The organism is Shinella sp. 20P9.1.1, assembly GCF_057798995.1.
In genome coordinates, this window is record NZ_JBYOLC010000001.1 from 56035 (window position 1) to 113705 (window position 57671).

50 protein-coding genes (2 of these 50 only partly in view) are annotated in these 57671 nt (G+C 62.7%); 41 read left to right on the forward strand and 9 right to left on the reverse strand.

All coding sequences use genetic code 11. The features are described 5' to 3' along the window. From AC27VQ_RS00275 to AC27VQ_RS00300, 6 genes are all read left to right on the forward strand, one after another. Positions 1-471, forward strand: the 3' portion of a protein-coding gene (locus tag AC27VQ_RS00275; RefSeq protein WP_488714704.1) for an ABC transporter permease. 318 nt of this gene lie to the left of the window's left edge; 471 of the gene's 789 nt are visible here — the last part of the coding sequence; its start codon lies off the left edge, out of view; the stop codon is at positions 469-471. Further along, positions 468-1547: an ABC transporter ATP-binding protein gene (locus AC27VQ_RS00280; RefSeq protein WP_488714705.1), complete on the forward strand. Its 1080-nt coding sequence runs from the start codon at positions 468-470 to the stop codon at positions 1545-1547. The genes AC27VQ_RS00275 and AC27VQ_RS00280 overlap by 4 nt, the downstream gene beginning before the upstream one ends. A 4-nt stretch (positions 1548-1551) precedes the next feature. Next, the gene (locus AC27VQ_RS00285; RefSeq protein ID WP_488714706.1) at positions 1552-2280 is read left to right on the forward strand and encodes an MBL fold metallo-hydrolase; all 729 of its coding nucleotides are present in this window, start codon (positions 1552-1554) and stop codon (positions 2278-2280) included. 12 nt (positions 2281-2292) lie between these two features. Next, a complete protein-coding gene (locus AC27VQ_RS00290; protein ID WP_488714707.1) occupies positions 2293-3726 on the forward strand; it encodes an aldehyde dehydrogenase family protein in 1434 nt (477 codons plus the stop codon). A gap of 149 nt (positions 3727-3875) precedes the next feature. Further along, positions 3876-4754, forward strand: coding sequence for a DMT family transporter (locus AC27VQ_RS00295; RefSeq protein ID WP_488714708.1), 879 nt, complete (start codon positions 3876-3878; stop codon positions 4752-4754). 111 nt (positions 4755-4865) lie between these two features. Beyond that, positions 4866-5765: a DMT family transporter gene (locus AC27VQ_RS00300; RefSeq protein WP_488714709.1), complete on the forward strand. Its 900-nt coding sequence runs from the start codon at positions 4866-4868 to the stop codon at positions 5763-5765. Positions 5766-5817: 52 nt separating this feature from the next. On the opposite strand, the gene AC27VQ_RS00305 is transcribed toward AC27VQ_RS00300, so the two are convergent. After that, on the reverse strand, positions 5818-6633 hold the full coding sequence (locus tag AC27VQ_RS00305; protein WP_488714710.1) for a MerR family transcriptional regulator: 816 nt from the start codon (positions 6631-6633) through the stop codon (positions 5818-5820). 247 nt (positions 6634-6880) lie between these two features. On the opposite strand from AC27VQ_RS00305, the gene AC27VQ_RS00310 reads away from it, so the two are divergent. Next, positions 6881-8158 (forward strand): 4-aminobutyrate--2-oxoglutarate transaminase, encoded by a 1278-nt coding sequence (locus AC27VQ_RS00310; RefSeq protein WP_313523218.1) that lies wholly within the window; start codon positions 6881-6883, stop codon positions 8156-8158. A gap of 95 nt (positions 8159-8253) precedes the next feature. Next, complete coding sequence (locus tag AC27VQ_RS00315) at positions 8254-9735, forward strand: NAD-dependent succinate-semialdehyde dehydrogenase (RefSeq protein WP_488714711.1); 1482 nt, start codon at positions 8254-8256, stop codon at positions 9733-9735. Positions 9736-9915: 180 nt separating this feature from the next. Here the strand turns inward: AC27VQ_RS00315 and AC27VQ_RS00320 are convergent, their stop codons facing one another. Genes AC27VQ_RS00320 through AC27VQ_RS00330 form a run of 3 tightly spaced genes read right to left on the reverse strand, consistent with a single transcriptional unit; the run spans position 9916 to position 12471 of the window. Then, a complete protein-coding gene (locus AC27VQ_RS00320) occupies positions 9916-10803 on the reverse strand; it encodes a trypsin-like serine peptidase (protein WP_488714712.1) in 888 nt (295 codons plus the stop codon). A gap of 2 nt (positions 10804-10805) precedes the next feature. Next, the gene (gene maiA, locus AC27VQ_RS00325; protein WP_488714713.1) at positions 10806-11450 is read right to left on the reverse strand and encodes a maleylacetoacetate isomerase; all 645 of its coding nucleotides are present in this window, start codon (positions 11448-11450) and stop codon (positions 10806-10808) included. Positions 11451-11454: 4 nt separating this feature from the next. Further along, positions 11455-12471, reverse strand: coding sequence for a fumarylacetoacetate hydrolase family protein (locus tag AC27VQ_RS00330; protein WP_488714714.1), 1017 nt, complete (start codon positions 12469-12471; stop codon positions 11455-11457). Between the two features lie 113 nt (positions 12472-12584). On the opposite strand from AC27VQ_RS00330, the gene AC27VQ_RS00335 reads away from it, so the two are divergent. Continuing rightward, on the forward strand, positions 12585-13145 hold the full coding sequence (locus tag AC27VQ_RS00335; protein WP_488714715.1) for a DUF2585 domain-containing protein: 561 nt from the start codon (positions 12585-12587) through the stop codon (positions 13143-13145). Positions 13146-13147: 2 nt separating this feature from the next. Here the strand turns inward: AC27VQ_RS00335 and hmgA are convergent, their stop codons facing one another. Further along, positions 13148-14476, reverse strand: a complete 1329-nt coding sequence (gene hmgA / locus AC27VQ_RS00340; protein ID WP_488714716.1) for a homogentisate 1,2-dioxygenase — start codon at positions 14474-14476, stop codon at positions 13148-13150. 29 nt (positions 14477-14505) lie between these two features. Between hmgA and AC27VQ_RS00345 the strand changes: the two genes are divergently transcribed. From AC27VQ_RS00345 to AC27VQ_RS00370, 6 genes are all read left to right on the forward strand, one after another. Then, entirely contained in the window at positions 14506-15012 is a 507-nt protein-coding gene (locus AC27VQ_RS00345; RefSeq protein WP_488714717.1) for a MarR family winged helix-turn-helix transcriptional regulator, read from the forward strand. An 88-nt stretch (positions 15013-15100) separates the two neighbouring features. Next, the gene (locus tag AC27VQ_RS00350) at positions 15101-15355 is read left to right on the forward strand and encodes a WGR domain-containing protein (RefSeq protein ID WP_488714718.1); all 255 of its coding nucleotides are present in this window, start codon (positions 15101-15103) and stop codon (positions 15353-15355) included. Positions 15356-15585: 230 nt separating this feature from the next. Continuing rightward, complete coding sequence (gene repA / locus AC27VQ_RS00355) at positions 15586-16788, forward strand: plasmid partitioning protein RepA (protein ID WP_421591647.1); 1203 nt, start codon at positions 15586-15588, stop codon at positions 16786-16788. Between the two features lies 1 nt (position 16789). Further along, positions 16790-17818 (forward strand): plasmid partitioning protein RepB, encoded by a 1029-nt coding sequence (repB, locus tag AC27VQ_RS00360; protein WP_488714719.1) that lies wholly within the window; start codon positions 16790-16792, stop codon positions 17816-17818. Between the two features lie 157 nt (positions 17819-17975). Further along, the gene (repC, locus tag AC27VQ_RS00365) at positions 17976-19298 is read left to right on the forward strand and encodes a plasmid replication protein RepC (RefSeq protein ID WP_488714720.1); all 1323 of its coding nucleotides are present in this window, start codon (positions 17976-17978) and stop codon (positions 19296-19298) included. Then, positions 19295-19684 (forward strand): DUF6074 family protein, encoded by a 390-nt coding sequence (locus AC27VQ_RS00370; RefSeq protein WP_488714721.1) that lies wholly within the window; start codon positions 19295-19297, stop codon positions 19682-19684. The genes repC and AC27VQ_RS00370 overlap by 4 nt, the downstream gene beginning before the upstream one ends. Positions 19685-19693: 9 nt before the next feature. Here AC27VQ_RS00370 and AC27VQ_RS00375 read toward each other — a convergent pair whose 3' ends face one another. Continuing rightward, positions 19694-20275, reverse strand: a complete 582-nt coding sequence (locus AC27VQ_RS00375) for a LysE family translocator (RefSeq protein WP_488714722.1) — start codon at positions 20273-20275, stop codon at positions 19694-19696. 162 nt (positions 20276-20437) lie between these two features. Here AC27VQ_RS00375 and AC27VQ_RS00380 point away from each other — a divergent pair, with 162 nt between their 5' ends. The 8 genes from AC27VQ_RS00380 (at position 20438) to AC27VQ_RS00415 (ending at position 30827) form a co-directional block, all read left to right on the forward strand. Then, entirely contained in the window at positions 20438-20938 is a 501-nt protein-coding gene (locus AC27VQ_RS00380) for a heme-degrading domain-containing protein (protein ID WP_488714723.1), read from the forward strand. A 90-nt stretch (positions 20939-21028) separates the two neighbouring features. Beyond that, positions 21029-22852 (forward strand): sensor histidine kinase, encoded by a 1824-nt coding sequence (locus tag AC27VQ_RS00385; protein WP_488714724.1) that lies wholly within the window; start codon positions 21029-21031, stop codon positions 22850-22852. Next, positions 22849-24204: a sigma-54-dependent transcriptional regulator gene (locus AC27VQ_RS00390; RefSeq protein WP_488714725.1), complete on the forward strand. Its 1356-nt coding sequence runs from the start codon at positions 22849-22851 to the stop codon at positions 24202-24204. Before AC27VQ_RS00385 ends, AC27VQ_RS00390 begins: the two co-directional genes overlap by 4 nt. 199 nt (positions 24205-24403) lie before the next feature. Beyond that, on the forward strand, positions 24404-25387 hold the full coding sequence (locus AC27VQ_RS00395; RefSeq protein ID WP_421591655.1) for a tripartite tricarboxylate transporter substrate-binding protein: 984 nt from the start codon (positions 24404-24406) through the stop codon (positions 25385-25387). A 95-nt stretch (positions 25388-25482) separates the two neighbouring features. Beyond that, on the forward strand, positions 25483-25944 hold the full coding sequence (locus tag AC27VQ_RS00400; RefSeq protein ID WP_313523249.1) for a tripartite tricarboxylate transporter TctB family protein: 462 nt from the start codon (positions 25483-25485) through the stop codon (positions 25942-25944). A gap of 11 nt (positions 25945-25955) precedes the next feature. Further along, the gene (locus AC27VQ_RS00405) at positions 25956-27461 is read left to right on the forward strand and encodes a tripartite tricarboxylate transporter permease (RefSeq protein ID WP_488714726.1); all 1506 of its coding nucleotides are present in this window, start codon (positions 25956-25958) and stop codon (positions 27459-27461) included. A gap of 126 nt (positions 27462-27587) precedes the next feature. Next, a complete protein-coding gene (locus AC27VQ_RS00410) occupies positions 27588-28472 on the forward strand; it encodes a helix-turn-helix domain-containing protein (RefSeq protein ID WP_488714727.1) in 885 nt (294 codons plus the stop codon). A 153-nt stretch (positions 28473-28625) separates the two neighbouring features. Then, the gene (locus AC27VQ_RS00415) at positions 28626-30827 is read left to right on the forward strand and encodes a TonB-dependent siderophore receptor (protein WP_488714728.1); all 2202 of its coding nucleotides are present in this window, start codon (positions 28626-28628) and stop codon (positions 30825-30827) included. Positions 30828-30898: 71 nt separating this feature from the next. On the opposite strand, the gene AC27VQ_RS00420 is transcribed toward AC27VQ_RS00415, so the two are convergent. Then, positions 30899-31660: a DeoR/GlpR family DNA-binding transcription regulator gene (locus tag AC27VQ_RS00420; protein ID WP_313523255.1), complete on the reverse strand. Its 762-nt coding sequence runs from the start codon at positions 31658-31660 to the stop codon at positions 30899-30901. Positions 31661-31885: 225 nt separating this feature from the next. Between AC27VQ_RS00420 and AC27VQ_RS00425 the strand changes: the two genes are divergently transcribed. The 11 genes from AC27VQ_RS00425 to AC27VQ_RS00475 all read left to right on the forward strand — a co-directional run bounded on the left by AC27VQ_RS00425 (position 31886) and on the right by AC27VQ_RS00475 (position 47083). Next, positions 31886-32797, forward strand: a complete 912-nt coding sequence (locus tag AC27VQ_RS00425; protein WP_488714729.1) for a phosphotransferase — start codon at positions 31886-31888, stop codon at positions 32795-32797. Next, positions 32794-35235: a GcvT family protein gene (locus AC27VQ_RS00430; protein ID WP_488714730.1), complete on the forward strand. Its 2442-nt coding sequence runs from the start codon at positions 32794-32796 to the stop codon at positions 35233-35235. Before AC27VQ_RS00425 ends, AC27VQ_RS00430 begins: the two co-directional genes overlap by 4 nt. Positions 35236-35650: 415 nt before the next feature. Continuing rightward, positions 35651-36679 (forward strand): substrate-binding domain-containing protein, encoded by a 1029-nt coding sequence (locus AC27VQ_RS00435; RefSeq protein WP_488714731.1) that lies wholly within the window; start codon positions 35651-35653, stop codon positions 36677-36679. Positions 36680-36745: 66 nt separating this feature from the next. Then, positions 36746-38272 (forward strand): sugar ABC transporter ATP-binding protein, encoded by a 1527-nt coding sequence (locus AC27VQ_RS00440; protein WP_488714732.1) that lies wholly within the window; start codon positions 36746-36748, stop codon positions 38270-38272. 22 nt (positions 38273-38294) lie between these two features. Further along, complete coding sequence (locus AC27VQ_RS00445) at positions 38295-39284, forward strand: ABC transporter permease (protein WP_488714733.1); 990 nt, start codon at positions 38295-38297, stop codon at positions 39282-39284. Between the two features lies 1 nt (position 39285). Next, complete coding sequence (locus AC27VQ_RS00450) at positions 39286-40284, forward strand: sugar-binding transcriptional regulator (RefSeq protein WP_488714734.1); 999 nt, start codon at positions 39286-39288, stop codon at positions 40282-40284. Continuing rightward, entirely contained in the window at positions 40281-41276 is a 996-nt protein-coding gene (locus AC27VQ_RS00455; RefSeq protein ID WP_488714735.1) for an aldo/keto reductase, read from the forward strand. Before AC27VQ_RS00450 ends, AC27VQ_RS00455 begins: the two co-directional genes overlap by 4 nt. A 12-nt stretch (positions 41277-41288) precedes the next feature. Next, entirely contained in the window at positions 41289-43037 is a 1749-nt protein-coding gene (locus tag AC27VQ_RS00460; protein WP_488714736.1) for a glycerol-3-phosphate dehydrogenase/oxidase, read from the forward strand. Next, positions 43010-43852, forward strand: a complete 843-nt coding sequence (locus AC27VQ_RS00465) for a class I fructose-bisphosphate aldolase (protein WP_488714737.1) — start codon at positions 43010-43012, stop codon at positions 43850-43852. The genes AC27VQ_RS00460 and AC27VQ_RS00465 overlap by 28 nt, the downstream gene beginning before the upstream one ends. A gap of 79 nt (positions 43853-43931) precedes the next feature. Next, a complete protein-coding gene (locus tag AC27VQ_RS00470) occupies positions 43932-45461 on the forward strand; it encodes an FGGY-family carbohydrate kinase (RefSeq protein WP_488714738.1) in 1530 nt (509 codons plus the stop codon). Further along, positions 45458-47083, forward strand: coding sequence for a GMC family oxidoreductase (locus AC27VQ_RS00475; protein ID WP_488714739.1), 1626 nt, complete (start codon positions 45458-45460; stop codon positions 47081-47083). Before AC27VQ_RS00470 ends, AC27VQ_RS00475 begins: the two co-directional genes overlap by 4 nt. Here the strand turns inward: AC27VQ_RS00475 and AC27VQ_RS00480 are convergent. After that, complete coding sequence (locus tag AC27VQ_RS00480) at positions 47080-47886, reverse strand: alpha/beta fold hydrolase (RefSeq protein WP_488714740.1); 807 nt, start codon at positions 47884-47886, stop codon at positions 47080-47082. The two genes, AC27VQ_RS00475 and AC27VQ_RS00480, sit on opposite strands and share 4 nt — an antisense overlap. Positions 47887-48439: 553 nt before the next feature. Between AC27VQ_RS00480 and AC27VQ_RS00485 the strand changes: the two genes are divergently transcribed. After that, positions 48440-50452: a putative bifunctional diguanylate cyclase/phosphodiesterase gene (locus tag AC27VQ_RS00485; protein WP_488714741.1), complete on the forward strand. Its 2013-nt coding sequence runs from the start codon at positions 48440-48442 to the stop codon at positions 50450-50452. On the opposite strand, the gene AC27VQ_RS00490 is transcribed toward AC27VQ_RS00485, so the two are convergent. Beyond that, positions 50449-51108 carry a GntR family transcriptional regulator gene (locus AC27VQ_RS00490; RefSeq protein ID WP_488714742.1) on the reverse strand — a complete coding sequence of 220 codons (660 nt, stop codon included), beginning with the start codon at positions 51106-51108 and terminating at the stop codon, positions 50449-50451. The two genes, AC27VQ_RS00485 and AC27VQ_RS00490, sit on opposite strands and share 4 nt — an antisense overlap. A 244-nt stretch (positions 51109-51352) precedes the next feature. Here AC27VQ_RS00490 and AC27VQ_RS00495 point away from each other — a divergent pair, with 244 nt between their 5' ends. From AC27VQ_RS00495 to aguA, 6 genes are all read left to right on the forward strand, one after another. Next, positions 51353-52618 carry an NRAMP family divalent metal transporter gene (locus AC27VQ_RS00495; protein ID WP_488714743.1) on the forward strand — a complete coding sequence of 422 codons (1266 nt, stop codon included), beginning with the start codon at positions 51353-51355 and terminating at the stop codon, positions 52616-52618. A gap of 18 nt (positions 52619-52636) precedes the next feature. Further along, positions 52637-53404, forward strand: a complete 768-nt coding sequence (locus tag AC27VQ_RS00500) for a LamB/YcsF family protein (protein ID WP_488714744.1) — start codon at positions 52637-52639, stop codon at positions 53402-53404. A 9-nt stretch (positions 53405-53413) separates the two neighbouring features. Then, positions 53414-54223: a putative hydro-lyase gene (locus AC27VQ_RS00505; RefSeq protein ID WP_488714745.1), complete on the forward strand. Its 810-nt coding sequence runs from the start codon at positions 53414-53416 to the stop codon at positions 54221-54223. Positions 54224-54230: 7 nt separating this feature from the next. Next, positions 54231-55823, forward strand: a complete 1593-nt coding sequence (locus AC27VQ_RS00510) for a 5-oxoprolinase subunit B/C family protein (protein WP_488714746.1) — start codon at positions 54231-54233, stop codon at positions 55821-55823. Between the two features lie 9 nt (positions 55824-55832). After that, on the forward strand, positions 55833-57557 hold the full coding sequence (locus AC27VQ_RS00515; protein WP_488714747.1) for an acetyl/propionyl/methylcrotonyl-CoA carboxylase subunit alpha: 1725 nt from the start codon (positions 55833-55835) through the stop codon (positions 57555-57557). A gap of 79 nt (positions 57558-57636) precedes the next feature. Then, positions 57637-57671, forward strand: partial view of an agmatine deiminase gene (gene aguA / locus AC27VQ_RS00520; protein ID WP_488714748.1) — the start only. 1078 nt of this gene lie beyond the right edge of the window; 35 of the gene's 1113 nt are visible here — the first part of the coding sequence; the start codon lies at positions 57637-57639; its stop codon lies beyond the right edge, outside the window.

Here is a 57671-nt window from a genome sequence, read left to right on the forward strand (position 1 = left end):
ATGACGGTCAGCACGCTGATCATCGGGCTCGGCCTGCTGTCGATGTTGAATGTAACTGGTCTCCGCCTGTCACTGGTCACCGTCGGCATCGGCCATGTGGTGATCAACCTGCCGCTCTGCTTCGCCATCATCTATGCCTCGATGGGTGGGCATCAGGTGAATATCGAGCGGGCGGCGCGCGATCTCGGCGCGAAAGACTGGCAGGTGATGCTGCTCGTCACGGCCCCCATGCTGTTGCCGTCGATCCTCGCTGCCTTTTTCCTTTCCGTCACCTTTAGCTGGGACGAGTTCATCGTCGCCTTCCTGCTGTCGCGCTTCGACGTGACGCTGCCGGTTGAGATCTGGAGTATGCTGCGCTCCGGCCTCGATCCCAAGACGAATGCTATCGGCAGCGTCGTTTTCCTCATCTCCATCGCGTTCCTCGTCGTGATGGAATTCACCGTCTTCCGCAAAACCGGGAAATCCTCATGACCGCCGACGTTTCCATTCGCAACGCCACCAAGGTCTTCGGTTCGTTCCTGGCGCTCGACGATGTCTCGCTCGATATCGCCGCCGGCGAGTTCATCGTTCTGCTCGGCCCCTCCGGCTGCGGCAAGACCACCCTGCTCTCCATTCTCGGCGGCTTCATCGAGCCGACTTCGGGCACGATTTCCATCGGCGGTGAGGACATGACCCATGTCTCGCCGGCCAGGCGCCCGACGACGACGATGTTCCAAGATTATGCGCTCTTCCCGCATATGTGCCTGCGCGACAATGTCGGCTTCGGTCTCCGCATGCGCGGCATGGGCAAGGCCGAGCGCTTCGAGAAGGCCTTTTCTTACCTGGATCTCGTCGGCCTCAGGGCGTCCTCGGCCAAGAAGCCGCATGAGCTTTCCGGCGGCCAGCGGCAGCGCGTGGCGCTCGCCCGCGCGCTCGCTGTCGATCCGCATGTGCTGTTGCTCGACGAGCCGCTCGGTGCGCTCGATCTCAAGCTGCGCAGGCAGATGCAGGATGAGCTGAAGGCGATCCAGAAGCGCGTCGGCACGACCTTCGTGCATGTCACGCACGACCAGGAAGAGGCGATGGCGATCGCCGACCGCATCGTCGTGATGAACAAGGGGCGCATCGAGGATGTCGGCACGCCGGCCTCGATCTACATGCGTCCGCGTTCGCTTTTCTCCGCCGGTTTCATGGGCGAGGCCAATTTCCTGCCGGCCAAGGTGCGCGGCGTCGCGGGCAGCGAAGCCGAAGTGGAGACGGCACTTGGGCGCGTCGCCCTCCTGGCCTCCGCCTTCGTTTCCGGCCTGCCTGCCGTCGGCAAGGACGTCACGCTCTGCATCCGCCCGGAGCATTTCCGCAACGCCAATGCCGATGTCCCCACGGTCTCGCTCGGTCGTGGCCGCATCACCGGCAGCGCCTTCTTCGGCACGCATCACCGCTGCCACGTCGCGGCGGGTGATGCAGTGCTGACAGCCCATCTTCCCCAGACCGACACTCCGCAAACCGGCGCCGAGCTCGACCTTCGCTTGAAGGCCGATAGCATCGTCGTGCTTCAGGAAGGAGTATAGGTTGATGCAGCGTATCCGCCCGGAAGACTGGTACAGCGTGCGTCGTCTCGGCGACGACGTCACCTCCATCAGCGAGCCCTATATCCAGGAATTCTACCGCTGCAACATCTGGCATGTGCGCGGGCGCGACCGCGATATGCTGGTCGACAGCGGCATGGGTGTCGTGTCGCTGCGGGAATGGGTGCCGCTGGTGACGGAGCGCGAGCTGATCGCGGTGGCAAGCCACACCCATTTCGACCATATCGGCTGCCACCACGAATTCGAATGCCGCGCCGTTCATTCGGCCGAAGCCGATCTTCTCGCCAATCCGACGCGGGAAAACACGCTGGCCGATCCCTATGTCGCCGACGAGATCTTCGACGCGCTGCCGCCGGAGCCCTATTGCTCGAAATGTTACGCCGTGAAAAAGGCGCCGGCGACGCGTATCCTCGAAGACGGTGACGTCATCGACCTCGGCGACCGGCATTTCGAGGTTATCCACACGCCGGGCCACTCCCCAGGGGGTATTGCGCTCTATGAGAAGGCATCGGAAATTCTGTTGTCGGGCGACATCGTCTATGACGGTCCGCTGATCGAGGACACCTATCATTCCGATGGGAAAGACTACATCGCCTCGATGGAACGGCTCATGACCCTGCCGGTGCGGCTGGTGCATGGCGGCCATTTTCCAAGTTTCAGCGGCGAACGCTACCGCCAGCTTATCAAGGGCTGGCTCGACGAAAAACAGAAGTGACGGGAGAAAAGCATGCTCGACAAGCGCAAATTCTACATCGACGGCCAGTGGGTCGATCCGCTGAAGGCCAATGACCTCGCGGTGATCAACCCGGCGACGGAGAAGCCGATCGCGGTCATCACCATGGGGACATCAGCCGATATCGACCGCGCCGTCGCCGCCGCCAAGAAGGCCTTTGCCACCTACAGCCAGACCAGCGTTGAAGAGCGTCTTGCCCTGCTCGAAAAGCTGCTCGAAATATACAAGCGCCGCTATGACGAGATGGCCCGCACCATCACGCTGGAACTCGGCGCGCCCATCACCATGAGCACCGAGCAGCAGGCCGATGTCGGCGTCGGTCATCTCCAGGGCTTCATCGACGCGCTGAAGCGCCTGAAGAGCCGCGACGTTCTGCCGAACGGCGACGTCGTGCGCCGCGAGCCGATCGGTGTGTGCGGTCTCATCACGCCGTGGAACTGGCCGATCAACCAGATCGCGCTGAAGGTCGTGCCGGCACTCGCCACGGGCTCGACCTGCATCCTGAAGCCCTCCGAATTCACGCCCCTCAACGCCATGCTCTATGCCGAGATGGTGCATGAGGCCGGCTTCCCGGCGGGTACGTTCAACCTCGTCAACGGCGACGGCATCGAATGCGGTGCGACGCTCTCCAAGCACAAGGATGTCGACATGATGTCCTTCACCGGTTCCACCCGCGCCGGCATCGCCGTCAGCAAGGATGCGGCCGAGACGGTCAAGCGCGTGACGCTGGAACTCGGCGGCAAGTCGCCGAACCTCGTCTTCGCTGATGCGGACCTCGAAGACCGCGTTTCCGGCACGATCCGCGAATGCTTCAACAATTCCGGCCAGTCCTGCGATGCGCCAACCCGCATGCTCGTCGAGCGCTCCGCCTATGACAAGGTCGTCGAGATCGCCCAGCGCGTCGGCAAGGACGCCACGGTTGGCAATCCGGAAGAGGAAGGCACGCATATCGGCCCGCTCGTCTCGCATATCCAGTTCGGCCGCGTACAGGCGCTGATCGAAGCCGGTGTCGCAGAAGGTGCGCGCCTTCTCGTCGGCGGTCCCGGCAAGCCTGATGGTTTCGAGACCGGCTATTTCGTCAAGCCGACGATCTTCGCCGACGTCAACAACGAGATGCGCATCGCCCGTGAAGAGGTGTTCGGCCCGGTTCTCGCCATCATCCCCTTCGATACCGAAGAGGAAGCGATCGCGATTGCCAACGATACGGCTTACGGCCTCGCCGCCTATCTGCAGACGGGCAACCCGGAGCGTGCCGAGCGCGTTGCTGCGCGCCTGCGCGCCGGCATGGTGCATATCAACGGCGGCCCGCACCGCTATGGCAGCCCCTTCGGCGGCTACAAGCAGTCGGGCAATGGTCGTGAAGGCGGCATGTTCGGTCTGGAGGATTTCCTCGAAGTGAAGACGGTTCACCGCCCCGACGCGGCATAAGAGTCAAAGCAGGACTTGGAAGGCGGTGCCGGAGACGGCGCCGCCTTTTGCATGCGTCCAAAAGTTTCCGGTTAAATTAGCAGGTGCCCTCTGGTTCAAAGTGGTGCGGTCTGATAGCCCGCTGCTTTCGCGATGATCGGACTGCCGCCGTGTCCCAGACTGCCTCCTCCTCCCAGACCCGTCTTGCCGTTGCCGCACTTCTTCTCGGCGGCATGGCCATCGGTGGTTCGCCGATCTTCGTGCGGCTCTCGGAGGTCGGTCCGCTGGCGACGGCGTTCTGGCGCGTCTCGCTTGCCATCCTGCCGTTCCTGCTGATGTCCCGTCTGGGAAAGCAGGTGGATGAGCAGCCTTCAGGCCTGCGCGATACGATCTTCCTGCTGCTGCCCGGCGTGTTCCTCGCCATCGATCTCGTCGCCTGGCATCTTGCCTTGCATATGACCTCGGTTGCCAACGCCACGCTGCTCGCCAATCTGGCGCCGGTCTTCGTGACCCTCGGTTCCTGGCTGTTCTTCCGCGCCCGTATTACGCCGATCTTTCTGGCGGGGCTGGCGCTTGCCCTCATCGGGATCGTCGTGCTGAAGGGCGGTCCGCAGGCGATCGGTGGCGGGCAACTGGCGGGTGACGCGACGGCCATCACGGCCGCCTTCTTCTATGCTTGCTACATGCTGGCGCTCGGCCATGTGCGTGCGCGGTTCTCCGCGCCGCGCATTCTGGTCTGGACGACCGTTTCCGCCACCGTCTGCATGCTGCCCATCGCCTTTGCCTTCGAAGGCGGTCTGGTGCCCCTGACACTGTTCGGCTGGGCAATGGTCATCGGCCTTGCCCTGATCAGCCATGTCGGCGGCCAGGGGCTTTTCACCTATGCGCTTGCCCATCTTCCGACCGCCTTCTCCGCATTGACGCTGTTGATGGCACCTGTCGTCGCCGCCCTTCTCGCCTGGATCGTTTTGTCGGAACCGATCGGCATGATGCAGGCCGTAGGGGGCCTAATCGTGCTGGCCGGTATCCTCGTCGCGCGTCGTGGCTGATGCGCAGCGTCATGATTGCACCGCGTTTGATGCAGCGATCAAAATTGCTGACTGGATCGCTTGTGCCGAATGTGTCACAGCCGCAGCATCCCCGAGACCCGAGTGCCTGATATGACCGACATCGCCGCCCCCTCGTCCGCCACCGGCACCGCGCGTCTCGGCGTTTTGCTGATGCTGCTCGGCATGGTCATGTTCTCGCTGAACGACGTGCTCGGCAAATGGCTGGTCGCGACCTATTCCGTCGGCCAGCTCATGCTGATCCGCAGCATCGCGGCCCTCGTCGTGCTCGCGCCTTTCTTCTGGCGCGTCGGCTTTCGCCGTCTCGTGGAGGTCGAGCGGCCGAAGCTGCATCTACTGCGCTCGTTTCTCTTCGCCTTCGAGGCGTCCGGCTTCTATTTCGCCGTTGCCTATATGCCGCTTGCCGATGCCATGACCTATTGGCTTGCCGCGCCCATCTATGTGGCGGCGATGTCGCCGCTGATGCTGGGCGAAAAGGTTGGCTGGCGGCGCTGGACGGCGATCATCGTGGGTTTCATCGGCGTGGTGATCGCGCTTGAGCCGTCGAAGGACACGTTCACCCTGCCGGCCCTGATCGCCATCGCCGGCAGCCTTGCCTTCAGCCTCGCCATGGTGCTCGGCCGCTCCTTGCGCGCCACCCCCGATACGACGCTTGTCTTCTGGCAGGTGGCGGGTGCGGCGATCTTTTCCGGCATCTGGTGCCTTGCCGATCCCTCGGGCTGGGCGCCCGTGCGCAGCGTCGATTTCGGGCTGCTGAGCCTGCTCGGCATCGTGGCGATGAGCGCGCATATGCTGGTCAACCGCTCGCTGAAGCTGGCGGATGCCGCGACCGTCGTGCCCTTGCAATATACGCTGCTGCTCTGGGCGGTGCTGTTTGGCTGGATGTTCTTCGGCGACGCGCCGCGCCCGGCCATGCTGGTCGGCGCCTGCTTCATCGTTGCCTCCGGCCTCTTCATCTTCTTCCGCGAACAGCAACTCAAGCGTCGGACTTAAGCTTGGCGCAATTCCGGACGCAAAACCGCTGCACACTTTTCCTGGAATTGCTTCAGAACGTCGGCGGCGTGTTGATCCAGATGAGCACGGTTTCACCGTCATGGCGATTGCGCCAGGCGTGGCGGCGGGCGCTTTCGAAATAGAGGCTGTCGCCGGGGCCGAGGTCGTGGAATTCATGGCCGTCGAGTACCAGCTCGATGCGCCCCGACAGGACATGAACGAATTCTTCGCCCTCATGCTTGTAGGCGCCGTCCGAGGACGCGCCGGGCGCCAGCACGAAGCGGTGGCAATCCATCATGTTGCGCCCATCGGCCAGCACCTGCACGGTGACGCCGGGCGAGGTCTCGGGCCAGAGTTTCCACTCGCCTGACCGCACGACGGAGCGGTTGTCGTTCTCTTCTTCGCCCGACAATTTCGAGACCGTCGTGCCGTAATATTCGGCGAGATCGTGCAGCACGCGGAAGGTCACGCCCTGCGAGGTGCGCTCGAAGGTCGAGAGAACGGAGGTCGCGATGCCGATATCGCCGGCGACCTGCTCCAATGTCTTGCCCGCATCATGCCGAAGGCTGCGCAGCTTGCGGCCGACGCCCTGCGGCGCATCGCCTTCGGGGGCATATGTGTCGACGGAGGGATCTTCCGCATCGAGAGCTTCGCGGATGGCGGCCGGGTTCAGGCCGCGTTCGGTGCGATACCAGGCGATGCGCTTCAGCCGGGCGACGTCGTCGCCGCTATATTGCCGGTGGCCGGTCTCCGAACGTCCGGGCACGACGAGCCCCTGCGCCTCCCAGAGCCGGAGCGTCGAGGCCGAAACACCGGCAAGCCGCGCGGCTTCCGCCACTTTGTAGTGCACCGGTTCCGCAGAACCCATCGCGCCAATCCCTGATTCTGTATTATGCTTTGCTTATAGCACCCGGCGGGCCGCTCCCGGCCCTAAAAACCGTCGCATTGCCTGCGTAAAATCCATATTGCATTCTTACAGAAAAAATGTAGGAATTCCACTCGAGACTTGCAGAAAAAATGTAAGTTATCGCAATTCCAGCAAAAGCGCACAGCGGTTCTGCGGTCGGGATTGCGAGAGCCCAAACCAACGAAGCCTCCAGATTCAGGATAGCGCCATGACCGCCACGCCCCTTACCGATCGCAAGAACGCCGCCATTTCGCGCGGCGTCGGCATGACCACGCAGATCTACGCCGACCGTGCAGAGAACGCGGAAATCTGGGACAAGGAAGGCAATCGCTACATCGACTTCGCCGCCGGTATCGCCGTCGTCAACACCGGCCACCGCCATCCGCGCGTCATCGAAGCCGTCAAGAAGCAGCTCGACCGTTTCACCCACACCTGCCACCAGGTCGTGCCCTATGAAAACTATGTCGAACTCGCCGAGCGCCTGAACGCCATCACCCCCGGTAACTTCGCCAAGAAGACGATCTTCGTCACGACCGGTGCCGAAGCCGTTGAAAACGCCGTGAAGATCGCCCGCGCCGCCACCGGCCGCCAGGCCGTCATCGCCTTCTCGGGCGGCTTCCATGGCCGTACCTTCATGGGCATGGCGCTGACCGGCAAGGTCGTCCCCTACAAGGTCGGCTTCGGCGCCATGCCGGGCGACGTCTTCCATGTGCCCTTCCCGGTGGAGACCCAGGGCACGACCGTCGAGCAGTCGATCAACGTGCTGAAGAAGCTCTTCGCCGCCGATGTCGACCCGAACCGCGTCGCCGCCATCATCATCGAGCCCGTACAGGGCGAAGGCGGCTTCCTGCCGGTCCCGGTCAGCCTGATGAAGGCCCTGCGCGAGATCTGCGACCAGCACGGCATTCTGCTGATCGCCGACGAGGTGCAGACCGGCTTTGCCCGTACCGGCAAGCTGTTCGCCATGGAGCACTACGGCATCGCGGCTGACCTGATGACCATGGCCAAGGGCCTGGGCGGCGGCTTCCCGATCGCAGCCGTCACCGGCCGCGCCGAAATCATGGACGCCCCCGGCCCCGGCGGCCTCGGCGGCACCTATGCCGGCAGCCCGATCGGCGTTGCGGCGGCCCATGCCGTTCTCGACGTCATCAAGGATGAAGACCTCTGCAACCGTGCGGAAAACCTCGGCGCCCGACTCAAGCAGCGCCTGGCCTCGCTGCAGGACAAGGTTCCGGAGATCATCGACATCCGTGGTCCGGGCTTCATGAACGCCGTCGAGTTCAACGACGTTGCCACGAAGCAGCCGAGCGCCGAATTCGCCAACAAGGTGCGCCTGAAGGCTCTCGAAAAGGGCCTGATCCTGCTCACCTGCGGCGTGCACGGCAACGTCATCCGCTTCCTCGCCCCGATCACCATCCAGGACGAGGTTTTCGCCGAGGCGCTCGATATCCTCGAAGCCGCCATGATCGAAGCCCGCGCCGCCTGATCGGCGACGCAAACGACTGAACCAAATCTCCCAAGACGACACCCGGAGCATCTGCTCCGGGTGAACGACCGTCTATGTCCGAAAGGAATGAAATCATGGCCTTCTACGATGCTCTTACCAAGCACCTGAAGTCGACCGACCTCCTGCGCGATGCCGGCTATGTCAACGGCAACTGGATCGGCGGCAACGGCACCGAGACCTTCGACGTGCTGAACCCCGCGACCGGCGAAAAGCTGGCGACACTGCCGGAAATGGGCGCAACCGAGACCGCAGCCGCAATCGATGCCGCCTACAAGGCGCAAGCTGTCTGGGCTGCCCGCCCGGCCAAGGACCGCAGCGTTCTCCTGCGCAAATGGTTCGACCTGATCATCGCCAATGCCGATGAACTCGCTGCCATCCTCACCGCCGAAATGGGCAAGCCTCTGGCGGAAGCCAAGGGTGAAATCCTCTATGCCGCCTCCTATGTCGAGTGGTATGCGGAAGAAGCCAAGCGCATCAACGGCGAGACGATCCCTGCCCCGTCCGTCGACAAGCGCATGCTGGTCATCAAGCAGCCGGTCGGCGTCGTCGGCACGATCACGCCGTGGAACTTCCCGGCCGCGATGATCGCCCGCAAGATCGCGCCGGCGCTCGCCGTCGGCTGCACGGTCGTTTCCAAGCCCGCCGAGCAGACGCCGCTTTCGGCGATCGCGCTTGCCGTGCTTGCGGAAAAGGCCGGCATCCCCTCGGGTGTCTTCAACGTCATCCTCGGCACGGATGGCCCGGCGATCGGCAAGGAGCTTTGCTTCAACCCGAAGGTCCGGAAAATCTCGTTCACCGGCTCGACGGAAGTCGGCCGCATCCTGATGCGTCAGTGCTCGGACCAGATCAAGAAGGTCAGCCTGGAGCTTGGCGGCAACGCACCCTTCATCGTCTTCGACGACGCCAATCTCGACGCGGCCGTCGAAGGCGCCATGGCCTCGAAGTACCGCAATGCAGGCCAGACCTGCGTCTGCGCCAACCGCATCTATGTCCAGTCGAACGTTTATGACGCCTTTGCCGAAAAGCTGGCTAAGAAGGTCGCCGAACTGAATGTCGGCAACGGCTTCGACAAGGGCGTGACGATCGGTCCGCTGATCGAAGAAGCCGCCATCGACAAGGTCGAGGCCCATATCGCCGACGCCGTTTCCAAGGGCGCAACCGTCGTTGCCGGCGGCAAGCGCATTGCCGGCAACGGCACGTTCTTCGAGCCGACGGTGCTCAAGGGCGTCGTGCGCGGCATGACGGTCGCGCGTGAAGAGACCTTCGGTCCGGTCGCGCCGCTCTTCCGCTTCGATACGGTCGAGGACGTCATCGAGCAGGCGAACGACACCGAATTCGGTCTCGCCGCTTATTTCTTCGCCGGTGATCTCAAGAAGGTCTGGAAGGTCGCGGAAGCCCTGGAATACGGCATGGTCGGCGTCAATACCGGCCTCATCTCCTCCGAAGCGGCCCCCTTCGGCGGCATAAAGCAGTCCGGCCTCGGCCGCGAAGGCTCCGCCCACGGCGCGGACGACTATCTGGAGCTGAAGTACGTCTGCATGGGCGACGTCGCTTAATAGATGAACGAACGGATCGCCCCGCCTCGTGCGGGGCGATCTGTGCATCTTGGTCGCGTCGACGATTTTATCGCTCGGTATTAGAGTGTGGGCGATATAGGGATGGTTTTGAATATGTCTCCCGACGATTGTCTGACTGCGAGAGCTTTCCGGACCAATGCAGCCATGCGTGCCGGCTCGCTATTGATCGGCCAGCTCTTTAATCGCTTGGACGACCTCGTTCGAAATACCCACGGCATACGAAGAGCAGGATTTCATTTTATACTTTTTGCAGTTCTTGAGAGTTGTCGATGACATGATACCGACGGCTTCCAGACCTTGCTCAGTCTGCTTTAATAGCGCACCACCCGATGCGCCGGGCGCTGCGGAGCAGTCGGTGAAGATGCCGCTGCCAGCTATCTTGTCAATTGCAACGACGTTTCTGATCTTGCAATCTCCGAGGATGCGGGCATTCCAGCCATCTTCGCGAAATCCATCCTGACGGATTGTGCTTGTTGTAACGGAGTCCCCTTTTAGGGCCGGATTTGTTGGAAGCCTGTAGGGGGTCACGCCAGAAATCGGCGCCGTCAAACGCATCACAACCCAATCGAATCGGTCGGCTACCGACCTTTGATTTTCTTCCGGATAAACAAAGGAATTTACATCTACCTTGTACCATGTGGATGTTTTCCCATCCGTTAATTCAAAGCCGCAGCGAAGAATATCGGATTTCCCTGTGTAACTCTTCATTTCTTTTTCTGGGAATAAGTTGTGGCGTGCAGTAGCAACGATATTTGGCTTGTAAATAATAAAAGCACTGGCTTCCCTGAACGGACACATAATCCGTTCCGTCGCTCCGTATCGTCCGCGCATTTCTTGGATATCAACTTTGCTCGCCAGTGCATATTTCTCGATTGATTGACGATTTTCCTTGCCGATGACACCTGCCATAACGGTTTCGAAGGGCATTGCGACAGCAGAAAATATCGCCAGAACAAAAATTATGATGCGCGCCACTGTCAGGCTTATGCTTGCGAAAAATCCTATGTTTGTCGTCATTTGCGAGCTGCCACATATCAAACGCAGCATGGTCAGATCCCCTTGACCGCTTCGGGACGCGCGGCCTTGAACGCCGGAAAGGCGTTACAGGTTTCCGCAATGCGCCGCACCTGCTTGAGCCCGGAGATATCGACACCCCATCGCTCGGCATTGTAGACCTGTGGGACGAGGCAGAAATCGGCCATGGTCGGAGTGTCGCCGTGGCAGAAGATGCCGGTGGCGGGATCGTCCAGCAGGATTTCGACGGCGGCGAGGCCTTCGCCGATGAATTTCTTCATCCAGGCGCTGCGAACCTCATCCCCTCCCCCTGTTATCTCAAGGACATGGCCGATGACGCCGGTGTTGCAGACGGCGTGGATCTCCATGGCGATGGCATAGGAGAGCGTACGCACGCGCTGCCGTTCGAGTGGATCGGGGGGGAGGAAACGCGCCTCAGGGCGCGTTTCCGTGAGATATTCGATGATCGAGAGCGATTGCGTCAACATGTGCCCATCGATCAGCAGCGCTGGCACGAGACCCTGCGGATTGCGGGCGCGATGTTCCTCGGAGCGCTGGGCGCCGGCAAGCAGGTCGACGGATTGCCTGTCATAGGTCAGCCCCAGGCTCGCGAGCGCGATGCGCACGCGGTAGCTGGCGGATGAGCGCCAGTAATCGAAAAGCACGATGTTGTCGCTCACGCGATCACTCCTTTTCGTATTTCTTGACCGTCTGCTCGATCGCCCCGAAGATTGAGTGGCCTGTCTTGTCCTTCATTTCGATGCGCACGGTGTCGCCGAATTTCATGAAGGGCGTCTTGGGTGCGCCGGTCGTAATCGTCTCGATGGTGCGGATCTCGGCGATGCAGGAATAGCCGGCGCCACCTTCGGAGACGGGCTTGCCGGGGCCGCCGTCGAGCTTGTTGGAAACCGTGCCGGAGCCGATGATCGTGCCGGCGACGAGCGGCCGGGTCTTTGCCGCATGGGCAACGAGCTGGCCGAAGTCGAAGGTCATGTCGACGCCGGCATTGGCTTTGCCGAAGGCCTTGCCGTTGAGCGAGACGAGGAGCGGCAGGTGCAGCTTGCCGTCCTTCCAGGCATCACCCAGTTCATCCGGCGATACGGCGACCGGCGAGAAAGCCGACGACGGTTTCGACTGGAAGAAGCCAAAACCCTTGGCGAGTTCGGCGGGGATGAGGCCGCGTAGCGACACGTCATTGACCAGCATGACAAGCTTGATGGCGTCGCGGGCCTCCTCGACGCTCGCCCCTATCGGCACATCGCCGACGATCACGGCAATCTCGGCCTCCATATCGATGCCCCAGGCCTCATCCGCCGCGAGGATCGGGTCGCGCGGTCCCAAAAAACTGTCGGAGCCGCCCTGATACATCAGGGGATCGGTCCAGAAGCTTTCGGGCATGTCGGCATTGCGGGCCTTGCGCACCAGTTCGACATGGTTGACATAGGCCGAGCTGTCCGCCCAGGCATAGGCGCGCGGGAGGGGCGAGGCGGCGTCATGCTCATGGAAGCGTGCGGTGGGCTGCGCGCCGGTTTCAAGCCCTTCCGCCACGCGCTCAAGGCGTGGTGCGACATGGTCCCAGTCATCAAGGGCATTCTGCAGGGTGCGGGCGATATGCCCGACCTCCGAGCAGCGCGTCAGGTCACGCGAAACGACGACCAGCCGGCCGTCACGGGTGGAATTCTTCAGCGTCGCAAGTTTCATGCACGTCTCTCCCGATCTTGTTTGCAGCCGCCAGATGGTGTCATCTTCCGGTTGCCTGTCTCCACCCTCGTGCGCCGCTCCCACGGCGCATCGCATTCTTCAAGGAATTCCGCGTGAACCGCTCGGTCCAAACCTCCCTGCTGATCGTCGCCGCCTTCGTCGCGACGACGGCCACCATCCTTTATACGATGGGTCAGCCGCTCATCTGCAAGTGCGGATATGTCAAACTCTGGCATGGCGTCGTTATTTCTTCGGAAAACTCGCAGCATCTCAGCGATTGGTACACGCCGAGCCACATCATTCATGGCATCCTGTTCTTCGGCCTCTTCACGCTGGTCCTGCGCAGGGCTGATATCAATGTCCGCCTTACGCTCTCCCTGATCGTCGAATGCGCCTGGGAAATCCTCGAAAACACCGACATGATCATCAATCGCTACCGGGAATCGACGATTTCGCTCGATTATTTCGGCGACAGCGTGATCAATTCCAGCGCCGACATCCTCGCCATGGTCGTCGGCTTCTTCCTGGCGTCGCGCCTGCCGGTCTGGGCAAGTGTGGCGATCATCATCGTCTTCGAGGCCACGACCACCTATCTAATCCGCGACGGCCTGACGCTCAATATCCTGATGCTTGTCTGGCCGCTGGAAGCGGTGAAGACCTGGCAGGGCGGCTGAGATCATTTGATGCCCGGCGTGCCGTCGAACTTGCGCTCAAGCCCATTCCAGCATTCGAGATAGTTGTCCTGCAGCGTCTCCAGCTCGGCGGCGAACCTGGTGAGCTGCTGCGGATAGCGGGTCTCGAACATGAAGGCCATGGTGTGGTCGAGCTTCACCGGCTTCAGCTCGGTGTTCGAGGCCTTTTCGAAGCCCGTCGCGTCAGGTCCGTGCGGCAGCATCATGTTGTGCAGGCTCATGCCGCCGGGCACGAAACCCTCCTCCTTGGCGTCGTACTGGCCATGGATCAAGCCCATGAATTCGCTCATGATATTGCGGTGATACCACGGCGGGCGGAAGGTATGTTCGGCCACCATCCAGCGCGGCGGGAAGATGACGAAATCGATATTGGCCGTGCCTGCCTCTTCGGTCGGTGCCGTCAGGACCGTGAAGATCGACGGATCCGGATGGTCGAAGAGGATCGCACCGACGGGGGAATAGGTGCGAAGGTCGTATTTGAACGGCGTGTAGTTGCCATGCCAGGCGACGACATCGAGCGGCGAATGGCCGATCTCGGTGACAAAGAATTTGCCGCACCATTTGACATGCACCCGGCAGGGCGTTTCCTTATCCTCGTAGGCGGCGACGGGCGTCTTGAAATCACGCGGATTGGCAAGGCAATTGGCGCCAATCGGGCCACGATCCGGCAGGGTGAATTTCGCGCCGTAATTCTCGCAGATATAGCCGCGCCAGGTATCGCCTTCACCGAGACGGGAGACCTTGAACATCATGCCGCGCGGAATGAGCGCGATTTCCAGCGGCTCGACATCCATGATGCCCATTTCTGTGAAGATCCTGACGGCACCGAGCTGCGGCACAACCAGCAGCTCGCCATCGGCATTGAAGAAATAGTCGTCCACCATATCGGCGTTGAACGTATAGGCATGGGCGGCCATGCCGACCTGGGTCAACACGTCGCCCGCCGTCGTCATGGTGCGGATGCCTTCAAGGAAATTCTGGGTCTCCGACGGTGTCGGCAGCGGGTTCCAGCGCAGCTGGCCCAGTGGCAGGGAATGATCGTCGAGACAGGGCGCGCTCTTCCAGTGCGGATAGCTGGTGTTGGAGAAGCGGCGGGTGTGTCGCACGCTGGGGCGGATACGGTAGAGCCAGGAGCGCTCGTTGGTGCCGCGCGGCGCAGTGAAGGGCGAGCCGGAGAGCTGTTCGGCATAGAGGCCGTAATTGCATTTCTGTGGGCTGTTCTGCCCCTGCGGCAGGGCGCCCGGCAGGGATTCCGTCTCGAAGTCGTTGCCGAAGCCCGGCATGTATTTCAGGCTGTTGGTGCTCTCGGACATGGCTTGCCCTCCTCTTCAAGCAGGCTTAGATGGTTACAGATGTAACTGTCCATTTTGTAACCATCAAGGCGCCGTCGATGGACTTCAATCTCGAAACCTTTTTGCCCTATCGCCTCAACCAGGCGGCCGAGCGGGTGAGCCAGCGTTTCGCCGCACAATACCGCGCGCGCTACCGCATGACGCGGCCGGAATGGCGGGCGCTGGCGGCCCTCGGCACCTATGGCCGCATGACGGCCACCGAGATCGGTGGCAATTCCAGCATGCACAAGACGAAGGTGTCGCGCGCCGTGCGGGCGCTGGAGGAAAAGCGTTGGCTGAAGCGCAGCGAGGATGCCGACGACCGGCGCATGGAGCATCTGGAATTGACGGCGGCGGGAAGGCGCATCTATGGCGAGATGATCGCCCTTGCGCATGACTACGAACGCGAACTTTCGCAGCTTTTGAGCGCGAGCGGCCTGAAGCAGCTGGAGGCGGGCCTCGCCGCAATCGAGGCCAAGCTGCCGCCTGTTTCCGGGCGCAAGGGACCGCAGGATTAAGCATGCATCACAGATTTGAATCGATCATGCCGGATTGATTCAAAACTCTCGTTGGACGCCGATTCCGCGCTTCGCCAGAATCGTCGCCATGTCCAACACACCCTCTTGCCTCCCCACAATCCGGCATTTCCGCCGTATCGATGCCTCCAGCAACATGGCGCGCTTCTATATGCTCTCGCTCGAGCCGACGCTTTTCGGCGACGTGGCGGTTTTTCGACATTGGGGTCGGATCGGCACGCTGGGCCGGCAGGCGGCGACATTTCATGCCAGCATGGCGGAGGCGGAGATCATGCTGGAACGGCAGATCGCGCGCCGCCGCCGGCGGGGCTATCGCGAATCATGAGATGAAATCGGTGGGTATGTGATTTCTTCCCGTATTTTGCCAAGCGAATCGCTGGACGCTGATAGGCGGGCGATGGTCAATACGTTGAGCGGCAAATTATTGAAGCGCCAAAGCTTTCCCGCGTCGCACATTCGGCCCATTGGCCTTGCCCTCTCTTCCGAATCGGTTCTAGATGCGGTTTAAATCGCCAAATAGGCTTTGAAACGCATTTTGAGATTAGCGACATGAATATGGCTGCAACGTTCGGGCAGGCAATTTCCGAGGTCGATCAACTGATCATCGGTCAGGCGCACGAGCTGTCGGACAAGCTGAAGCAGCATCGGCTGGAGATGTTTCCGCCCGTTGCGCAGAAGACCCTGCGCCAGTTTCAGCTGAGCGAGGCCGCGCATTTCCTTGGCGTCACCAGCGGCTATCTGCGCAATCTTTCGCTGGAATCCAAAGGCCCCCTTCCCCAGGTGACCCCGTCCGGTCGCCGGTCTTATTCCGCCGACCAGCTTCAGGAGATGCGCCAATATCTGGAGCAGAACAGCCGCGGCCAGCGTTATGTCCCGCGCCGGCGCGGCAGCGAGCACCTGCAGGTCATCGCAGTGGTGAACTTCAAGGGCGGCTCCGGCAAGACGACGACGACGGCGCATCTGGCGCAGCATCTGGCGCTGACCGGCCATCGGGTTCTCGCCGTTGATCTCGATCCGCAGGCGAGCCTTTCGGCGATCCATGGTTTTCAGCCGGAATTCGACGTCAACGAGAACGAGACGCTGTACGCCGCCATCCGATACGACGATCAGCGCCGGCCGTTGAAGGAAATCATCCGCAAGACGAATTTCCCGGGCCTGGACATCGTGCCCGGCAATCTCGAACTCATGGAGTTCGAACACGATACGCCGCGCGTTCTGGCGCAGGGCAATCGTGGCGATTATGGCCGCATCTTCTTTGCCCGCCTCGACGAGGCGCTGTCGTCCGTTGCCGACGACTATGACGTTGTCGTCATCGACTGCCCGCCGCAGCTCGGCTTCCTGACGATGAGCGCGATCTGCGGCGCGACGGCGGTCCTGATCACGGTGCATCCGCAGATGCTCGACGTCATGTCCATGTGCCAGTTCCTGCAGATGCTCGGCGAAGTGCTGAACACGCTGAAGAGCGCCGGCGGCAACATGAACCTCGACTGGCTGCGCTACCTTGTCACCCGCTATGACCCGGCGGACGGGCCGCAAACCCAGATGGTCGCTTTCATGCGCTCGATGTTCAAGCAGCATGTCCTGACCAGCCCTATGGTGCGCAGCGTGGCTATTGCCGATGCGGCGCTGACCAACCAGACGCTTTACGAGGTCGACCGCAGCCAGTTCACGCGCGCGACCTATGATCGCGCGTTCGAATCCATGGAAGCGGTCAACACGGAACTCGTCGAACTTATCCATAAGGCATGGGGGCGTTGATATGGCGCGCAAGAACGTTCTTTCCAATCTGATGGCCCCTGCCAATGACAAGTTGACGCCCGTAAATCCGGCGGCAGAGGAGCAGCGCCAGCATGTTACCTACAAGGGCATCGGTGCGCTTGGCGCGGTGACGCGCAGCATCGATGCGCTGGCGGCGAAAGCGGATGCGGCCAAGGAGATCGAGGCGAAGCTGAACGCTGGTGAGGTCGTCATCGAGCTTGAACCGGATCAGATCGAGGATTCCTTCGTTTCGGATCGTCTGGCCCATTCCGACCAGCAGTTTCAGGAATTGGTGGATGCCATGCGCGTGCGCGGCCAGGATTCGCCGATCCTCGTGCGTCCGCATCCGACCAAGGACGGGATCTACCAGATCGCCTTCGGCCACCGCCGTGCCAAAGCGGCGCGCCTGCTCGGCCGGCCTGTCCGGGCGGTCGTCAAGGCGCTGACCGACCGCGATCACGTTATCGCCCAGGGTCAAGAGAACAGTGCGCGCGCAGACCTGTCGTTTCTGGAGCGCGCGACCTTCGCAGGCGAATTGGAAAGCCGTGGTTTTGACCGTGAGACCATTATGTCGGCGTTGAGTATCGACAAGACGACAGTTTCAAAAATGTTGTCGGTTGTGAACAGGATTCCAAAGGCCGTGCGGACGGGCATCGGCCCGGCGCTCGCCATCGGCCGCGACCGCTGGCATGAGCTTGCGACCCGCTTTGACGAGCCGTCCAATGAGGACAGGGCCGTCGAGTTTCTCGGCCGCGAGCGGATCAAGATTCGCTCTCCGGAGGAACGCTTCAACCTGGTTAGCGGACATCTTGCGAAATCGGATGCTCCGGCGCATGCCGCCAAGCCTGCTCCGGCCGCGTGGGAGCGCAAGGATGGTTCCGTGCGCGCCAGCATCAAGGCGCAGGGGCGGCAATACACGATTTCCCTGAAAGCCGCAGAAGCTGCAGCCTTCGGGGCCTATATCACGCAGAACCTGGATCGTCTCTACGAGGCGTATAGAGCTGAAAAGAAACAGAAATCGGGAGATTGATCCGCAAAAGAAAAAGGCCCCCTCAACGTTACCGTCGCGGAAGCCCTTCTCATCGTTTAGCAGCCTGAGAGTCGCACTTCCCCGAATCACAGTCAAGCGTTTTTGGCATCGGTTTCCGATGAAGGGGTCTCTTTTGCCTTTTTGAGGGTGAAGAGACATGGAAACGGACGGCATAGCGACGCCCTTCGGGCAGCGGGCGATGACGCTTGGCATGTTGGCAAGCCAGGCGATCGTCAAAACGATCCCGCCGGAAGCAAGTATTGACAAGTGGAAACTCTACCGCTGGCTCTGCGAAGCACGGCCGAAGCTGCGTATTAGCGATCGTGCGCTGTCGGTGCTGAATGCGCTGATGAGCTTCTATCCGAAGACGGAGCTTGCGGCCGGCGACAGCATGGTCGTCTTCCCCTCCAACATGCAGCTCTCGCTGCGCACGCACGGCATGGCGGAAACCACGCTGCGCCGGCATCTCGCCGCGCTCGTCGATGCGGGGCTTCTGATGCGGCGGGATAGTCCTAACGGGAAACGGTACGTTCGCCGGGATAGGGAAGGGGAGATCGGCGAGGCGTTCGGCTTTTCCCTTGCCCCCCTCCTCGCGAGGGCAGGGGAGATCGAGCAGCTTGCCGCGGCCGTAACGGCCGAACGGCTGCTTTTGCAGCGGCTTCGCGAGCGCATCACGCTGGTTCGCCGCGATATCGTCAAGCTGATCGAAACGGCCCTAGAGGACGATCTGGCTGGTGACTGGATGCAGTTCGAAGCGGAATATCGCGTGCAAATCCTGGGTTTGCCGCGCATTGCAACGCCTGAAATCCTCGCCCCCATCCTTTCCGCGCTCGAAGTTTTGCGCTCGGAGATACTCAAGTGCATGGAAGATCAAGTTATTTTATATAATTCGGCTGGCTATCCCGACCAAACTGAGCGGCACAAACAGAATTCAAAACCCAATTCTAACTCTGATCTTGAACCTCGCTTCGAAACGAAGCAGGACAGCCAGGCCGAATTCCAGCCGGACACGCTGGCAGCGGCTGATAGAACTGTGGCAGCTAAACCCAGAAATCCTGCCACAGCGGACAATCCGCTCAACCATGACAGAGTGAATTCGCCGCAGCGTCCATTGGGAGCCGGCCCGGAACCTCAAAAACCCTATCCCCTCCCCCTCGTCCTGCAAGCTTGCCCGGAAATTGTTCCGTTTGGGCCGGGCGGCACGATTACGGGGTGGCGTGATCTGATGACGGCGGCGGTGGTGGTGCGCTCGATGCTGGCGATCAGCCCATCGGCCTATGAAAACGCCTGCGCGGTGCTCGGACCGGAAAACGCGGCGACGGTCATTGCCTGCATTCTGGAGCGGTCCGGACATATCAACTCGGCCGGCGGTTACCTGCGCGACCTTACCCGGCGCGCGGAACGCGGCGAATTCACACTCGGCCCGATGCTAATGGCGCTGGCCCGTGCGAATGGCGAGCCGGCCAAACGGGCGGGATGACGACAAATCGGGACAGTGAATTCGGCTTTGGAAACCGCACGTTAACCATGCGATCCGTAATCATGGGGGGCAAGACAAGGAAGCCCGAATCAATGCCCCCTTATGCCTCCGCGCAGATGCGCCGCCGTTCTGTTGCCACTGAAACAGGACCGGTTGTGCCCTTCCCCGCCGAACGCCGCACGGCGCAAATCCGTCGCTGCGCCGGCGAACTCGATGGTTTGCAAGGCGAGGATGCGCGGCTCTATTGGCGGAAGGTCTGCCGCGAACTGGCGGAGGAAATGCAGAAGCTTGGATCGAGCGAGGATAATGCCCGCGCCGCGGTTTTTGCCTTTCAGGATGAGGTACAGCAGGAGCTTTTCCGCATGCACCATGCGGAAGAGGCCTGATATCGGGGATCAAATGAGACCGGTTGCGCTGCTCACGAGGCCGAGCGAAAAGACGACGAGGAATATCGCGGCAATCCGGTAGACCAGACGCGGCGACAAAACCGGGGCCTGGCCGACAAAGCTGCCGAGCAACAGGAAGCAGGTTCCGGCGCCGGCAACAAGCAGGCTGAAAAGTCCGAGAGCCGGCGCGATGTCCATGAGCGGTCCATGCGGCATGATGACGAGCCCGATGATCGGGGCCTTCGGATTGAGCATGGTGGTCAGAAACACCTGAGCAACTGTCACCGCTTTCGCATCCCCCTCCCCTGCCGGTTTCGACGAGACGAGCCAAAGCCTGATGGCGAGGAAGAGAACCCAGCAAGCTGCAACGACACGCAGGGCTACCGATAATGTCGGGCGGCCATCAAGAAGTGCTGCCGCAACCGTCGCCAAAGGTATGACGACGGTGAGATAACCGCACAGCTCGCCCAACAGCAATGGAAGGCTCTTGCGAAAACCGCGCGCCGCTGCGCCGACCGTCAGCAGGGTGTTGGTCGGACCCGGCGTCAGGAGCAAAGCGAGGATGGCGAAGAGAAAGAAGCTGTCCGGCATATCGGTCCCATGGAAGGTTCGCTCACTCCGTCCCTTCTCTACGTCTCCTCCTTGAGCGCAACCTTGATCTCCGTCAAGAGACCGTAAGCAATAGGCCGCCGCTCTTCCCCTCGACCTTTTGTCCCGCTAGGAACAGAGACTTATTTCCGCAGGGAGGAAACAATGACGGACATGATTGCAGACGACATCCGCCGGCTTGAAGAGCAGGAGCGGCTTCTGCGTTTTGCCAAGTTCAGCCCGGACGATGCCTGGGCACTTGGAAACCGGGTTCGCGAAACGGCGCTTGCGCTTGGTGCCGGCGTCGCGATCGACATTTCGCTTCGCGACCGGGTTCTCTTCCACTGCGCCCTGCCCGGCACATCGACGGACAATGTCGAATGGATCCGGCGTAAGCGCAACACGGTGCTGCGGCTTTGGCACTCGTCCTATCTCGTCGGCCGTCGATTGGCGCTTTCCGGCCGCGAGCAGGTGGAGGCGCATAATCTTCCCCATTCGGACTTCGCGGTGCATGGCGGCAGTTTCCCGCTCTTTGTCGCCGAGCTCGGATGCGTGGGCGCGGTCACGGTTTCTGGCGTGCCGCAACGGACCGATCACGCCATCGTGGTCGATGGCATTGCCGCCTTTCTTGGCGTGGAACTTGGAGATAGCCGCCTGCCGGATTGATCCCTCCCCTCCCCCTAGGAAAGAAGCAATGGGCTGCGTAGGATAGGCGGCCCGGTTCTTCGGGTGATGGAGGAGAGGAGCCCTCATTTCGTGAAGGTGCGTTACGCCCTGGCGTTTGCGATCTTGCCGATCGTTATCGTTCTTGCGGTCCTGCAAGGCGGAACGCTGATGACGCGCAGCTATATGGATGAGGCATCGTCGCAAGCCAGTTCGGCTTTGCGTCTTGCGGTGGCGGCACTTGCCGGCCATCTCAGCCGATACGAACCCCTCCCCGCACTGATCGCCGATCACGACGATATCGAGGCGCTCCTGCAGAAACCGGATGATCCCTCTCTTCGCCGTGCGGCCAGCAGCTATCTCAAGGAAATCAACGGGCTTCTGGAATCCTCCGACATTTATGTCATGACCCCTGATGGCAATACGATTGCCGCCAGCAACTACGAAATGCCAGCGACCTTCGTCGGGCAGAATTTTCACTATCGCCCCTACTTCCAGGATGCGATCAAGGGACAGCGAGCGCGGTTCTATGCGCTTGGAACGACCTCGCTGAAACGCGGCTACTACTTTTCCTCGCCCGTGGAGGTCGCCGGCAAAATCCTGGGGGTCATCGTCTTCAAGGTGGATATCGATTCCATCGAGACATCGTGGCGCGGCGGGGAATACAAGATCTTCGTTGCGGATCCCGAGGGCATCATTTTCATGTCGGGGAGCCCGGAATGGCTCTATACCGGAATTCTACCATTGGATGCGGCGCGACTTGCGCGCACGCAGGCCTCGAGGCGTTATGCCGATGCCGAGTTGCGCCCCCTCCCCCAGACCGAGACGGTTTACCACGGTCAACATCTGATGAGCATCATGTCGAGTGGGGCAAGCCGTGAATATCTTCGCCTTTCCCAATACATGCCGGAGGCGGATTGGACGGTCAATGTTCTGCTCGATACGGCATCGGTGCGCGCGCAGGCCCGCACGACGCTGATCGCGATCTTGCTCTTCATCTGTCTTACCGGTTTGGGCGGCGCCGTTCTCTGGCAGCGCCGAAGTCGGGTGGTGGAGCGCTTGCGTTTGCAGGAGGAAACCCAAAACGAACTGGAGCGGCGCGTCGAAGAACGCACCGCCGATCTTGCCCGCGTGAATGAGCAGATCGAGCTGGAGGTTTCTGAGCGCCGATTAACCGAACAGGAATTGCGCAAGACCCAGGCGGATCTCATTCAGGCGGGAAAACTGGCCGGCCTCGGTCAGATGTCGGCAGCGCTGTCGCATGAATTCAACCAGCCGCTCGCCGCCGCAAAAACCTATGCCGATAGCGCTGCCTTGCTGATGGAGCGCGGCCGTATGCCGGAAGCGCAGGACAATGTCCGCCGCATTTCAAGCCTTATCGATCGCATGGCTTCTATAAGTCGTCACTTACGCAACTTCGCGCGCAAGCCGAATGAAAAACTCGGCCCGGTTCTCCTTTCGGGTGTGATTGCCGATACGCTTGAAATCGTCACGCCGCGGCTCAAGGCGGCGGACGCGGAGCTGGTGCCTCAGCTTGAAGAAGACGGTCTGGCTGTTCAGGCCGGGCCGGTGCGCTTGCAGCAGGTCTTGGTCAATATTATCGGCAATGCGGCGGATGCGGTCGAAAGCCTGGACAACAGGAAAATTCTGCTTTCGGCTAGCCGAGCGGGCGGGCGCATTGTCATCACGATACGCGATCATGGGCCGGGTGTACCCGCAGCGATCGCCGAGCGCATCTTCGATCCTTTCTTCACCACCAAGGGCGTCGGCAAGGGACTTGGCCTGGGCCTCTCCATTTCTTACAACATTATCAAAGACTTCGGTGGAGATCTATCGGTGACGAACCATGTCGATGGTGGGGCGGTGTTCCAGCTGGTGCTCGACCCGGCGAACGCTGCGCGTGAGGCGGCGGAATGACGGGACCGCGTGTTCTCCTGATCGATGACGAGGAGGAGATGCGCCGCTCCTCCGCGCAAGCCTTGGAACTCGTCGATCTCACGGTCGAGACATTTTCGAGCGCCGAACCGGTGCTGGAGCTTGTCGGCTATGCATTCGACGGTGTCGTGGTCAGCGACATCCGCATGCCGGGCATGGATGGCATGACGCTGCTCCAGCGGATTCGCGAAGTCGATCCCGAAGTGCCGGTGATCCTGGTGACGGGGCATGCGGATGTGCAGCTCGCGGTCAGCGCCATGCGCGCCGGTGTCTACGATTTCATCGAAAAGCCGTTTGCGGCGCAGCATCTGGCGGCCGTCATTCGCCGCGCGATGGACCGGCGCAGCCTTGTGCTGGAGAACCGCCGCCTGCGTGCCGTCGCCGGAAAGCGTGACGATATCGAAGCGCGGCTACCCGGACGGACCCAGGTTATGGTGGACCTGCGCTACAGACTGCGAGCCATCGGCGCAACGGATGCGGATACACTCATCATCGGCGAGACGGGCGTCGGCAAGGAGGTCGTGGCCCGAGCCTTGCATGATGTCAGCAGCCGGGCAAACCGACCGTTCATCGCGATCAATTGCGCCGCCCTCCCCGAGAATCTTATCGAAAGCGAGTTGTTCGGCCACGAGCCTGGCGCCTTTCCCGGTGCGCTTCGGCCGCGCTACGGCAAGTTCGAACACGGCCGTGGAGGCACGATCCTGCTTGATGAGATCGGCTCTATGCCCTTTGATTTACAAGCGAAATTCCTTCGTGTCCTGCAGGAACGCGTCATCACGCGGCTCGGTTCTAACGAGCAGATCCCGCTCGATGTGCGCTTCATTGCGACAAGCAAAGTCGATCTCGAAGCCGAGGTTGCGGCCAACCGTTTCCGCGCGGATCTCCTCTATAGGCTGAATGTCGCGACGCTCCGTGTGCCTTCGCTTGCGCAACGTCAAGCCGATATCCCGCTTCTCTTCCTCCAATTGGTACGCGAGGCCGCGGCGCGATATAGCCGCAATGACATCGACGTGCCGCCGGAATTGATAACGGATATTGCCACGCGTAGCTGGCTCGGCAATGTCCGCGAGCTTCGCAACGCCGCCGACCGACTGGTGCTTGGCCTGTCCCCCAACCCGGAAGACGGCACGCCTGAAATCGGGCCGCAACGTCTTGCGGATCGGGTGGCGTCCTACGAGCGCGGACTGATCGCCAGCGCACTCGCTGCCCATGGCGGTAGTCTGAAGCCGGTTTACGAGCAACTCGGGGTTTCCCGTAAAACGCTTTACGAGAAGATGCAGAAATACGGGCTCGACAAATATGCCCGTTTCGATACCTCTCAAGACGACGCCTGATCCTGAATGGGTGGAAATCCACCCATCGACTGGGCTCTTTGTCCCCTAAGGTACCCACTCCAATCGGGTTTACTGCCGTAAACAGCGCGTCGTCAGGTCAATCGGCTTGTCCCGTCGACGCCATCATTCACTCTGGAAGCAACCAGAAACGGTGCGGGAGGAGCTGCGCCGGCTGGTCGTTTCATCTCGGGAGGATTTGATGAAGACCTTGAAATCCCTGTTTGGCGTTTCCGCCGCTGTTGTCGCCACCCTGCTCGCAACGTCGGCTCTCGGGCAGACCTATCCGGAACGCACGATCACCATGGTTGTGCCCTTCTCTGCCGGCGGTCCCACCGATACGGTCACGCGTCTTGTCGCAGAGGCCATGTCGAAGGATCTTGGCCAGCAGATCGTGGTGGAGAATGTCGGTGGCGCGGGCGGTACGCTCGGTGCAGGCCGCGTCGCGAGCGCTGATCCCGATGGCTACACCCTGCTGCTGCACCATATCGGCATGGCGACCAGCGCCACACTGTATCGCAAGCTCGCCTATGACACCCTCAACGCTTTCGAATATGTTGGGCTCGTCACCGAGGTGCCGATGACGATCGTCGCCCGCAAAGATCTGGAGCCTGGCGATCTCAAGGGCCTGATCGACTATATGAAGGCGAACAAGGACACCGTAACAGTGGCCAATGCCGGCATCGGTGCGGCGTCGCATCTCTGCGGCATGATGCTGATGAGCGCGCTCCAGACGCAGTTTACCACCGTCCCCTACAAGGGCACCGGCCCTGCCATGACCGACCTTTTGGGCGGCCAGGTCGATGTTATGTGCGACCAGACGACCAACACGACCAAGCAGATCCAGGGCGGGACGATCAAGGCCTATGCCGTGACGTCCCCCGCCCGGCTGGGCAACCTGCCCGATATACCCACGGCCGAAGAAGGTGGGCTCCCCGGTTTCCAGGTCGGCATCTGGCATGGCATCTATGCACCGAAGGGCACCTCGACCGAGGTGACGGAGCGGCTCTCGAAGTCGCTGCAGTTGGCGCTGAAGGACCCCAACGTTATCGCCCGCTTCGCCGAATTGGGCACTGCCCCCTCCTCTGACGCCGACGCGACGCCGGCTGGGTTGAAGGCAAAGCTCGAGAGCGAAATCGCCCGGTGGAAGCCGGTGATCGAGGCCGCTGGCCAGTACGCCGACTGATCAAACCCACTGAATGATGGAAAGTGACGGCAGTCAACGCTGTCACTTTCCATCCGTTGTGCGCGCTTCCGGGAACGCCGGGAGAAGGGGATTCCATGAAAAACCTGCAGTTCGACAGCACCAATGCGATATGCGGCCTGACCTTCATCGCTCTCGGGTGCTTCTTTATTTATCAATGCCTTAACCTGGAACTCGGCACGGCATTCCGCATGGGGCCGGGCTATTTCCCGCTTTTCCTGGCAGCTATCCTCACGCTTTTGGGTGCAATCGTTCTCGTGCAGGCAACCCGTGTTCAAGGCGAGCCGATCGGGCCGATTGCATTGCGCGGCATGCTGTTCATTCTGCCGGCACCCGTCTTTTTCGGGCTGACGGTGCGCGGTCTCGGCTTTGTACCGTCGCTGTTCTTCGCGGCGCTCATCGCGGCCTTCGCCTCCAGCCGGATGAAGCCCGGTATGGCGGTGGTTTTGGCGGCGGCCATCACGCTCTTTTCCGTCGCGGTGTTCAGCTATGCCCTCGGTCTGCCGTTCGAGCGGTTTGGCCCTTGGACCCGGCTCTAGGAGGGCACACCATGGATCTTATCAGCAATCTCGCACTTGGCTTTTCCACGGCCGCGTCGCCCGCAAACCTCGCCTTCTGCCTCATCGGCGTGCTTCTCGGCACGTTGATCGGCGTGCTGCCCGGCATCGGCGCCACGGCGACGATCGCCATGCTCCTGCCGATCACGTTCCAGCTGGAACCGGTCTCCTCGCTCATCATGCTCGCCGGCATTTACTACGGTGCGCAATATGGCGGCTCCACCACCGCAATCCTGATCAACATGCCCGGCGAATCTTCGTCTGCGGTGACGGCGATCGATGGATACCAGATGGCGCGCAAAGGCAGGGCAGGTGCGGCCCTCTCCATCGCGGCGCTCGGCTCGTTCTTTGCAGGCACGGTCTCCACCTTTCTCGTGGCGATCTTCGCGATCCCCTTGACGGCCATCGCGCTGAAATTCGGCGCGGCGGAGTATTTCTCGCTGATGGTTGTCGGCCTGGTTTCCTCCATTGCGCTGGCCCATGGCTCCATCGTCAAGGCGCTGGCCATGGTGGCGCTCGGCCTGCTTCTCGGCCTCGTCGGCACGGATATCTATACCGGTACGCCGCGGTTTACCTTGGGCATCCGCGAATATGCCGACGGTCTCAACTTTGTTGCCGTCGCGGTGGGCGTTTTCGGCATTGCAGAAATCCTGCGCAATCTGGAAGGCGAGAAGACCCGAACCCTGGTGATGGCGAAGGTATCCGGCCTGTGGCCCACGAAGGACGACTTTAAACGTATGGCAGCGCCCGTGCTGCGCGGCACGGTCATCGGCTCAGCCTTGGGCATCCTGCCGGGGGGAGGGGCCATCCTCGCGGCGTTCGCCTCCTACACGGTGGAAAAACGTGTGTCCGATCATCCTGAGGAGTTCGGTCACGGTGCCATTGCCGGTGTTGCAGGGCCGGAATCGGCCAACAATGCGGGTGCGCAGACCTCGTTCATCCCCCTGTTGACGTTGGGCATTCCGGCCAATCCCGTCATGGCGCTGATGGTCGGGGCGATGATCATCCAGGGGATCGTGCCCGGGCCGAATGTCGCCACCGAGCAGCCGACGCTCTTCTGGGGCATCATCGCCTCCATGTGGATCGGCAATCTGATGCTTGTGGTGCTGAACCTGCCGCTGATCGGCCTCTGGGTGAAGCTCTTGACGGTGCCCTACTACGTGCTCTTCCCGATCATCATGGCGTTCTGCTCGATCGGCGTCTATAGCGTGAACTCGAATGTTTATGACCTCTATGCCGTCGCCCTGTTCGGCCTTGGTGGTTACCTGTTGGTCAAGCTGCGTTGCGAGCCCGCACCGCTGCTGCTCGGCTTCGTGCTCGGGCCACTGCTGGAGGAAAATCTGCGGCGCGCCATGATCCTCTCGCGCGGTGACCCGACCACCTTTGTGACGCGCCCGATCAGTGCGATCCTCCTGGCGATTGCGCTTGCGGTTCTTGTCATCGTCTTCCTGCCGTCGGTCAAAAAGAAGCGCGAAGAGGTGTTCCAGGAGGAGGACTGAGAGCCGGTATCCGGATAGAATAGGGAAGGGCGGCCATGGGCCGCCCTATCTCATTTCCAGCGATATTGCACCGCAGCGAATTTCCGGATAAAACTTGATAATAATATGAAGGAATAAGCATTCGGCATGACATTCCAGCCGCGCATGCAAAACAGGATCGAGGGCTTTTCGGTGGTCGGCGGCCTCAATCGACGGCACTGGAACGGCATCGTCGCCGACGTCTGGGATGTCGAATGCGCGCCGCGCGCCGGGGGCTATTATGTCGGCCAGGATCCACGCCTGTTCGTCCTGCTCGACAAGCGCGGTCCCGGCCCTTCCCGCACCCGCCTGGCGCCGAGAGGCATTGAGACCGTTGGCGATTGGGCAAGTCGCCCGATTTCCTATATCCCCGCCAATTTCGAGCTCTGGGCGGATCTCGCCGACCACCGTTTCATGCGCCATCTTGACCTGCATTTCGACGTGGAGACCATCAGCCGGAGGTTGGCCGAGGACCTCGATCCCGAGCGCCTGCTGACGCCGCAACTGTTCTTTGCCGATGCCAAACTCTTGTCTCTGGCGCAGTTGATCGCCGCCGAAATCACCAATCCGCAGCCTCTGCATGATCTCTATGGCGACGGGTTGTCACTGGCGCTGATTATCGACGTTATGAATTTTGCCAAGGCGCCCGGCCGCAAGCGCAGCAAGCTTGCCGGCTGGCAACTGCGCCGCGCGACGGACTTCATTGAAGAAAACTGCTTGCGCAATATCCGGTTGGAGGAGATCGCCAACCTGATCGGTCTCTCGCAATCCCATTTCAGCCACGCCTTCAAGGCGTCGACTGGCGTCGCGCCGCATCAATGGCAGGTGAATGCGCGCCTCCGGCACGCCAAACAGTTGATTCTAAAGGGTGAACAGTCCCTGACGGAAATCGCTGCCGACGCCGGATTTGCCGATCAGGCGCATTTCACGCGAGTCTTCCGCAAGAATTTCGGAACGACGCCCGCTCATTGGCAGAAAGCGAATGTCGGCTGAAGCGGCCTGTGGGCGAATCTTCGCTGCCGGGAAAATTGCCCAAAAACGTTCAATTTTCGCGGAATGGGACAATCCCAATCGTTAAAACTGAGTTAATCACTCATCTTATCGTGGCCGGCCCGGAGAGGGGACGGCGTGAGTGGGGTGTCTGTAATGATCAAGAAAATCAACAATCCGCATGCTTTGAAAATGGCTCTGGCCTGCGGAACGGCTGCTATCGCCTTGCTGGCGTCGTCGCCCTCTTACGCGCAGGATGCGGCCGGCGTGACCCGTCTTGAAGAGGTTCGCGTCGAGCAGGGGGAGGCGGTGGGCGACACCAAGGGTACCGATCCGGTCAAGGGCATCGTCGCGAAATCGACCCGGAGCGGCACGAAATCGACGACAGCGCTCAACGAAGTTCCCCAATCTGTGACCGTTGTCGGCCGCGAACAGATCGACGACCAGAGCCCACAGAAGATCGATGAGGCTCTGCGCTACGTGGCCGGTGTCACCACATCAACCTATGGCACGGATGCGGACACGGACTGGTTCTTCATTCGTGGCTTCCAGGCCGAGCAGACGGGGGTGTTCCTCGATGGTCTCTCGCTTTTCCAGACCGGCTTCGGCACCTTCCTCGTCGATCCGTTCTTCCTCGAGCGCATCGAGGTGATCAAAGGTCCGAGCTCCGTGCTTTATGGCAGCGGGAACCCGGGCGGCTTTGTCAACATGATCAGCAAGCGCCCGACCGATGAGCCGCTTCGTTATGTTGAAACCGGCATCAACAGTTTTGGTAACGGTTATCTCGGCCTCGACTTCAGCGACAAGCTCGGCAGCAGCGACGTCTTGAGCTATCGGGTTACCGGAAAACTTTCCGGCGGTGGCTGGGAAACCGACCACGCGAAGGATTTCCGCGGCACGATCGCCCCGAGCCTGACCTGGAGCCCCGACGATGCCACCAGCCTGACGATCCTGAGCTCCTACCAGAACATCGACCTGACGCACACCAGCACAGGCTTCCTGCCCTATGTCGGGACTGTCGTCGACTCGCCGAACTTCGGACGGATCCCGCGGGATTTCTTCTATGGCGATGAGGACTTCGACACCTATGAACGCCAGCAGGCGATGATCGGCTACGAGTTCGAGCACACGTTCGACAACAACTGGACGGTTCGCCAGAACGTTCGCTACGCGAATGTCTCGCTGAAGGAGGATGCGCTTTACGCCAATGGCGCATCGTTCGCCGATCCGACTAAGATCGCCCGCTACCGTTTTGCACACGATACCGATGTCGGGCTGCTGACGGTCGACAACCAGCTTGAGGGCGAATTTGCAACCGGTGGACTTGAGCACACGCTGCTCGTCGGTCTGGACTACCGGCATTACGATATCGACCAGGTTCAGGCGACAGGGGGCTTTGTTCCCGGCGATCTGGACATTGATCCGCAAGATCCGGTTTACGGCAATGTCGATCTGCCGGACCTTTTCGATCCTTATGCGGATAACGAATTCAAGCGTGATCAGCTCGGCATTTATGCACAGGACCAGATCAAGTTCGGCGGCGGTTGGGTTGCAACGCTGAACGGGCGCTACGATTTCGTCTCCACGAAAATCGACGATCGGACAGCGGCGGCTCTCGGCTCTACCGACACCGACAACAGCAAGTTCACATGGCGGGCGGCGCTCGCCTATGAATTTGACAACGGTCTCACGCCTTACGTCAGCTATTCGACGTCCTTCAATCCGGCGACGTCGGTCGATCCGGTGAATGGCCTGCCGGATCCGGATGTGGGCAAACAATGGGAAGCGGGCGTAAAGTACCAGCCCGACTTCATGGATGCCCTTATTACTGCAGCCTATTTCGACATAACGCGGGAGAATGTCGTCAAGTCCGAATTCGTCGGCGGTATGAGCCGCTACTATGCGATCGGCGAAGTGGAAGCGCGTGGCTTTGAAGCCTCCGCGCAGGCGAATGTAACCGAGGGTCTCAAGGCCATTGCCGCCTTTACCTATATCGACATGGACGTCGTCAAGGACCTTCGGCCGGAACTGGTGGGCAACACGCCCGTTCAGGTTCCGGACCTGACCGCATCCTTCTGGCTCGACTATGCCTTCCAAAGCGATGCGCTCAGCGGCCTGAGCGTTGCGGCCGGTGTGCGCCATGTCGGCAAGTCCTGGGCAAACGATGCCAATACGTTGAAGGTGCCTGCCGCCACGCTCATGGATGCGGCGATCCGCTATGAAAAGGACAATTGGTCGGTTGCGCTCAACGCCTCCAACCTGTTCGACAAGCGGTATGTCGCATCGTGCCAGAGTGAATCGAGTTGCGGCTACGGCGCAGGCCGCACGTTCATGCTCAAGGCAAGCACGTCGTTCTGATCGTGCGCACAGCCTGAACAACACGAAACCCGGCGAATCAATCGCCGGGTTTTTAGTTTACTGCAGGCAACTTAGCGGGCGAGGTTGACGGTGACGCCCGCCGTCTTCAGTGCTGCCGCGACATCGCGGGGCGGGGCCTTGTCGGTGTAGAGGTCGGTGAGGGCGGAGAAGTCGCAGACGCGCACCAGACCCTGCCGGCCGAACTTCGTGTGGTCGGTCACGACGACGGCGCGGCGACCCTGTGCTACCACGGCGCGGGCGAATTCGGCCTCTTCCAGATCGTAGTCCATGATGCCGATCGTGGCATCGATCGCGCCCGTCGAGATGACGGCATGGCCGACGGTGAAATGGCTGATGAACTCGATAGCCGAAATGCCGAAGGCCGCACCGTTGTCGCTGCGCAGCTCGCCGCCGGCCATATAGACACGATTGTCGTTGACGGTCGAAAGCGTGCGGGCAATGTCGGAGGAATTGGTCACCACCGTCAGCCGCCGATGGCCGAGCAGTTCACGGGCGAGATAGCTCGTCGTCGTTCCCGTATCCAGCATGATCGAATCGCCGTCGCGGATCGTTGCGGCGACCGCGATGGCGATCGCCTTCTTCGCATCGCTGTTTTCGCGCATACGCTTTTCGAACGGTGCCTCGCCGAGCAGGGAGGGCAAGGCGACCGCACCGTGCATTTTCACGACAGCGCCGTTGGTCGTCAGCGGCTTGATATCCCGCCGCACGGTTTCCAGGGACACGTCGAGCTTTTTGGCGAGGTCGGCGATCGTCACCGTGCCGTCCTGCTGGAGAAGGCGGAGGATATCGTTGTGGCGCTTGGAGTGATTCATGTCTTCTGGCCCGCGGAGACGTTTATCCTTTCATAATCGCACCGGAGCGATCTGGCAAGAAAGCGGCAAAAGCAGTCACAAAAACAGAAAAAGCCACATTTCAGGATTGACACCCGGTTTCATCCTGCATGAGATTGCCAACAGAAGCGACCAATAAGGCCAAAGGGAACGGCGCTTCGGGACGGTTTGCGGCAGAAGTCCGTGACACCACTTGGGGAGGGGTTGATGGACGGTCACATCGAGCTCAGCCGCGCCGTGGAAGATCGCATTCGTGCGATGCCATGCTGGCAGGGCCGGATCACGATTGCGCCGCTGAAGGGCGGCATCAGCAACGAGAGCTATGTCGTCAGCGACGGCGCGGGGCGCCATGTCGTGCGTTTCGGCAAGGATTATCCCTTCCATCATGTCTTCCGCGATCGCGAGCTGATGACGGCACGGGCGGCCCATGCAGCAGGCTTCGGGCCGGAGGTGCGCTATGCGGAGCCCGGCATCATGGTCTCGGCCTATCTCGGGGCGAAAACCTTCGGGGCAGGGGATGTGGCGGGCGAGCGCCGGCGCGTCGCCGATCTCCTCCGCCGCTTTCACACACAGATGCCGGCCGAAATCAGCGGCTCGGCCTTCCTCTTCTGGCCCTTCCACGTGGTGCGCGACTACGCCCGCACGCTGAAGGCCGGAAACAGCCGCATGGTGCCGCATCTGCCTGCCTATATCGCGCTGGCCGATGAGCTGGAGGCCGCGCAGTCGGCACTGCCCATCGTCTTCGGCCACAATGATCTCCTGCCGGCGAATATCCTCGATGATGGCCAAAAACTCTGGCTGATCGACTTCGAATATGCCGGCTTCTCCACCGCCATGTTCGATCTCGCCGGCACTACCTCCAATGCCGGGCTTTCGCCCGACGAGGCGGAGGATTTCCTCGACGCCTATTTCGGCGGCGCGCCGGACCCGGCGATCCGCCGCTCGCACGCCGCCATGCAATGCGCCTCGCTGCTGCGCGAGGCGATGTGGAGCATGGTCTCCGAGCTGCACCTCACCGCCCCCGGCGCCGACTATGTCGGCTACACCGCTGATAATCTCGACCGCCTCGACAAGGCGCTCGACCATTACAGAACCTTATACGGGAAACCCAAGACATGACCCTGCCATCCCATGCCGAGATCGTTGTCATCGGCGGCGGCATCATCGGCTGCTCGACGGCCTATCACCTGGCGCGTGACCATAAGGCGGATGTTGTCCTGCTCGAGCAGGGCACGCTGACCTCGGGCTCCACCTGGCATGCCGCCGGCCTCGTCGGTCAGCTGCGCTCCTCGGCCTCGATCACCCGTGTGCTGAAATATTCGGTTGATCTCTACAAGGGCCTTGAGGCCGAGACCGGGCTTGCTACCGGATGGAAGATGAGCGGTTGCCTGCGCCTTGCCACCAACCAGGACCGCTGGACCGAATTCCGCCGCCTGGCGACGACCGCCAAGAGCTTCGGCATGGACATGCACCTGCTGACGCCGCAGGAGGTCAAGGTGATGTGGCCGCTGATGGAGGTCGGCGATCTCGTCGGTGCGAGCTGGCTGCCGACGGACGGGCAGGCAAGCCCCTCCGATATCACCCAGTCGCTCGCCAAGGGTGCGCGCATGCATGGCGCGAAGATCGTCGAGAATGCGCGCGTCATAGGCTTCGACATGGAGGACGGGCGCATCAGGCGCGTGCGCACGACGCTTGGTGATATCGCCTGCGAAAAGGTCGTCAATTGCGCGGGCCAATGGGCGCGGCAGGTGGGCGCGATGGCCGGCATCAATGTGCCGCTGCAGCCCGTAAAACACCAGTATATCATCACCGAAAAGGTGCCCGGCCTCTCGACCGACGCGCCGACCATCCGCGATCCTGACCGGCGCACCTATTTCAAGGAGGAGGTCGGCGGCCTCGTCATGGGCGGCTACGAGCCGAACCCGCAGTCCTGGACGACCGGCGACGTGCCGGACGAATGGGCCTTCCGCCTGTTCGACGACGATTTCGACCATTTCGAGCAGCACATGGTCGAGGCGATCGCCCGCGTGCCGGCACTGGAGAAGGTCGGCGTGAAGCAGATGATCAACGGTCCCGAGAGTTTTACGCCCGACGGCAATTTCATTCTCGGCGTTGCGCCGGAATGCAAGAACATGTTCGTGGGCGCGGGCTTCAATGCCTTCGGCATCGCCTCCGGCGGCGGTGCAGGGTGGGTGCTGGCGCAATGGGTCGTCGATGGCGAGGCGCCGCTCGATCTCTGGGTGGTCGATATCAGGCGTTTCGCCGGCATGCATCGCGACCGCCAATGGGTGCTGGACCGCACGCTGGAGGCCTATGGCAAACACTATACGATCGGCTTCCCGCACGAGGAATATGAAAGCGGCCGCCCGCGCGTCGTCTCGCCGCTCTACGAGCGCCTGAAGGCGCGTGGCGCGGTGTTCGGCTCGAAGCTCGGCTGGGAGCGGCCGAACTGGTTCGCGCCTGAGGGTGTGGAGCCCAAGGATATCTATTCGATGGGCCGGCAGAACTGGTTTGCCGCCGTCGGCGACGAGCATCGCCATGTGCGCGAGGCCGTCGGCATCTTCGACCAGTCCTCCTTCGCCAAATACGAGATGACCGGGCCGGACGCGCTGAAGGCGCTCGACTGGATCTGCGCCAACGATGTCGGCAAGCCGGCGGGGCGGCTGACCTATACCCAGCTTCTCAACAGCCGCGGCGGCATCGAGGCGGACCTGACGGTGGCGCGCCTTGCGGAGGAAAAATTCTACATCGTCACGGGCACCGGTTTTCGCACCCACGATCTCGGCTGGATCGAGGACCACATCCCCGAAGGTCTCGACGTGACCCTGCGCGATGTCACGGAGGATTTCGGCACGCTCTCGCTGATGGGGCCTAAGGCACGCGACGTGCTCGCCGCCGTCACCGATGCGGATGTCTCCAACGCCGCCTTCCCCTTCGGCCATGTGCGGGAAATAACGATTGCCGGCCACACCGTCCGGGCGCTGCGCGTCACCTATGTCGGCGAACTCGGCTGGGAGCTGCATGTGCCGATCACGGCCATCGGAACGGTCTTCGATGCCCTGATGGCAGTGGGCGCACCGCACGATATCCGCCCTGTGGGCTACCGCGCACTGGAATCGCTTCGCCTCGAAAAAGGCTATCGCGCCTGGGGTTCGGATATCACGCCGAACGACACGCCCTTCGATGCGGGCCTCGGCTGGGCGGTGAAGCTGCGCAAGAACACCGACTTCCTCGGCCGCCGCGCCCTGGAAGCCGCTCAGGGCGAACCGCGCAAGAAGGCTTTCGCCGGTTTCACGGTGGATGATCCCGATATCGTGCTGGTCGGTCGCGAGACGATCCTGCGCAACGGCGAGCCCGTCGGCTACCTCACCAGCGGTGGCTACGGCTACACGCTGGGCCGGAATGTCGGCTACGGCTATGTGCGCCGCGCGGATGGCGTCGACGACGCATTTCTGGGCGATGGCGACTACGAGCTCGTCGTCGCCATGGAACGCACGCCCGCGAAGATCCATCTCGAACCGCTCTACGACCCCGCAGCCACGCGGGTGAAGGCCTGACATGCGAGGGAGGGCGGAAGTGCCCTCCTTTGCTTCCAACAAGGCAGCAGGGCTTCTCTCGGGCGCACAGGGGCTTGCTGGACGTGATTCCAGGCTTCGACCGAAAGAGGGGGCTCGCTGAAGCGAGATTTGCGTCTGGCGGCCTGTGGGCGGCATTTTCCAACGCGTCATATCTTCGGAGCGTTCTTGCCTTCTATCGTCGCCCGTGAAGGATATTTCAGCTGGCGACCTTGATTTCATCTCTGTAATCTGAAATATATTTCATTGTGTGAATTATATTGACACGCCGTGCATCCTGCGTTTAGGTGCTCATACCGGACTTCGAGGAGGAAGCCCGGTCTTCACTGAGATCAGCGGCGTCGAAACCGACGCCCACGGGCTTTTTGGGAGGGGCTTTGCGCCCCGAGGAGGACACTTGCGCACTTTTTTCACGACGACCGCCATGGCGGTCCTTGCGACCACGCTTTTTGCCTGCGCTGCCGCGGCCGAGACGGAAAATCCGTTCCGCTGCAAGCCGGGCGAAAAATACGTCATGAACGTTATGGTTTCGGGCGTCGAATACTGGTTCCCGGTCTATGAAATGTTCAAGCAGGCCGGTCAGCAGCTGGGCTGCGAGACCGAATATACCGGCACGCCGGAATATGACGTCAACAAGCAGATCGCCACCTTCGACCAGGCCTTAGCGCAGAACCCGGCCGGCATTCTCGTGCATCCGATGAACTCCGATCCGTTCATCGAGCCGATCAACCGCGCCATCGACCAGGGCACGGCCGTCGTGACCTTCGCCGCCGACTCGCCGCTCTCCAAGCGCGTCTCGTTCATCACCTCCGACAACACCCGCGAAGGCACCTATGCCGCCGATGCGATCGCCGAGAAGATGGGCGGCAAGGGCGAATATGCGGTCCTCGAAAACCCCGGCCAGGACAACCACGACAAGCGCATCGCCGCCTTCATCGCCCGCATGGAAGAGAAGTGGCCGGACATGAAGCTGGTCGGCCGCGCGGCCTCCAATCAGGATCCGACCAAGGCCTATCAGGGTCTGTCGAGCCTCATCCAGGCCAATCCGAACCTCGGCGCAGTCTTCATGCCGGAAGCCAATTCGGCGATCGGCGCCGCACAGGCCAACAAGGAAGCCGGCGGCAAGGTCCTCGTCATGTGCGCCGACGTCAATGCCAATATCCTCGACATGATCAAGGCCGGCGAAGTCTTCGGCTCGATCAACCCGAATCAGGGCATGCAGGGCTATATGGGCTTCATGCTGCTGTGGCTCGCCAAGCACCCGGAACTCATCGACCCGATGAACGACGCCAAGCGCTCGGGCTTCAACCCGATGAGCATCCCGGTCGTCGACAACGGCCTGTCGATCGTCACGGCCGAAAATGCCGACGATTTCTACTGGGACAAGTACCTGAAGCGCCGCGGCACCAAGGGTATCGAGGAGTAATCTCCCGAGCGAATACCATCCGCGTCTAACGGCGCGGATGGTCTCGGAAGGAGCAGGAGGAAGACGATGGCGGAGCCGGTGCTCACCATTCATGGCGTGACCAAGCATTTCGGAGCGGTGAAGGCGTTGACGGATGTCGACTTCACGCTCGAACGCGGCGAGGTCCATGCGCTCTGCGGCGAGAACGGTGCCGGCAAGTCGACGCTGATGAACATCATCGCCGGCGTGTTGCAGCCGACCGAAGGCGAGATCCGCGTCGATGGCCAGCCGGTGCGCATCACATCCCCCGCCGTCGCCCAGTCGCTCGGCATCGGCCTGGTGCACCAGGAAATCGCGCTCTGCCCGGATGCGACGGTTGCCGAAAACATGTTCATGGCGGCCACCAACCGCCGTCGCTCGCCCTTCATGAATTACCGCGCGCTGGAACGCGATGCGCAGGCCGTGATGAACCGTCTCGCCGCCATCGATGTTCGCCGCAAGGTCGCGGACCTGCCGATTTCCAGCCAGCAGCTCGTCGAGATCGCCAAGGCGCTGACGCTCGACTGCCGCGTGCTGATCCTCGACGAACCGACCGCAGCGTTGACCGAAACCGAGGCGCAGCAGCTCTTTTCCATTGTCCGCGACCTCAAGGCGAACGGCATCTCGATCATCTATATCAGCCACCGCATGGCCGAGATCTTTTCGCTTTGCGACCGCGTGACCGTGTTCCGCGACGGCCGTTACGTCTGCACGGACCGTATTGCCGACGTCACGCCCGACGACGTGGTGCGCCGCATGGTGGGCCGCGAGATCACGCAGCTCTACCCGGACAAGCTCGGTGCCGATGAAGCCTCCGGCGAGACCATCCTTGAAGTTGACGGCATCGGCGACGGCGTGCGCTTCCGGGATGTCAGCTTCGACTTGCACAGGGGCGAAATCCTCGGCATCGGTGGCCTGATCGGTTCCGGCCGCACGGAGATCGCCGAGGGCATTTGCGGCCTTCGCCCGCGCACCACGGGTGCGGTGCGGCTGCATGGCGCGGTGCAAAAGATCAATTCCTATTCCGATGCGGTGAAGGCCGGCGTCGTCTACCTCTCGGAGGACCGTAAGGGCTCCGGCGTGTTTCTCGACATGTCCATCGCGCAGAACATTTCCGTGCTGGATCTGAAGGCGCTGACAAACGCCGCCGGCCTCCTGAACGGCCGTGCCGAGGCGACGCTTGCGGAAGATTTCGCCAAACGGCTCGCCGTTCGCATGAGCGGTGTCGAAGCACCGGTCAAATCGCTGTCGGGTGGCAACCAGCAGAAGGTGGCGATTGCCAAGCAGCTGGCCGTCAATCCGAAGGTCATCCTGATGGATGAACCGACGCGCGGCATCGATGTCGGCGCCAAGACCGAAATTCACCGTCTGCTGCGCGAGCTTGCGCGCTCGGGCATCGGCATCGTCGTCATATCCTCGGAAATGCCGGAACTGCTCGGCCTTTGCGATCGTGTGCTGGTCGTCCGGGAGGGACGCATTGCAGGCGAATTGGGGGCCGATGCAATGTCGGAAGAAGCCGTGATCCGTCTGGCCTCCGGGCTCGGCGCGGCAAGGGCGGCCGATCATGCCGCGTGAGAAGAAACTGGGAGAGCGGGAAATGGCAATCGACACGATGGCGGGTACGGCGCCGAAAACATCGTCCTTCAAGCGCATCGGCTCGATGCGCGAGGCCGGGCTGATCGCGATCATTCTGGCGCTCGGCATCATCATGACCTTCGCCTCGCCGCACTTCCTGACGCTCGGCAATTTCCGCGCCATGCTGATGAGCTTTTCGGTGGAAGGCATCGTCGTCGTCGGCATGACGATCCTGCTCATCGTCGGCGGCATCGACCTTGCCGTCGGCTCCGTCGTCTGCTTTGCGATGGTGCTGTCGGGCTCGCTCTTCCTCGCCGGGCTCGATCCCTGGACGGCCTCGCTGATCGGGATTCTCGCTTCGAGCGCCATCGGCGGCGCCATGGGCTTCTTCGTGACGGTCGTCGGGCTCAACCACTTCATCACGTCGCTGGCGGCCATGGTGATCGTGCGCGGTCTCTGCCTCATCATCACCAAGGGCACACCGCTCTCGCTCTTCACGCTGCCGGCGGCGTTCAAGGAAGTCGGGCAGGGCACCTTCTACGGCATTCCCTATGTCATCCTGATCTTCGTCGCCGTCGTCATCCTGTTCGATTTCCTGCTGCGCCGGGCGACCGCCTTCCGCAAGGTCTTCTACACCGGCAGCAACGAGAAGGCCGCGCTCTATTCCGGCATCAAGACCAATCAAGTGAAGTTCTGGGTGACGGTGCTGTGCTCGACGCTCGCAGGCGTGGCCGGCGTGATCTACATGTCCCGCTTCGGTGCCGCCACGCCCACCTTCGGCGCCGGCATGGAGCTGAACATCATCGCCGCTGCCGTCATCGGCGGAGCCTCGCTCAGCGGCGGCTCGGGCACGGTGCTCGGTGCCATCCTCGGCATGGCCCTGCTCTCGCTCGTCACCTCGTCGCTCATCCTGCTCAATGTGTCGGTCTATTGGCAGGACATGATCAAGGGTTGCATTCTGCTCGCCGCCGTCTCCATCGATCATTTCATGCACAAGCGGAAGGCCAGCTGACATGCCCATTGCCAAACTGAAGCCCGCCCCGCGTGAAGAGATCGTCATCGCCCGCCAGATGCACCAGGCGCTTGTGCTGCACTTCCTGGAAGGCCTGACGCAGGCGCAGATCGCCGACCAGCTCGGTCTGTCGCACGCCACTGTCAACCGCCTCATTAAGCGCGGCCGCCAGCTCGGCCTCGTCGAGATCAAGATCAAGTCGCCGATGGAGCCGCTGGTCGATCTGGAGGAGCGGCTGCTCGCGCTCGGCGGCATCAGCCGCGCCGTGGTGGTGCCGACCGTCTCGGACAATCCGCAGACCGCGCTTCTGGCGGTGGGGGAGGCGGCCGCACGCTTGCTTCTCGAAGAGATCGCCGATGGCGACACGATCTGCATCACTGGCGGCAAGGGTGTCAGCGCCGTCGTCGCCGGTTTGCAGGCCGCACGCCGCTACGATGTCGAGGTCATCCCGGCGACGGGCTGTGTGCAGGGTAAACATTATACCGACGTCAACCACGTCTCGACGCTGATGGCCGACCGCCTGGGCGGCCGCTCCTGGCAGATCCACGCGCCGCTCTTCGCCGACGACGCCGCGCAGCGCGCCATGCTGATCAACATGCGTTCCGTCGCCGATGTCTTCCAGCGGGCGCGGGAGGCGAAGGTCGCGGTGGTGGGCATCGGCTCGATCCTCAGCCAGGATTCGACCTATTACGACCTGCATCCCTCCTCCAGCGAGGACCGAAACGCCATCGAACAGTCCGGCGCGAGCGCGGAACTGCTGGCCCATCTGCTCGATGGCGAAGGCCGGGTCTGCGACTACTCCCTCAACCGCGCGCTCGTCTCGCTGACGCTGACGGAATTCGAATCCATCCCGATGAAGATCGGCGTGGCCAGCGGTCTCAACAAGGCCGGCTCCATCCTCAGCGTGCTGCGCGGCAACCATCTCGACACGCTCGTCACCGACGAGGCGACGGGCGCGCGCATTCTCGAACTGGCATCCGAAGAAGGATTTTCCGCATGAGCGGCGAACAATTGACCCGTCCGATCGGACGTTCCGGCGTCACAGCCTCCGCCGTCGGCCTCGGCACCTGGGCCATCGGCGGCTGGATGTGGGGCGGCACGGACGAGGCCGAATCCATCGCCGCCATCCAGGCCTCGCTCGATGCCGGCGTGACGCTGATCGATACCGCCCCCGCCTACGGCCTCGGCCGCTCGGAAGAAATCGTCGGCAAGGCCATCGCCGGCCGCCGCGACAAGGCCGTCATCGCCACGAAATGCGGCCTCGTCTGGCATACCCAGAAGGGCAAGCATTTCTTCGATCAGGACGGCAAGCCGGTTCACCGTTATCTCGGCCGGGACGGGATCATCCACGAGGTCGAGGAAAGCCTGCGCCGGCTCGGCACTGATTATATCGACCTCTACATCACCCATTGGCAGGACCCGACGACCCCCATCGAGGAGACCGTCGCGGCGCTGGAGGACCTGAAGAAGGCCGGAAAGATCCGGGCGATCGGTGCCAGCAATGTCAACCGGTCGGAACTGGAGCAATATATCCGGACCGGGTCGCTGGATGCGATCCAGGAGCGGTTCAGCATGATCGATCGCGAGATCGAGGCGGACCTGCTGCCGCTCACTATTCAAAACGACGTGGCGACGCTCAGCTATTCCTCGCTGGCGCTCGGCCTGCTCTCCGGCACCATCGGACCGGATCGGGTCTTCGCCGGCGACGACCAGCGCAAGGACAACCCGCGTTTCTCCGTTGCGAACCGGCAGAAGGCGAAGGATTTCTCCGACGCGGTCCGCCCGGTTGCGGAACGGTATAGTGCCAGCATCGCGCAGGTAGTGATCGCTTGGACGTTGGCGCAGCCGGGCGTGACTTTCGCGCTCTGCGGCGCCCGAAACCCGGCGCAGGCGCTCGACAATGCACGCGCCGGAACGCTTCGGCTCGACAAGGACGATCTTGCGGCCATCGACGCCGGTATCGCGGCAAAACTGGTCCATATGGACGGATAACGGACTGTCATCATGAACCGGACAGAGACATTGCACGGGCTCCGCCAGAGCCCGAAGGTGGACGTGTGCGTCCTCGGCGGCGGCATCAACGGGCTCAGCGTTTTCCGCGAGCTGGCGCTGCAGGGCGTCAACGTGCTGCTGGTCGAACAGGCGGACTATTGCTCCGGCGCGAGTGCGGCGCTCTCGCGCATGGTTCATGGCGGCCTGCGCTATCTGGAGAACGGCGAGTTCAGCCTGGTCAAGGAATCGCTCGTCGAGCGCGACCGGCTGCTGCGCAACGCACCACACTATGTTGCGCCCCTGCCGACGACGGTGCCGATCTTCGACACCTTCTCCGGCCTTGCCAATGGCGTGGTGCGTTTCCTCGGCCTCACCCGCCGCCCGAGCCGCCGCGGCGCCATCGCCATCAAGGCGGGCCTCGGCATCTATGATTTCCTGACGCGCAAGCGCGCGCTGATGCCGAAACACGAGTTCCGCAGCCGCAGGGCGACGCTCTCGAAATGGCCGGCGCTTAATCCGTCGATCCGCAATTCCGCGACCTATTACGACGCCTGGGTCAGCCATCCCGAGCGTATCGGCATCGAGTTGTTGCGCGATGGCCTCTCCGTTGGACCGAGTGCGAAGGCGCTGAACTATGCGACGATCGAGGAGGATGGTGCCGGGGCGTTCCTGCTGCGTGACGGCGTTTCCGGCGAGGCGCTGCCCATACAGCCAAGGCTGGTCATCAATGCGACGGGTGGCTGGATCGATATTGCGAACGCCACGCTGTTTTCAAATGAGGCAAGGCCGGCGCCGCTGATGGGCGGCACCAAGGGCTCGCACCTCATCATCGACAATCCCGCGCTGCGAGACATGCTCGACGGCCATATGATCTACTACGAGAATGAGGACGGGCGCATCTGCATCCTGTTCCCCTATCTCGGCAAGGTGCTGGTCGGCTCGACGGATATCCGCGTCGACGATCCCGGCACGGTGCGCTGCGAGGCGGATGAGCGCGACTACATCCTGCAATCGCTCGCCTTCGTGCTGCCGGGCGCAAAGATCCGGCCGGAGGAGGTCGTCTTCCAGTTCGCCGGCGTGCGCCCGTTGCCGGCGAGCAAGGACAGCTTTACCGGCCGCATCCCGCGCGACCATTTCTGCACGATGCTGGACGGCCAGAATGGCGGGCCGCCGGTGCTGTGCATGATCGGCGGCAAGTGGACGACCTTCCGCTCCTTCGGCGAACTCGCCGCCGACATGGCGCTGGACCAGCTGGACATGAAGCGCCGTGTCGATACGGCGGAACGGGCGATCGGCGGCGGGCGCGTCTTCCCGAAAGACCCGGTGAGCTGGATTCGTGACCTTGCCGCATCGACGGGCCTTTCCGTCGCCCGCCTCGCGGTTCTTTTCGAACGCTATGGCACGGAGGCCGAGGACATCGCCCGCTTTATCGCGGCGAAGCCGGATCATCCGCTGCCGCACGCCCTCTACAGCACGCGGGAGCTTCAATATCTCATCCGCGCCGAGGCGGTCGAGCACCTGGACGACCTGCTTTTGCGCCGTACGACGCTGGCGATCTCGGGCGATCTCTCGCTTGCCATGGCCGAGGCGGTGCTGGATCTGCTGACCGCCGAGAAGGGCTGGTCCGCGCAGCGGGCAGCCGAAGAGCGCGGCCGTTTCCTAACCCTCATGGGTGAGCGCCACGGCGTCACCGAACAAACCCTTTCCGCACGGAATGAACACAGGAGTGAAGTATGCGAGACAACCGCAAAGTCCGGATGAACCGGCTGTTCGGCAACGGACGCTGCCTTGACGTGGCGATCGATCATGGCGTCTGCAACGAGCCGTCCTTCCTCGACGGGCTGGAGAATGTGCAAGCCGTGGTGAAGGCGCTGGTCGATGCAGGGCCGGATGCGATCCAGATGAACTACGGCCAGGCCGATCTGTTGCAGGACCTTCCCGGCAAGGACAAGCCGGCGTTGGTCATGCGCATCGACATGGGCAACCCCTACAACCGCATCCGCCACCGCGACATGTGGGCCGTGTTGCAGAACGAGGCCGAGCCGCTGATCGGCGCCTTGCAGATGGATGCGGCCTGCGTGGTCGTGAACCTCTTCATGCTGCCCGACGAACCGGACCTGTTCCGCCAGTGCGTGCAGAATATCGCGCGCGTGCGGGCCGATTGCGAGAAATACGGCATGCCGCTGATGATCGAGCCGCTGGTCATGCAGCCCGTCACCGAGCGCGGCGGCTACATGGTCGATGGCGACGCGGACAAGATCGTCACCCTGACGCGGCTTGCCCGCGAAATGGGCGCCGATATCGTCAAGGCCGACCCGACGACCAACGCGGAGGATTTCCACCGTGTCGTCGAGGCGGCGCGCTGCCCGGTTCTGGTGCGCGGCGGCGGTAAAGAGGACCTTTCCGCGGTCTTTGCGAAATCTGCCGCCTTGATGCAGCAGGGCGCAATGGGCATGGTCTATGGGCGCAACATCTATCAGCACGCCAATCCGAGCGCCGTGGTGCGCGGGCTGATGGCGATCATCCACAGGGACGCGAGCGGCAAGGAGGCCTACGCGCTCTATCAGCAGGGATGAGATGCCTGACGATTGCGGGACATACACGAGGCGATGTCCCGCAATCGCGCGAGTGAAGTGAACCTGGGAGGGGTTCTGCATGCAAAAATATCTTCTGGGGCTCGATGCGGGCAATACGGTCATCAAGGCTGTCATCTTCGATCTCGAGGGCCGTGAGCTCGCCCATGCCGGGGAGGAGGGCCATAGCCGCATGCCGCAGCCCGGCCATGTCGAGCGCGATCTCGGCGAACTCTGGGCGAACGCCCGGCGCGTCATTCGCACCTGCCTCGACAAGGCGGGCATCGCAGCCAGCGATATCGCCGCGATCGGCTGCGCCGGCCACGGCAACGGGCTCTATGCGCTCGACCGGGATGGCGCCCCGCTGATCGGCATCCAGTCGATCGATACGCGTGCCACCGCCCTGGTCGAGGAATGGCTGGCCGAAGGCGTGGGCGACCGCACCCAGGCAATCGCCCGCCAGCGCCCCTGGCCTGCCCAGACGCCGACGCTGCTCGCCTGGCTGAAGCGCTTCAGGCCGGATGTATTCAAGCGCATCGGCACGGTGTTCTATTCCAAGGATTTCGTCGTGAACCGCCTGACGGGCCAGCGTGTCAGCGAGGTCTCCGACATGTCCGGTGCCGGGCTGCTCGATCTGGCGGCCCGTCGTTATGACAGAACGCTGATGGAGGCCTATGGCCTCGGCGATTGCATGGATCTCCTGCCGCCGCTCATCGAAAGCGCTGATATTGCCGGGCACGTGACGGAGGCCGTGGCGGCCGAAACCGGGCTTGCCGCCGGCACGCCCGTCGTAGGCGGCCTGTTCGATGTCGTCGCCTCGGCGCTCGGCTCGGGCGTTTCACGCACGGGCAGCGCCTCGATCATTGCCGGCACGTGGAGCATCAACCAGGTGATCATCGACGGCCCGGATATTAAGGGGCCGGTCTTCATGTCCTCCACCTTCGACCGCAGCCGCTATATGGCGATGGAAAACAGCGCCACGTCGGCAGCCAATCTCGAATGGCTGGTGCGGGAATTCTTCGAGGGCGACCACCATGCCGACATCTCGCCCTTCGACGCCTGCTGCGCGCTTGCGGCGGCCGTCGAACCCGCGGCGGACGATCCGCTCTACCATCCCTATCTCTACGGCGCCCAGCAGGATGGCCATGCACGGGCGGGCTTTTACGGCATGGCCGGCTGGCACACCAAGGGCCACCTGATCCGCGCCCTGCTGGAGGGCGTCGTGTTCGGCCATCGCCAGCATGTCGAGACGATCCGCAAGGCGGGCGCCACTTTTGAAGAGGCTGTGCTGTCCGGTGGCGGTTCGCGTAGCACGCTCTGGCCGCAGATCTTTGCGGATGTGCTCGGCGTGCCGGTCTCGGTTGCGGCTTCGCGGGAGACGGGTGCCCTTGGCGCGGCGATTGCGGCCGGCACGGGCGTTGGCCTCTTCGCCGATTTCACCGCGGGCGCCGAGGCCATGGTGCGGACGGAGCGGCATTACAGGCCGAATGCCGGTCTTGCTGCCCACTATGCGCGGCGCTACGCGCTTTACACGGACATTGCCGAAGCGATGACGCCGCTGTGGCGGCGACTGGCGGCTTCGGAAAAGATGGCAACGGGAGTTGCGGCGTGAACCATCCTGTCAATGAAACGCCTGTCGATGAGGGCACTTACGATTTCATCGTCGTGGGCGCCGGCTCGGCGGGCTGCGTGCTGGCCAATCGCCTCTCGACCGATCCGAAGAACCGGGTCCTGCTGCTCGAGGCGGGCGGTTCGGACCGCTATCACTGGGTCCATGTGCCGATCGGCTATCTCTTCTGCATGGGCAATCCGCGCACCGACTGGATGATGAAGACGGCATCTGAGGCCGGCCTCAACGGGCGTGCGCTCAACTATCCGCGCGGCAAGGTTTTGGGCGGCTGCTCGTCGATCAACGGCATGATCTATATGCGCGGCCAGGCGGCCGATTATGACGGCTGGCGGCAGGCGGGTAATGCCGGCTGGGGCTGGGACGACGTGCTGCCCTATTTCGTGAAGTCGGAAGACAATTATCGCGGCCGGTCGGAGATGCACGGTGCCGGCGGCGAATGGCGCGTCGAGCGCCAGCGCCTCTCCTGGCCGATCCTCGATGCCTTTCGCGATGCGGCGGAAGAACTCGGCATCCGTAAAACCGACGATTTCAACGACGGCGACAACGAGGGTTCCGGCTATTTCGAGGTTAACCAGCGCGGCGGCGTGCGGTGGAACACAACGAAGGCGTTTCTCCGCCCGGCGATGAAGCGCAGGAACCTGCGCGTCCTGACCGGTGCCGAGACGGAACGGCTGGAATTCGACGGCAAGACGGCGACGGGCGTGCGTTTCCGCATCGGCGGCCGGCTTTGTGTTGCCAGCGCCACGCGTGAGGTTGCGCTGTCGGCCGGGGCGATCAACTCGCCGAAAATTCTGGAACTCTCGGGTGTCGGGCGGGCGGACCTGCTGTCCGATCTCGGCATTTTCGTGCAGCACGAATTGAAGGGCGTCGGCGAAAACCTGCAGGACCATCTGCAGATCCGCACGGTGTTCAAGATCGAGGGTGCGCGCACGCTGAACCAGCTCTATCACAACCTCTTCAGCCGCGCCGGCATGGGGCTGCAATATGCCTTCCGCCGCTCCGGCCCGCTCTCCATGGCGCCGAGCCAGCTCGGGATCTTCGCCAAGAGCGATCCGGCCGTCGCCACGGCCGATCTCGAATACCATGTCCAGCCGCTCAGCACCGACCGGCTCGGCGAGCCGCTGCACCGCTATCCGGCCGTCACGGTGTCGGTGTGCAATCTGAGGCCCGAAAGCCGCGGTACGGTGCATGTGACGGCGCGCGATATGGCGCTGCCGCCGGAAATCCGGCCGAACTATCTCTCGACGCCGGGTGACCGGCTGCTGGCGGCCAAATCCATCCGCCATGCGCGCAGCCTCATGCAGGCGAGCGCGATCGCAAAATTCCGCCCGCAGGAAATGCTGCCCGGCCGGGAATACCAGAGCGAGGAGGAACTGATCCGCCGTGCCGGCGATATCGCCACGACGATCTTCCACCCGGTCGGCACCTGCAAGATGGGCAGCGACCCGATGGCGGTGGTGGATGCGAAGCTGCGTGTGCACGGGCTCGACCGGCTGCGCGTCGTCGATGCCTCGATCATGCCGACCATCGTTTCCGGCAACACCAATTCGCCTGTCATCATGATCGCGGAAAAGGCGGCCGAAGCGATGCTGGCGAGGGCTTAGTCCCCGATCCGGTCGAGGAAGCGCAAGACGGCGTCGTTGAACAATGCCGGCCGTTGCAGCGGTGCGAACTGGCTGACGCCGGGCAGGGTGGTCAGCGTAGCCTGCGGGATGGTTGCCGCGAGATAGGCGGCGTGTTCCGGCCGAATGAACTCGTCATGTTCGCCGAGCACGATGGCGACAGGAACCGTGATCCCGGCAAGGTCCGCTGCGGTGTAGTTCGGCTCGGTCTGCATCATCCGGGAAACGTCCGCGACAAAGCCCTCGAAGGCGTCGGGCGTCGCGGACAGGGCCTGATAATCCAGCCGGTGCCGGTGGAAACAGCGGTCGAGCACGGGTGTCGGCTGGAAATCGAGCGTGCCGCTCGGGTCCATGTTGCAGGCAAAGAAAAAGACGCCGCTGACGCGCTCCGGATGCTGGTCGGCGAGGATCAGCGCCGTGCAGGCGCCGTCGCTCCAGCCGACGAGGCTGGCCTTGTCTATTTTAAGATGATCCATTACCGCCAGCACGTCGCCGGCCATGCGGACATAGCCGAACGGCCCGGCATCGCGGGTGCTGCGCCCGTGGCCGCGGCTGTCAATGACGACCACCGTACTGCCTGCCGCGACGAGGGCCGGCACCTGCTTGCCCCAGTTGCCGGCATGGCCGAGCCCGCCATGCAGCAGGATGACGGCCGGCCCGGCGCCGAAGGCGGCATGCCAGATGCGCGCGCCGTCGTTTTCGACATAGCCTTCCATCCGCGGCGCCGGCAGCGGCGGCGCGCCGTCCCGTTCGAAAGAGATGAGGTCGTCGTCGGTCTTCGGCATCGGTTTCTCCTCCCGCTTTCGCCAAGGACGCACGGTCCGGCCGTCTTGCGACATCGTCCGATGAAAAATCTGCGGTGAGCCAGTCGCGAAATCCTGCCCGGAGCAGCGCGGCATTTGCATAGCTGCATTGCACAATAAATGTTTTCCAAGCGGTCAAAAAGTGGGCATAGTGCACGCAGTTGATGCACATGGCGGTTTTCCTCCCAGTGCCGCCGCGTCAGCTGTTCCCCTCTGGAGGTTTTTAACCTTCACACTTCAATGGGCCGCGATTTCGCTGGCCCATTTTTTTTGCCTGCATTTGGGATTGTCCGAAAATGACGCGTCCTGAATGGAGCGATAAACTGCAATCTAATGGTTGCATTAGCATTTTCATTACGCTCTTATGCTCCAATCCCTGCTGCCGACGTGATGGTGCGATGTCCGGATTTCCGGGCGATGTCACGGGCAAGGATACGCATATGAGACGGGTGGGCAAGACGAGGGCGAACGGGACAAGGCAAAGGCAGACGACCTGCGCCACGGCAGCCGGCGATACGCAGAACCGGAGTTGTGTATGACGCAAGCCCCCAGAACCACGCTGCGCCTCATCGCCGTCGCCTGGCCTTTCGTCATCATCGTCCTTCTCCAGACGGCGCTTGCCACATTCAGCCTACAGGTCACGTCGTCGCTACGGGCCTTCGTCAGCGGCGAAAGCCTCTGGTCGAAAGGCCAGCATGACGCGCTCTACTATCTCAACCGTTTTGCCGAATCCGGCAATCGGTCCTTCGTCGCGCGCTATCACCAGGCGATGGCGATACCGATGGGCGACCGCGCGGCGCGGCTGGCGCTCGAGGCGGATCCGCCCGATGTCGGTGCAGCCTTCGAGGGCTTCCTGGCCGGCGGCAACCATCCCGACGACATTCCGAACATCATCTGGCTGTTCCGCTATTTCCGCTGGCTGCCGGTCATGGAAGCCTGCATTCGCGACTGGCGCACCGCCGAAGGCGTGTTGATGCAGCTGCTGCCGATCGGCGAGGGGATCGATACGTCCCGCCACATCAACGAGGCCGACCGGCGCGATATCATCCGCCAGCTCGACGAGATCAATGCGCTGGTGACGCCCCTGACGAAGCGCTTCTCCGACCGGCTGGGGGAGGGCACGCGGCAGGTACAGACCGTGCTGTTCGTCAGCAACGCCGTCATGGCGCTCGTCTTCATCCTCTTGACCGTCTGGCGGCTCAACAGCTTCCTCACGCATCGCCGCAATATCGAAGAACAGCTTTCCCACAATGCCAACCATGACGACCTCACGGGTCTGCCGAACCGCCGGCTCTTCGAGGAGCGGCTTGCCCGTGCGCTGGAGGAACCCGGCAGCCGGCATGCGCTGATGTTCATCGATCTCGACCAGTTCAAGGCCGTCAACGACAACGGGGGACATGCGGCCGGCGACGCGCTGCTGCGCCGCATCTCACACGATCTCGACAAGGCGATCCGCGGCACGGACCTGCTGGCCCGTCTGGGTGGCGACGAGTTCGGCATCGTTCTGCCGAACTGCGCGCCGGAAGATGCGCTGCGCATTGGTCTCAGGCTGCGCGAGATTGCCGAGGCGATCGATTTCGTCTGGAACGGTCATCGCTATTCGATCAGCGCCAGCATCGGCGTCGTCCATCTCGGCGGGCGCAGCTATACGCTGCAGGAGGCGCTGCGGGCGGCCGATATCGCCTGCTACATGGCCAAGGAAAAGGGCCGCAACCGCGTGCACGTCTTTGAGACGACGGACGCCGCGCAGACCCAGTTCACCGCCAATCTCAACTGGGTGCAGCGCTTGCACCGCGCGCTGGAGGAAGACAGTTTCCGGCTGTTCTCCCAGGAAATCGCGACGATCGACGGCAGCGGCGCGCCGGCCGAACATCGCGAAATCCTGCTGCGGCTGGAAGAGGAGGGCAAGCTTCTTGCCCCCGGCGCCTTCATTCCGGCGGCCGAGCGTTTCGGCCTGATGCCGGCCCTCGACCGCTGGGTGGTGCGCCACGCGCTCGATATCATCGGTCGGCGGATGGGAGCCGCGTCCGGCACCTATTCGATCAATCTCAGCGGCCTGACGCTGAAGGACGACACGTTCCTGCCCTTCCTGCGCGAGATGTTGCGCCGCAGCCGCGTGCCGGCCAATGTGCTCTGCTTCGAGATCACCGAGACCAGCGCCATCGAGAATCTGGACGAGGCCATCGCCTTCATGAACGCCATGCGCGCCATGGGCTGCCGCTTCGCGCTCGACGATTTCGGCGTCGGCATGTCGTCGCTCACCTACCTGAAGCGCCTACCGGTCGACTATGTGAAGATCGACGGCAGCTTCGTGCGCGACATGCTGACGGACAAGGCGGACTGGATGACGGTCGAGATGATCAACCAGATCTCGCATCTCGCAGGCCGCAAGACGATCGCCGAGTTTGTGGAGAATGCCGAGATTCTCGGCGCCCTGAAGACGATTGGCGTCGATTATGCCCAAGGCTATTTCCTCGGCCGGCCGGAGCCGTTCCTGCCGGATGCTGCGGGAACGATCATCCCCTTGCGTCGTGCCGACGTCGCCTAAGCCTGCTCGACCCGCTCCAGCGCCTTCAGCATCGTGCGTTCGGCAAGGTTGAGATAGGTCTCCATCTGCGCGGCGGCCTCTGCCGGCTTTCCCTGCTCCAGAAGGGTGACGATCGCGTCGTTCATGTCGACGAAGGGCGAATGCAGGTGCTCGGGATCGTTGAGGAGCCCGAAGCAGAGGCGTAGCTCCGCCGAGATGCGCTCGTAGAATTCGGTGAGCCGCGCGCTGTCCGAAAGGTCGATGATGGCGGCGTGGAAGATCATGTTGGCACTGCCGACGCCGACCCAGTCGCCCGCATCGCGCTTTTTCTGCCCGTTGGCGACGGCTTCGCGCATCACGCGGATTGCCGGATGCTGCTGCCAGGCCTGGCGCAGCGCGCCGCATTCCAGCATGCGCCGCACCCGGTAGATGTCGATGACCGAGGCCATGGAGGGCACGGTGACGAAGACGCCGCGGTTGGCCTCGTGGCGCAAGAGCCCGTCCTTGGTGAGCAGGCGGAAGGCTTCGCGCAGCGAATTGCGCGAGACGTCGAAGCGTTCGCTGAAGGCGGCTTCCGACAGACGCTGGCCGGGCGAAAGCTCGCCTGAAATCAGGAGCGTGCGAATGTGCCGCGCCAACCGGTCCGCCAGCGGCAGGCCTTCTCCGTCTTCCGTCATGCTCTTCTCCCCGCCCGGGCAGATGATGCCCGGTGACCCTCTTTCCCCTCTGCCCCTTAGCATGAATGCGGGGGCGGTGGCGCCGAAAATTGTGGCGAATCGCGTGCTATGTGATTGGTAAAGCGGCGATAATAAGGAACGATATAGAAATATTGTTGAACAATATTGACATTTTTGTGTAGCAGTCCATCATTCGGACATGAAACATCCGCGAGGGGCGGGTGCGTGAGAGCGGAGAAATCTCATGGAACGGAATGCAGCAGCACCTGCGGGCCAGAGCGTGGTCGCGCAGGGCCTCGAAACCGTCAAATCCCGTCGCTCGGCGCTTGTCGCCGCGATCTTCCTGATGGCGACCAGCGCCATCGGTCCCGGTTTCATCACCCAGACGGCGACGTTTACGACGAAGCTCGGCGCCGCCTTCGCTTTCGGTATCCTCGCGTCCATCCTCATCGATTTCGTGGTGCAGCTCAACATCTGGCGCATCGTGACGCTGACGCGCATGCGCGCCTCCGATGTCGCCAATGCGGCGATCCCCGGTTCAGGATACCTGCTCGCCATTCTCGTCATCGTCGGTGGCCTCTTCTTCAACATCGGCAATATCGGCGGTACCGGCCTCGGCCTCAATGCCGTCTTCGGGCTGGATCCGAAGATCGGCGGGGCGATCAGCGCCGTCTTTTCGATCGGCATCTTTCTGTCCAAGCGCGCGGGCCTCGCCGTCGACCGCTTCATCATCTTCGCCGGTATCCTGATGATCGTTCTGACGCTCTATGTCGCCTTCGTCTCCGGCCCGCCGGTCGGCGATGCGCTGTTCCAAACCTTCCTGCCCGATACGATCGATTTCGCCACGATCACCACCATCGTCGGCGGCACGGTCGGCGGCTACATCACCTATTCCGGCGCGCACCGCCTGCTTGACCGCGGCATGGTCGGCCAGGAGCACCTGCCGGCCGTTACCCGCGCCGCGCTGACCGGCATCGCCGTCACCGGCCTGATGCGCTATGTGCTCTTCCTCGCCATTCTGGGCGTCGTTGCCAGCGGCGTGGTCATCGATACGGCAAGCCAGGCAGCAAACCCCGCCGCACAGGCCTTCCGGGCAGCCTCCGGCGATTTCGGCCTGCGCCTCTTCGGCATCATCTTCTGGGCCGCCGCCATCACCAGCGTCATCGGTGCGGCCTATACGTCCGTCTCCTTCATCACGGTCTTCAAGCAGGATATCAGCGAGCGCGCCCGCAATCTCGCGACCGTGGTCTTCATTGCCATCTCGCTCGTCTCCTACCTGCTGATGACCACGCCGCCCGCTGCCATGCTGGTCTTCGTCGGCGGCCTCAACGGTCTCATCCTGCCGATCGGCCTCAGCATCTTCCTCTTCGCCGCATGGAAGCGCGAGGACCTGATGGGCGGCTATCGTTATCCGCGCTGGCTGCTGGTGCTCGGCGCCCTGGTCTGCGCGCTCACATGGTATATGGGCTACAAGTCGGCTGGCACGATCTTCGGACTGCTGGGTCTCTAAAAAAAGAGGGAGGAAACAATGACAGCGATCGACCTCAACAGCGATCTCGGCGAAAGCTATGGCGCCTGGCGCATGGGCGACGACGCGGCGATGCTCGCCGTCGTCTCCTCCGCCAACATCGCCTGCGGTTTCCATGCCGGTGATCCGGCCGGCATTTTCCGCACGGTGAAGGCGGCGGCTGCAAACGGCGTCGTCATCGGCGCCCATGTTTCCTATCCCGACCGCGTCGGCTTCGGCCGCCGCGATCTCGACGCCACGCCCGAGGAGCTGATCGCCGACGTCATCTACCAGATCGGCGCGATCAAGGGCGTTGCCGCCGCCGCCGGTACGACGGTGCGTTATGTCAAGCCGCACGGCGCGCTCTACAACCGCATCGCCTATGATGCGAAACAGGGCCAGGCGGTCATCGATGGAATCAAGGCGGTGGATTCCTCGCTGATCCTGATGGGCCTTGCCAATGCGCCGATCCTCGATCTCGCCCGCAAGTCCGGCCTTGCCGTGGTGGCGGAAGCCTTTGCCGACCGGGCCTACACGCCGAAGGGCGAGCTCGTCTCGCGCCGCGAGGCCGGCTCCGTGCTGCATGACGAGAAGAAAATCGCCGACCGCATGGTGCAGCTCGCCCGCGAGGGCACGCTGGAAGCCATCGACGGCAGCACGATCCGTATCGAGGCGCAGTCGATCTGCGTGCATGGCGACAGCCCCGGTGCCGTTGCCATCGCCCAGGAAATCCGCCGCCGCTTCGAGGCGGAAGGTATCGCCATCCGTTCCTTCGCCGACAAGGCGTGAGGCGCGGCCATGACGCTTCCGACCGACTATCTCGACCACGTTGATGCTTCAGCCGCGCGCCGGGCGAGGACTACTTATAGAAGTGGGTTCGTCGCGCCCACCTCGGGCATCGCGCCGGGCTTCACCCAGGCCAACATGATCGTGCTGCCGCGCGACTGGGCCTTCGATTTCCTGCTCTATGCGCAACGCAATCCAAAACCCTGCCCGGTGCTCGACGTCTCCGATCCAGGCTCGCCGACGACGCTGCTCGCGCCCGGTGCGGACCTGCGCACCGACCTGCCGCTCTACCGCATCTGGCGCGACGGCAAGCTTGCCGAGGAGACGCCTGACGCCACCGCCGCCTGGGCGGAGCGTGACGACCTCGTCGCCTTCCTGATCGGCTGCTCCTTCACCTTCGAGACACCGATGGTCGAGGCGGGTATCGAAATCCGTCACATGACGGACAAGAGCAACGTGCCGATGTACCTGACCAGCACGGCCTGCCGCCCGGCGGGTCGGCTGAAGGGCAATATGGTCGTCTCCATGCGGCCGATCCCCGCTTCGCGTGTTGCCGATGCCGCCATGATCTCCGGTCGCTTCCCGGCGGTGCACGGTGCGCCCGTGCATGTCGGCTCGCCCGCGGATATCGGCATCGCCGATCTCGCCAAGCCGGATTTCGGCGACGCGGTGCGCATCGAGCCGGGTGAAGTGCCGGTGTTCTGGGCCTGCGGCGTCACCCCGCAGGCGGCCGTGATGGCTTCGGGCGTGCCCTTCGCCATAACCCATGCGCCGGGCTACATGTTCATCACCGATATTCCCGATTCCGCCTATCACGCGTGAGGGTTCGATGCGCTTTCTACCCGTCAGCCTGACCACCATCCTCGTCGAGCTTGCCGATCTCGACGAGACGCTTGCCCTTTTCGCCTCGCTGCAGGCTGATCCGATCGACGGCATCGAAGAAATGGTGCCGGCCGCCCGCACGCTGATGATCCGTTTCCGCCCGGAAAAGGTCTCATCTTCGGATATCGCGGCAGGCATCGCCACCCGCGATCTTTCGGCGAAGATCGCGCCCTCTGAGCATCTGGTGGAAATCCCCGTGCGCTATGACGGCGAGGACCTCGGCGACGTCGCGGAATTGACCGGCCTCAGCGTCGAGGAGGTCATCCGCCGCCATACCGAAAGCGAATTCACCGTCGCCTTCTGCGGCTTCGCGCCGGGTTTCGGCTATCTCGTCGGCGGCGATCCGGCGCTGCATGTTCCGCGCCGCAAAAGCCCGCGCACCCGCATCCCGGCGGGCTCCGTGGCGCTGGCCGGCGCCTTCAGCGGCGTCTATCCGCAAAATAGCCCCGGCGGCTGGCAGATCATCGGCACAACGCCCGTCAAGATGTGGGATATCGACCGCGATCCCGGCGCGCTGTTCCAGCCCGGCTACCGCGTGCGCTTTTTCGACATGGCGAAGGCGGGCAGGACCGTCCACATCCCCGAACCGGCCGCCCGCACGGAGCGTGCCGTCGCAGCCGACGACCCGCAGTTCAAGGTGCTCGCCGCGCCGATGCCGGCCGTTTTCCAGGATATCGGCCGTTTCGGTCAGACGGGTCAGGGCGTCTCCGCCTCCGGCGCGCTCGACCGCAGCGCCTTCAATGCCGCAAACCGCATCGTCGGCAATCAGGCCGACACGCCCGCCCTCGAAATGACCCTCGGCGGTTTCTCCTTCGAGAGCAACGGGCGTGCCGTGATCGGCCTTGCCGGTGCGCCCTGTCCGGTGACGGTGCGCGATGCCGCCGGCCGCAATCGGGATTTTCAGACCTGGCAGCCGATTGCGCTGGAACCCGGCGACGTCGTCACCATCGGCCATCCGAAGACCGGCATGCGCACCTATCTCGCCGTGCGCGGCGGTTTCGACATTGCCCCTGTGCTTGGCAGCGCGGCGACCGATACGCTTGCCGTCGTCGGCCCGGAGCCGGTCACATCGGGAACGGTGCTGGCGCTGAAGGGTCGCAACGAGGGGCTTGCCAGCGTCTCCACCGATGAAATCCCGGCCTTCGACGCGCCGTCCGCAAGCGACGTGGTGACGCTCGACGTGGTGCTTGGCCCGCGCACGGATTGGTTCACGCAGAAGGGGCTGGAAACGCTGACGAGCCAGCTCTGGCAGGTCACGCCGCAATCGAGCCGCGTCGGCATCCGCCTTGCCGGCGAGGTGCCGCTGGAGCGCAAAGACAGTGCGGAATTGCCGAGCGAGGGTACGGCGACGGGTGCGATCCAGGTGCCGCACAGCGGTCAGCCGGTGCTCTTCCTCGCCGACCACCCGCTGACCGGCGGTTATCCCGTCATCGGCGCGGTCGCCGAATATCATCTCGATCTGGCCGGCCAGATTCCCATCAACGCAAAGATCCGTTTCCGCCCGATCGGCCCCTTCGCCGATATCGCCGCGAGCCGCTAGGAGAGCGCCATGAAGAAAGTGCTTATTGCCAATCGTGGCGAAATCGCCGTGCGCATCCTGCGCGCCTGCCGGGATTACGGGATGCAGTCCGTTGCCGTCTATGCGGATCCGGATGCGGACGCGCTCTTCGTGCGCCTGGCTGACGAAGCCTACGGACTTGACGGCGTGCGCCCAGCGGAAACCTATCTCGATATCGACAAGCTGATCGCTGTCGCAAAGCGCTCGGGTGCGGATGCCGTGCATCCCGGCTACGGCTTTCTGTCGGAAAACGCCCGGTTCGCCAAGGCGGTGCAGGAGGCCGGCCTGACCTGGATCGGCCCCGATCCCGACGTCATCGTGGCGCTTGGCGACAAGGTCGAGGCGCGGCGCATCGCGCAGAGCGTCGGGGCACCGTTGGTGGCCGGCAGCGACGGCCCGGTTTCCTCGGCGGCCGAAGTGATCGCCTTTGCGGAACAGCATGGCCTGCCGGTTGCCATCAAGGCCGCGCATGGCGGCGGCGGGCGCGGCATCAAGGTCGCCTGGAAAATGGAAGAGGTCGCCGATCTCTACGAATCCGCCGTGCGCGAGGCGACCGTCGCCTTCGGCCGTGGTGAATGTTTCCTCGAACGGTTCCTTGACCGCCCCCGCCATATCGAGGCGCAGGTCATCGCCGACAAGCACGGTAATGTGCTGGTTCTCGGCACCCGAGACTGCTCGGCGCAACGCCGCAACCAGAAGCTTATCGAAGAAGCGCCGGCACCCTTCCTCGCACCGGAACAGCGCGAACGCATCCACGCCGCCGCCAAGGCGATCTGTGCGGCCGCCGGCTATTCCGGCGCCGGCACGGTGGAATTCCTGCTCGGCGTCGACGGCACGATCTCCTTCCTCGAGGTGAACACCCGCCTGCAGGTGGAACATCCCGTCACCGAGGAAACGACGGGCATCGACCTCGTCATCGAGCAGTTCCGTGTGGCGGAGGGCCAGCGCCTGACGCTCCTCGAAACACCCGCGCCGCGCGGCCACTCCATCGAGTTCCGCATCAATGCCGAAGACCCCGGCCGCGGCTTCCTGCCGACGCCTGGTGCGATCACCGCCTTCGACCCGCCCTCCGGTCCCGGCGTGCGCCTCGATAGCGGCGTCGTCACCGGCTCGACCATTCCCGGCGTTTTCGACTCGCTGATGGCCAAGCTCATCGTGACCGGCGCCACCCGCGAGGAGGCGCTGCGCCGTGCCCGCCGGGCGCTGAATGAGTTCCGCATCGAGGGTGTTGCGACCGTCCTGCCGTTCCACCGCGCCGCCATCGACACGGACGATTTCATCGGGACCGATGGCTTCAAGGTACACACCCGCTGGATCGAGACCGATTTCGCCGCCATGCCGGAGGCCACGGCCCGGCCGGAGCCCGCCGCTGACCCGACGCTGATCCGCACCCATCTTGAAATCGACGGCAAGCGCGTGTCGCTCGCTTTGCCGAGCCTGCTTCTTGCTGGGCTTGGCGCGGCCGGGCAGAGCACGGCAGCCACAGGCGGCGGCAAGCCTGCCGAGGACGGCATCGCCGCTCCGGTCTCGGGCACGCTGCAAGCCTTCAAGATCGCCGATGGCGCCATGGTTGCCGAGGGTGAGCTGGTCGCCGTCATGGAAGTCATGAAGATGGAAACGCAGGTGCTCGCCCCCAAGGCCGGCCGTCTGCGCCTGCGCGTCAAGGAAGGCGATTATCTTCAGGCCGGCGATACGCTGATGGTCTTCGAGGGCTGACCGCCCATCCCAAATGGGACATTGACCCGAACGGGCCGTGCTTGCCTTAATCCCCCCGGATTTTTCATCTGGGGGATACATGGTACGCACGCTTCAAAGCACGCCGAAGGCCGA

Excerpts from the sequence above, each read along its gene's own strand:
- AC27VQ_RS00280 (WP_488714705.1), top strand. The coding sequence starts at position 468 with ATGACCGCCGACGTTTCCATTCGCAACGCCACCAAGGTCTTCGGTTCG.
- AC27VQ_RS00285 (WP_488714706.1), top strand. The coding sequence starts at position 1,552 with ATGCAGCGTATCCGCCCGGAAGACTGGTACAGCGTGCGTCGTCTCGGC.
- AC27VQ_RS00290 (WP_488714707.1), top strand. The coding sequence starts at position 2,293 with ATGCTCGACAAGCGCAAATTCTACATCGACGGCCAGTGGGTCGATCCG.
- AC27VQ_RS00300 (WP_488714709.1), top strand. The coding sequence starts at position 4,866 with ATGACCGACATCGCCGCCCCCTCGTCCGCCACCGGCACCGCGCGTCTC.
- AC27VQ_RS00305 (WP_488714710.1), bottom strand. The coding sequence starts at position 6,633 with ATGGGTTCTGCGGAACCGGTGCACTACAAAGTGGCGGAAGCCGCGCGG.
- AC27VQ_RS00310 (WP_313523218.1), top strand. The coding sequence starts at position 6,881 with ATGACCGCCACGCCCCTTACCGATCGCAAGAACGCCGCCATTTCGCGC.
- AC27VQ_RS00315 (WP_488714711.1), top strand. The coding sequence starts at position 8,254 with ATGGCCTTCTACGATGCTCTTACCAAGCACCTGAAGTCGACCGACCTC.
- AC27VQ_RS00320 (WP_488714712.1), bottom strand. The coding sequence starts at position 10,803 with ATGCTGCGTTTGATATGTGGCAGCTCGCAAATGACGACAAACATAGGA.
- AC27VQ_RS00330 (WP_488714714.1), bottom strand. The coding sequence starts at position 12,471 with ATGAAACTTGCGACGCTGAAGAATTCCACCCGTGACGGCCGGCTGGTC.
- hmgA (WP_488714716.1), bottom strand. The coding sequence starts at position 14,476 with ATGTCCGAGAGCACCAACAGCCTGAAATACATGCCGGGCTTCGGCAAC.
- AC27VQ_RS00345 (WP_488714717.1), top strand. The coding sequence starts at position 14,506 with ATGGTTACAGATGTAACTGTCCATTTTGTAACCATCAAGGCGCCGTCG.
- AC27VQ_RS00350 (WP_488714718.1), top strand. The coding sequence starts at position 15,101 with ATGTCCAACACACCCTCTTGCCTCCCCACAATCCGGCATTTCCGCCGT.
- repA (WP_421591647.1), top strand. The coding sequence starts at position 15,586 with ATGGCTGCAACGTTCGGGCAGGCAATTTCCGAGGTCGATCAACTGATC.
- repB (WP_488714719.1), top strand. The coding sequence starts at position 16,790 with ATGGCGCGCAAGAACGTTCTTTCCAATCTGATGGCCCCTGCCAATGAC.
- repC (WP_488714720.1), top strand. The coding sequence starts at position 17,976 with ATGGAAACGGACGGCATAGCGACGCCCTTCGGGCAGCGGGCGATGACG.
- AC27VQ_RS00370 (WP_488714721.1), top strand. The coding sequence starts at position 19,295 with ATGACGACAAATCGGGACAGTGAATTCGGCTTTGGAAACCGCACGTTA.
- AC27VQ_RS00375 (WP_488714722.1), bottom strand. The coding sequence starts at position 20,275 with ATGCCGGACAGCTTCTTTCTCTTCGCCATCCTCGCTTTGCTCCTGACG.
- AC27VQ_RS00380 (WP_488714723.1), top strand. The coding sequence starts at position 20,438 with ATGACGGACATGATTGCAGACGACATCCGCCGGCTTGAAGAGCAGGAG.
- AC27VQ_RS00390 (WP_488714725.1), top strand. The coding sequence starts at position 22,849 with ATGACGGGACCGCGTGTTCTCCTGATCGATGACGAGGAGGAGATGCGC.
- AC27VQ_RS00395 (WP_421591655.1), top strand. The coding sequence starts at position 24,404 with ATGAAGACCTTGAAATCCCTGTTTGGCGTTTCCGCCGCTGTTGTCGCC.
- AC27VQ_RS00400 (WP_313523249.1), top strand. The coding sequence starts at position 25,483 with ATGAAAAACCTGCAGTTCGACAGCACCAATGCGATATGCGGCCTGACC.
- AC27VQ_RS00405 (WP_488714726.1), top strand. The coding sequence starts at position 25,956 with ATGGATCTTATCAGCAATCTCGCACTTGGCTTTTCCACGGCCGCGTCG.
- AC27VQ_RS00410 (WP_488714727.1), top strand. The coding sequence starts at position 27,588 with ATGACATTCCAGCCGCGCATGCAAAACAGGATCGAGGGCTTTTCGGTG.
- AC27VQ_RS00415 (WP_488714728.1), top strand. The coding sequence starts at position 28,626 with ATGATCAAGAAAATCAACAATCCGCATGCTTTGAAAATGGCTCTGGCC.
- AC27VQ_RS00420 (WP_313523255.1), bottom strand. The coding sequence starts at position 31,660 with ATGAATCACTCCAAGCGCCACAACGATATCCTCCGCCTTCTCCAGCAG.
- AC27VQ_RS00425 (WP_488714729.1), top strand. The coding sequence starts at position 31,886 with ATGGACGGTCACATCGAGCTCAGCCGCGCCGTGGAAGATCGCATTCGT.
- AC27VQ_RS00430 (WP_488714730.1), top strand. The coding sequence starts at position 32,794 with ATGACCCTGCCATCCCATGCCGAGATCGTTGTCATCGGCGGCGGCATC.
- AC27VQ_RS00440 (WP_488714732.1), top strand. The coding sequence starts at position 36,746 with ATGGCGGAGCCGGTGCTCACCATTCATGGCGTGACCAAGCATTTCGGA.
- AC27VQ_RS00445 (WP_488714733.1), top strand. The coding sequence starts at position 38,295 with ATGGCAATCGACACGATGGCGGGTACGGCGCCGAAAACATCGTCCTTC.
- AC27VQ_RS00450 (WP_488714734.1), top strand. The coding sequence starts at position 39,286 with ATGCCCATTGCCAAACTGAAGCCCGCCCCGCGTGAAGAGATCGTCATC.
- AC27VQ_RS00455 (WP_488714735.1), top strand. The coding sequence starts at position 40,281 with ATGAGCGGCGAACAATTGACCCGTCCGATCGGACGTTCCGGCGTCACA.
- AC27VQ_RS00460 (WP_488714736.1), top strand. The coding sequence starts at position 41,289 with ATGAACCGGACAGAGACATTGCACGGGCTCCGCCAGAGCCCGAAGGTG.
- AC27VQ_RS00465 (WP_488714737.1), top strand. The coding sequence starts at position 43,010 with ATGCGAGACAACCGCAAAGTCCGGATGAACCGGCTGTTCGGCAACGGA.
- AC27VQ_RS00470 (WP_488714738.1), top strand. The coding sequence starts at position 43,932 with ATGCAAAAATATCTTCTGGGGCTCGATGCGGGCAATACGGTCATCAAG.
- AC27VQ_RS00480 (WP_488714740.1), bottom strand. The coding sequence starts at position 47,886 with ATGCCGAAGACCGACGACGACCTCATCTCTTTCGAACGGGACGGCGCG.
- AC27VQ_RS00485 (WP_488714741.1), top strand. The coding sequence starts at position 48,440 with ATGACGCAAGCCCCCAGAACCACGCTGCGCCTCATCGCCGTCGCCTGG.
- AC27VQ_RS00490 (WP_488714742.1), bottom strand. The coding sequence starts at position 51,108 with ATGACGGAAGACGGAGAAGGCCTGCCGCTGGCGGACCGGTTGGCGCGG.
- AC27VQ_RS00495 (WP_488714743.1), top strand. The coding sequence starts at position 51,353 with ATGGAACGGAATGCAGCAGCACCTGCGGGCCAGAGCGTGGTCGCGCAG.
- AC27VQ_RS00500 (WP_488714744.1), top strand. The coding sequence starts at position 52,637 with ATGACAGCGATCGACCTCAACAGCGATCTCGGCGAAAGCTATGGCGCC.
- AC27VQ_RS00505 (WP_488714745.1), top strand. The coding sequence starts at position 53,414 with ATGACGCTTCCGACCGACTATCTCGACCACGTTGATGCTTCAGCCGCG.
- AC27VQ_RS00510 (WP_488714746.1), top strand. The coding sequence starts at position 54,231 with ATGCGCTTTCTACCCGTCAGCCTGACCACCATCCTCGTCGAGCTTGCC.
- AC27VQ_RS00515 (WP_488714747.1), top strand. The coding sequence starts at position 55,833 with ATGAAGAAAGTGCTTATTGCCAATCGTGGCGAAATCGCCGTGCGCATC.